Annotated in this window: 55 protein-coding genes (2 of these 55 cut by a window edge); 17 read left to right on the forward strand and 38 right to left on the reverse strand. The window is 62.7% G+C overall.

Annotated elements, in window-relative coordinates; genetic code table 11:
• The 14 genes from ASD94_RS20465 to ASD94_RS20530 all read right to left on the reverse strand — a co-directional run.
• A protein-coding gene (locus ASD94_RS20465; RefSeq protein ID WP_082576970.1) for a peptidylprolyl isomerase crosses the window boundary here: on the reverse strand, positions 1-601 show its 5' portion. It extends 305 nt beyond the left edge of the window; the window shows 601 of its 906 coding nt (coding positions 1-601); it begins with the start codon at positions 599-601; its stop codon lies beyond the left edge, outside the window.
• Between the two features lie 109 nt (positions 602-710).
• Positions 711-2,477: a hypothetical protein gene (locus ASD94_RS20470; RefSeq protein ID WP_082576959.1), complete on the reverse strand. Its 1,767-nt coding sequence runs from the start codon at positions 2,475-2,477 to the stop codon at positions 711-713.
• A 192-nt stretch (positions 2,478-2,669) separates the two neighbouring features.
• Positions 2,670-3,080, reverse strand: a complete 411-nt coding sequence (locus ASD94_RS20475; RefSeq protein ID WP_156391490.1) for a hypothetical protein — start codon at positions 3,078-3,080, stop codon at positions 2,670-2,672.
• Positions 3,081-3,160: 80 nt separating this feature from the next.
• A complete protein-coding gene (gspD, locus tag ASD94_RS20480; RefSeq protein WP_156391491.1) occupies positions 3,161-5,536 on the reverse strand; it encodes a type II secretion system secretin GspD in 2,376 nt (791 codons plus the stop codon).
• Positions 5,537-5,540: 4 nt separating this feature from the next.
• Positions 5,541-6,215, reverse strand: coding sequence for a hypothetical protein (locus tag ASD94_RS20485; protein WP_056647010.1), 675 nt, complete (start codon positions 6,213-6,215; stop codon positions 5,541-5,543).
• Complete coding sequence (gene gspM / locus ASD94_RS20490) at positions 6,212-6,766, reverse strand: type II secretion system protein GspM (protein WP_056647013.1); 555 nt, start codon at positions 6,764-6,766, stop codon at positions 6,212-6,214. The genes ASD94_RS20485 and gspM overlap by 4 nt, the downstream gene beginning before the upstream one ends.
• Complete coding sequence (locus ASD94_RS20495) at positions 6,763-7,950, reverse strand: PilN domain-containing protein (protein WP_056647014.1); 1,188 nt, start codon at positions 7,948-7,950, stop codon at positions 6,763-6,765. Before ASD94_RS20495 ends, gspM begins: the two co-directional genes overlap by 4 nt.
• Before the next feature lie 7 nt (positions 7,951-7,957).
• Positions 7,958-8,782: a type II secretion system protein GspK gene (locus ASD94_RS20500; RefSeq protein ID WP_056647016.1), complete on the reverse strand. Its 825-nt coding sequence runs from the start codon at positions 8,780-8,782 to the stop codon at positions 7,958-7,960.
• 32 nt (positions 8,783-8,814) lie between these two features.
• Entirely contained in the window at positions 8,815-9,486 is a 672-nt protein-coding gene (locus tag ASD94_RS20505; protein ID WP_056647019.1) for a prepilin-type N-terminal cleavage/methylation domain-containing protein, read from the reverse strand.
• Positions 9,483-9,896 carry a prepilin-type N-terminal cleavage/methylation domain-containing protein gene (locus ASD94_RS20510; protein WP_056647021.1) on the reverse strand — a complete coding sequence of 138 codons (414 nt, stop codon included), beginning with the start codon at positions 9,894-9,896 and terminating at the stop codon, positions 9,483-9,485. Before ASD94_RS20510 ends, ASD94_RS20505 begins: the two co-directional genes overlap by 4 nt.
• Entirely contained in the window at positions 9,893-10,339 is a 447-nt protein-coding gene (locus ASD94_RS20515) for a GspH/FimT family pseudopilin (RefSeq protein WP_056647024.1), read from the reverse strand. Before ASD94_RS20515 ends, ASD94_RS20510 begins: the two co-directional genes overlap by 4 nt.
• Before the next feature lie 23 nt (positions 10,340-10,362).
• Positions 10,363-10,818: a type II secretion system major pseudopilin GspG gene (gene gspG, locus ASD94_RS20520; RefSeq protein WP_056647026.1), complete on the reverse strand. Its 456-nt coding sequence runs from the start codon at positions 10,816-10,818 to the stop codon at positions 10,363-10,365.
• Between the two features lie 28 nt (positions 10,819-10,846).
• Positions 10,847-12,103 carry a type II secretion system F family protein gene (locus ASD94_RS20525; protein WP_056647029.1) on the reverse strand — a complete coding sequence of 419 codons (1,257 nt, stop codon included), beginning with the start codon at positions 12,101-12,103 and terminating at the stop codon, positions 10,847-10,849.
• Complete coding sequence (locus tag ASD94_RS20530; protein WP_056647032.1) at positions 12,096-13,823, reverse strand: GspE/PulE family protein; 1,728 nt, start codon at positions 13,821-13,823, stop codon at positions 12,096-12,098. Before ASD94_RS20530 ends, ASD94_RS20525 begins: the two co-directional genes overlap by 8 nt.
• Before the next feature lie 271 nt (positions 13,824-14,094).
• Between ASD94_RS20530 and ASD94_RS20535 the strand changes: the two genes are divergently transcribed.
• Complete coding sequence (locus ASD94_RS20535; RefSeq protein ID WP_056647035.1) at positions 14,095-15,984, forward strand: hypothetical protein; 1,890 nt, start codon at positions 14,095-14,097, stop codon at positions 15,982-15,984.
• 27 nt (positions 15,985-16,011) lie between these two features.
• Positions 16,012-17,109 carry an acyltransferase gene (locus tag ASD94_RS20540; protein WP_056647037.1) on the forward strand — a complete coding sequence of 366 codons (1,098 nt, stop codon included), beginning with the start codon at positions 16,012-16,014 and terminating at the stop codon, positions 17,107-17,109.
• Between the two features lie 33 nt (positions 17,110-17,142).
• Here the strand turns inward: ASD94_RS20540 and ASD94_RS23400 are convergent, their stop codons facing one another.
• The 9 genes from ASD94_RS23400 to ASD94_RS20580 all read right to left on the reverse strand — a co-directional run bounded on the left by ASD94_RS23400 (position 17,143) and on the right by ASD94_RS20580 (position 26,106).
• On the reverse strand, positions 17,143-17,514 hold the full coding sequence (locus ASD94_RS23400) for a GtrA family protein (protein WP_158274177.1): 372 nt from the start codon (positions 17,512-17,514) through the stop codon (positions 17,143-17,145).
• A gap of 22 nt (positions 17,515-17,536) precedes the next feature.
• On the reverse strand, positions 17,537-18,496 hold the full coding sequence (locus ASD94_RS20545; RefSeq protein WP_056647041.1) for a WxcM-like domain-containing protein: 960 nt from the start codon (positions 18,494-18,496) through the stop codon (positions 17,537-17,539).
• Positions 18,489-19,445, reverse strand: coding sequence for a glycosyltransferase family 2 protein (locus tag ASD94_RS20550; RefSeq protein WP_056647046.1), 957 nt, complete (start codon positions 19,443-19,445; stop codon positions 18,489-18,491). Before ASD94_RS20550 ends, ASD94_RS20545 begins: the two co-directional genes overlap by 8 nt.
• The gene (locus tag ASD94_RS20555; RefSeq protein WP_233247260.1) at positions 19,439-20,509 is read right to left on the reverse strand and encodes a DegT/DnrJ/EryC1/StrS aminotransferase family protein; all 1,071 of its coding nucleotides are present in this window, start codon (positions 20,507-20,509) and stop codon (positions 19,439-19,441) included. Before ASD94_RS20555 ends, ASD94_RS20550 begins: the two co-directional genes overlap by 7 nt.
• 73 nt (positions 20,510-20,582) lie before the next feature.
• Positions 20,583-21,128 (reverse strand): dTDP-4-dehydrorhamnose 3,5-epimerase, encoded by a 546-nt coding sequence (rfbC, locus tag ASD94_RS20560; RefSeq protein ID WP_056647052.1) that lies wholly within the window; start codon positions 21,126-21,128, stop codon positions 20,583-20,585.
• Positions 21,129-21,136: 8 nt separating this feature from the next.
• Entirely contained in the window at positions 21,137-22,021 is an 885-nt protein-coding gene (gene rfbA / locus ASD94_RS20565; RefSeq protein ID WP_056647055.1) for a glucose-1-phosphate thymidylyltransferase RfbA, read from the reverse strand.
• 13 nt (positions 22,022-22,034) lie between these two features.
• The gene (gene rfbD / locus ASD94_RS20570) at positions 22,035-22,925 is read right to left on the reverse strand and encodes a dTDP-4-dehydrorhamnose reductase (RefSeq protein ID WP_056647057.1); all 891 of its coding nucleotides are present in this window, start codon (positions 22,923-22,925) and stop codon (positions 22,035-22,037) included.
• Entirely contained in the window at positions 22,922-24,010 is a 1,089-nt protein-coding gene (rfbB, locus tag ASD94_RS20575; RefSeq protein WP_056647064.1) for a dTDP-glucose 4,6-dehydratase, read from the reverse strand. Before rfbB ends, rfbD begins: the two co-directional genes overlap by 4 nt.
• A 110-nt stretch (positions 24,011-24,120) precedes the next feature.
• A complete protein-coding gene (locus ASD94_RS20580; protein WP_056647066.1) occupies positions 24,121-26,106 on the reverse strand; it encodes an SDR family oxidoreductase in 1,986 nt (661 codons plus the stop codon).
• A 228-nt stretch (positions 26,107-26,334) separates the two neighbouring features.
• Between ASD94_RS20580 and ASD94_RS20585 the strand changes: the two genes are divergently transcribed.
• From ASD94_RS20585 to ASD94_RS20595, 3 genes are all read left to right on the forward strand, one after another.
• Positions 26,335-26,928 carry a phasin family protein gene (locus tag ASD94_RS20585; protein WP_056647069.1) on the forward strand — a complete coding sequence of 198 codons (594 nt, stop codon included), beginning with the start codon at positions 26,335-26,337 and terminating at the stop codon, positions 26,926-26,928.
• A gap of 230 nt (positions 26,929-27,158) precedes the next feature.
• Positions 27,159-27,821: a TetR/AcrR family transcriptional regulator gene (locus tag ASD94_RS20590; RefSeq protein WP_056647073.1), complete on the forward strand. Its 663-nt coding sequence runs from the start codon at positions 27,159-27,161 to the stop codon at positions 27,819-27,821.
• A 53-nt stretch (positions 27,822-27,874) separates the two neighbouring features.
• A complete protein-coding gene (locus ASD94_RS20595; protein ID WP_056647075.1) occupies positions 27,875-28,651 on the forward strand; it encodes a hypothetical protein in 777 nt (258 codons plus the stop codon).
• A gap of 192 nt (positions 28,652-28,843) precedes the next feature.
• Here the strand turns inward: ASD94_RS20595 and ASD94_RS20600 are convergent, their stop codons facing one another.
• Positions 28,844-29,611 carry a type III pantothenate kinase gene (locus ASD94_RS20600; RefSeq protein ID WP_056647078.1) on the reverse strand — a complete coding sequence of 256 codons (768 nt, stop codon included), beginning with the start codon at positions 29,609-29,611 and terminating at the stop codon, positions 28,844-28,846.
• Positions 29,612-29,791: 180 nt separating this feature from the next.
• Here ASD94_RS20600 and lysM point away from each other — a divergent pair, with 180 nt between their 5' ends.
• A complete protein-coding gene (gene lysM / locus ASD94_RS20605) occupies positions 29,792-30,280 on the forward strand; it encodes a peptidoglycan-binding protein LysM (RefSeq protein ID WP_056647081.1) in 489 nt (162 codons plus the stop codon).
• 102 nt (positions 30,281-30,382) lie between these two features.
• Here the strand turns inward: lysM and ASD94_RS20610 are convergent, their stop codons facing one another.
• A complete protein-coding gene (locus ASD94_RS20610) occupies positions 30,383-31,066 on the reverse strand; it encodes a TetR/AcrR family transcriptional regulator (protein WP_200954262.1) in 684 nt (227 codons plus the stop codon).
• 169 nt (positions 31,067-31,235) lie between these two features.
• Between ASD94_RS20610 and ASD94_RS20615 the strand changes: the two genes are divergently transcribed.
• Genes ASD94_RS20615 through ASD94_RS20655 form a run of 9 tightly spaced genes read left to right on the forward strand, consistent with a single transcriptional unit; the run spans position 31,236 to position 40,714 of the window.
• Positions 31,236-32,459, forward strand: a complete 1,224-nt coding sequence (locus tag ASD94_RS20615; RefSeq protein WP_082576963.1) for an acyl-CoA dehydrogenase family protein — start codon at positions 31,236-31,238, stop codon at positions 32,457-32,459.
• The gene (locus ASD94_RS20620; protein ID WP_056647084.1) at positions 32,456-33,538 is read left to right on the forward strand and encodes an acyl-CoA dehydrogenase family protein; all 1,083 of its coding nucleotides are present in this window, start codon (positions 32,456-32,458) and stop codon (positions 33,536-33,538) included. Before ASD94_RS20615 ends, ASD94_RS20620 begins: the two co-directional genes overlap by 4 nt.
• Before the next feature lie 20 nt (positions 33,539-33,558).
• The gene (locus ASD94_RS20625) at positions 33,559-34,353 is read left to right on the forward strand and encodes an enoyl-CoA hydratase/isomerase family protein (protein ID WP_056647088.1); all 795 of its coding nucleotides are present in this window, start codon (positions 33,559-33,561) and stop codon (positions 34,351-34,353) included.
• Positions 34,354-34,386: 33 nt separating this feature from the next.
• Positions 34,387-35,649, forward strand: coding sequence for an ABC transporter substrate-binding protein (locus tag ASD94_RS20630; RefSeq protein WP_056647092.1), 1,263 nt, complete (start codon positions 34,387-34,389; stop codon positions 35,647-35,649).
• 12 nt (positions 35,650-35,661) lie between these two features.
• Positions 35,662-36,546, forward strand: coding sequence for a branched-chain amino acid ABC transporter permease (locus ASD94_RS20635; protein ID WP_056647095.1), 885 nt, complete (start codon positions 35,662-35,664; stop codon positions 36,544-36,546).
• Positions 36,547-36,549: 3 nt separating this feature from the next.
• A complete protein-coding gene (locus ASD94_RS20640; protein WP_056647098.1) occupies positions 36,550-37,554 on the forward strand; it encodes a branched-chain amino acid ABC transporter permease in 1,005 nt (334 codons plus the stop codon).
• Complete coding sequence (locus ASD94_RS20645; protein WP_056647102.1) at positions 37,551-38,300, forward strand: ABC transporter ATP-binding protein; 750 nt, start codon at positions 37,551-37,553, stop codon at positions 38,298-38,300. Before ASD94_RS20640 ends, ASD94_RS20645 begins: the two co-directional genes overlap by 4 nt.
• Positions 38,293-38,997 (forward strand): ABC transporter ATP-binding protein, encoded by a 705-nt coding sequence (locus ASD94_RS20650; protein ID WP_056647105.1) that lies wholly within the window; start codon positions 38,293-38,295, stop codon positions 38,995-38,997. The genes ASD94_RS20645 and ASD94_RS20650 overlap by 8 nt, the downstream gene beginning before the upstream one ends.
• A 13-nt stretch (positions 38,998-39,010) precedes the next feature.
• Positions 39,011-40,714, forward strand: a complete 1,704-nt coding sequence (locus tag ASD94_RS20655) for an AMP-binding protein (RefSeq protein WP_199226451.1) — start codon at positions 39,011-39,013, stop codon at positions 40,712-40,714.
• A 57-nt stretch (positions 40,715-40,771) separates the two neighbouring features.
• Here the strand turns inward: ASD94_RS20655 and ASD94_RS20660 are convergent, their stop codons facing one another.
• From ASD94_RS20660 to ASD94_RS20690, 7 genes are all read right to left on the reverse strand, one after another.
• Positions 40,772-41,194: a rhodanese-like domain-containing protein gene (locus ASD94_RS20660; protein WP_056647110.1), complete on the reverse strand. Its 423-nt coding sequence runs from the start codon at positions 41,192-41,194 to the stop codon at positions 40,772-40,774.
• A gap of 137 nt (positions 41,195-41,331) precedes the next feature.
• On the reverse strand, positions 41,332-42,288 hold the full coding sequence (locus ASD94_RS20665) for a M48 family metallopeptidase (protein WP_056647112.1): 957 nt from the start codon (positions 42,286-42,288) through the stop codon (positions 41,332-41,334).
• Between the two features lie 10 nt (positions 42,289-42,298).
• Positions 42,299-43,072, reverse strand: coding sequence for a 1-acyl-sn-glycerol-3-phosphate acyltransferase (locus ASD94_RS20670; RefSeq protein WP_056647115.1), 774 nt, complete (start codon positions 43,070-43,072; stop codon positions 42,299-42,301).
• Positions 43,073-43,136: 64 nt separating this feature from the next.
• Positions 43,137-43,754 carry a D-glycero-beta-D-manno-heptose 1,7-bisphosphate 7-phosphatase gene (gmhB, locus tag ASD94_RS20675; protein WP_056647118.1) on the reverse strand — a complete coding sequence of 206 codons (618 nt, stop codon included), beginning with the start codon at positions 43,752-43,754 and terminating at the stop codon, positions 43,137-43,139.
• A 47-nt stretch (positions 43,755-43,801) separates the two neighbouring features.
• Positions 43,802-45,943 (reverse strand): glycine--tRNA ligase subunit beta, encoded by a 2,142-nt coding sequence (glyS, locus tag ASD94_RS20680; RefSeq protein ID WP_056647121.1) that lies wholly within the window; start codon positions 45,941-45,943, stop codon positions 43,802-43,804.
• An 11-nt stretch (positions 45,944-45,954) separates the two neighbouring features.
• Positions 45,955-46,860 carry a glycine--tRNA ligase subunit alpha gene (gene glyQ / locus ASD94_RS20685; protein ID WP_010462637.1) on the reverse strand — a complete coding sequence of 302 codons (906 nt, stop codon included), beginning with the start codon at positions 46,858-46,860 and terminating at the stop codon, positions 45,955-45,957.
• Positions 46,861-47,323: 463 nt separating this feature from the next.
• Positions 47,324-48,400, reverse strand: coding sequence for a type II asparaginase (locus ASD94_RS20690; protein WP_056647122.1), 1,077 nt, complete (start codon positions 48,398-48,400; stop codon positions 47,324-47,326).
• Positions 48,401-48,608: 208 nt separating this feature from the next.
• Between ASD94_RS20690 and ASD94_RS20695 the strand changes: the two genes are divergently transcribed.
• Positions 48,609-49,526: a LysR family transcriptional regulator gene (locus tag ASD94_RS20695; protein ID WP_056647125.1), complete on the forward strand. Its 918-nt coding sequence runs from the start codon at positions 48,609-48,611 to the stop codon at positions 49,524-49,526.
• Between the two features lie 96 nt (positions 49,527-49,622).
• Here the strand turns inward: ASD94_RS20695 and fabB are convergent, their stop codons facing one another.
• The 6 genes from fabB to ASD94_RS20725 form a co-directional block, all read right to left on the reverse strand.
• Complete coding sequence (gene fabB, locus ASD94_RS20700) at positions 49,623-50,846, reverse strand: beta-ketoacyl-ACP synthase I (RefSeq protein WP_056647128.1); 1,224 nt, start codon at positions 50,844-50,846, stop codon at positions 49,623-49,625.
• On the reverse strand, positions 50,843-51,364 hold the full coding sequence (gene fabA, locus ASD94_RS20705) for a 3-hydroxyacyl-[acyl-carrier-protein] dehydratase FabA (protein WP_056647131.1): 522 nt from the start codon (positions 51,362-51,364) through the stop codon (positions 50,843-50,845). The genes fabB and fabA overlap by 4 nt, the downstream gene beginning before the upstream one ends.
• A 250-nt stretch (positions 51,365-51,614) precedes the next feature.
• The gene (gene lnt, locus ASD94_RS20710; RefSeq protein ID WP_056647134.1) at positions 51,615-53,246 is read right to left on the reverse strand and encodes an apolipoprotein N-acyltransferase; all 1,632 of its coding nucleotides are present in this window, start codon (positions 53,244-53,246) and stop codon (positions 51,615-51,617) included.
• Positions 53,246-54,130 carry an HlyC/CorC family transporter gene (locus tag ASD94_RS20715; protein ID WP_056647138.1) on the reverse strand — a complete coding sequence of 295 codons (885 nt, stop codon included), beginning with the start codon at positions 54,128-54,130 and terminating at the stop codon, positions 53,246-53,248. Before ASD94_RS20715 ends, lnt begins: the two co-directional genes overlap by 1 nt.
• Before the next feature lie 106 nt (positions 54,131-54,236).
• Positions 54,237-54,977 carry a GNAT family N-acetyltransferase gene (locus tag ASD94_RS20720; RefSeq protein ID WP_056647141.1) on the reverse strand — a complete coding sequence of 247 codons (741 nt, stop codon included), beginning with the start codon at positions 54,975-54,977 and terminating at the stop codon, positions 54,237-54,239.
• Between the two features lie 347 nt (positions 54,978-55,324).
• Positions 55,325-55,807, reverse strand: a complete 483-nt coding sequence (locus tag ASD94_RS20725; protein ID WP_015012403.1) for an Lrp/AsnC family transcriptional regulator — start codon at positions 55,805-55,807, stop codon at positions 55,325-55,327.
• Positions 55,808-55,972: 165 nt separating this feature from the next.
• Between ASD94_RS20725 and ASD94_RS20730 the strand changes: the two genes are divergently transcribed.
• A protein-coding gene (locus ASD94_RS20730) for a triacylglycerol lipase (protein WP_108626478.1) crosses the window boundary here: on the forward strand, positions 55,973-56,625 show its 5' portion. 289 nt of this gene lie beyond the right edge of the window; the window shows 653 of its 942 coding nt (coding positions 1-653); it begins with the start codon at positions 55,973-55,975; its stop codon lies beyond the right edge, outside the window.

Raw genomic sequence — 56,625 nt, forward strand, 5'->3', positions numbered from 1 at the left:
CAAACCCTATGTCACCGCCCTGGGCCACACTCCCCGTGTCTTCGGAATTATCCTTGGCCAGTTGCGCAAAGTCTTTGCCCGCCCTTGCATCACTCAGTATCTGTTCGATACGGGCACGCGTTTCGGGGGACTTCTGTTTCAGCAAAATATGCCGAACGCGAGTACGCTCCGGAGCGTCCAGCTGCTTGCCGTCGACCGCCCTGTAGGTGGACTGGGCGTAAGCCAACAATGCGGCTTCGCTTGGCTGATGGTTTTTATCAAATTCGGCTAGATAAAGATCCGCCATAGCCTTTTCACGGGCCAACGCCAGTGCTGCAGCGGACTCTCGGCCTGCAGTAAGCCCTCTGCGCTCAGCCTCCACCGCCATGGCGCGCTGCACATACACGTTGGATGCCAGCTGACCCACGTTGTCCGGGCGGGAAAGAACGGTTGCGCGAGCGGTATCCGAGATACGCGTTGCGGCATCCGCCATCACATCTGCATCAGTCACTTGACCCACAGGCCCCTGTACCAGTGCATATTGGGCCGACACCAACAGCGGCGCGAAAGAGCAAATAGCCGCACAAAAGGCCCGGCCGACAGAGATACGTACTGTGAACATGTTCATTCCGAAAAGAAACATCAATCAATCAGTTACACAATGAAAAAAGGCGGGGGCAAGCCCCCGCCTTATGTTTGATTGCCGCAGGCGGCAATCAGAACCTCAACCATTAACGCGTGAAGCGGTGGGGTTGGGTCAGGCTGAAGTTGGTGGACTTGCCAGCAACCACGGGGCCCGTCATCTTCACGAACGAGCTACCCACGATTGGCAGACCAGCGTTGGCCAAACCAGCGGTGTTGATGTTCAACCAGCCGTTCACGAAGCCTGCATCGATGTTCTTAGGCGCGATCTTGGCTTGCAGCGAAGACGTTGCGTTGAACGTCAGGATGCTGACTTCACCGCAGAACACAACCTTCTTGGTCGTGCCTGGCGACACCACGAATTCGCCAGAAGCCGTAGCTTCTTCTTGGTCAAATGCAGTCACGTTACCACCAGGTTCCACGCAAGCTTGGTACGTTGGGTTACCCGAAGTACCGCCCGTGCCCATCTTCGTGTTCACAGCCGTGAAGTATGGAGAAACGTCATTGCCAGCCGTGATTTGCTGAGCAGCGGATGCATTGAACACTGCGCTCGGGCCCGTTGCAGGAGCAGCGAACTTGTAGTTCACGCCCACAGCGTAGCGACGGGTAGGCATGGAGAACACCCAATCCGTAGCAGCCGAGATGGCAGAGTTGGTCACATATTCGTTCAGCACATTCTTGACAGCCAGGGCTTGCGTCAGCAGCTTGCCTTGCAGCACAGGTGCGTCGCTTGCAGTGGTACCTGGAGCAGCAGCAACAACACCAGCAGCGGTGATGGCGGCAGCCGTCAGATAAGGCGTCGACATGTCAGGCAGGTCGTACTGAGCAGCTTCGATGATAGCCGTCGAAGGCGATACACCCGTGTTGCGCAGCAGAGGATCGGACGTCAGCGAGTTGATGGCAGTAGCAACAACCGTGGTGTCCTTCTGAGGCGAGAACACAACGCGGCCCAGGCCAGGAGCGCCACCAGCAGACACGCGGGCTTCCACAGCGGTCATGTTGCCAGACCAAGCCACCGATGCGCCAGCGATGTTCAGGATGGTCCACGAGCCAGTCAGGCCGGTAGAAGGCATCCAGAAACCGTGGTTCAACAGAGCTTCACGATCGGCAGCGGCGGCAGAACCAGTGATAGAGGTCAGGGTAGGATCGTTCGCCAGCTTCAGAACGGCAGCGGGCAGAGTTGCATCGCTGGTCGCCAGGCCGCAAGGATTGGTACCGGCAGAAGTGTGCTTGATGGCAGTGAACAAGGCATTGGCAGATGCTGCCGTACCGCCATCAGCCACCACGCCAGCGGTGGTAGGAACTTGGGGAGGAATGTCAGCCATGTTGAAGATTTCAACGTAGCCTTCCAACGTTTCACCGGCCTTAGCAGCATCGGTAGCGCCGAACACGCGGTCGGTCTTGAACTTCGTTGCATTCAACACAGCGCGACGGGGCAGCGAGCAGGTGTTGTCTGGAACGTAGATTTGAGCCAGACCCGTGGCAGTGTCCTTGCTCACGTTGGCAGTCCACACGTCGCCAGGCGACATGAACAGCGAGAAGTCGAACACGTCGTCGGAGTTGGCCGCACCGCGGAAACGCACCTTCACAGCCTTGCCGTTCTTGGTGTCGGTGTTCACGATGCTCAACAGCGTACCGTTGCCTTCTTGCACGGAGTAGTAAGGCACCAGCAGGTTGTGGCCAATACCATCAGGACTCACTTGCAGAACAGTCGCATTGGTAGCGCCCAGAGTGCCAGCTTGCGTGGAAGTCACAGCAGCGGTGGATTCAAATGCAACACCAGCGGATGCAGCCCCAGCAAAACCCAGACCACCAATCATGGCAGCGATGCTCAGAGAGAGAACATTTTTTTTCATGAAAACTCCAGTTAGAAAAAGTTGGTAAGCGCAACTACCAAGATTGTTTACGCTCAAGGATGGTAGCACAGCAAGAATCGGGTGAAGTCATCGAAATTTCTGCGTCAACCCGATGTGTTGATTAAAAGCAACAGGCCTCTGTCCGTTTCGATACTTACCCTCCCATGCACTAGGCAGAAAGATGTTGAGAGGTCACAGTTTTTGGTACAGCCACCACTGCCCATCTTCCAGAAGCCACGTTTCATCCACACCCGTGGTAATGGTACCGTTGTATGGCTTTGCGAGGATAGGCTTGGCCTCAATTTTTACAACAGCAGTGCACTTTTCTGTCGCACATTCGACACGCACCACCTCCGCATTGACCCACGTGGCTGCACCGCCGATGCCAGAGCTGTACCGCTCAAAGGAAGTAACAGCGCGGTACGAAGGCGCGGTGAATGTGTACGCCTTCTGAATGTCTCCAGCAATCAGCGCCTGCCAGCGCGCGGCGGCACGGTTCTCCACCGCCTTTTCAGGCGATTGGGGCGCCACTGCAGCACAACCCGACAACGCGACGAGTGCCATAACTGTTGCAGTACGCATGGCGTCAGCGGAAAACTTCATGGGTTTTAACTCCTTCATAGTTCGAATGTCCATAGACCGGCCCAAATCATGGGCCTGCCCACAAGAAACGCCGAACACCCTTAGTTCCGCAACATGGAAGGTTGTGAGGTCGGCGGCACCGAGGAACCCGAGCTTGCGGCTGACGGCAGTACATTGGTAAAGCCCTTCATCCTGTCGCGCAAGTCCTCGCTGACCTGACGAATATCGATGTCAGATCGCACCACTCGAGGAGTGATGACAACCAATAGTTCCGTACGCCGTCCATCGTTGCTCGTCGAACCAAAAAGGTTCCCCAGCAAGGGCAAAGTGTGCAGGATAGGAATGCCGGATTTTGTTGCAGTGCTGTTTTCCTGGATGAGCCCGCCCATCACGATGGATTCACCGGAGCGCACAGCTACTTTGCTGGACAATTGACGCTGCAAGAAGGCGCGCTGATTGGTCACCTCGTCTTTGGCCCCCACGTCAGTCACTGATTGCTCCACCTGCATGGTGACAATATTTCCAGCGTTGACCGAGGGCGTGACCACTAGATTAACACCCGTATCCTTGTATTGAATATTGGTTGAAGTGACCGTTCCTTCAAGGTTGCTTGTTGTCCCCGCCTGGATTGGCGTCTGGTCACCCACTGCGATGGCCGCTGTATGGTTGTCCAGCACCATTAGCGAGGGACTGGCGACCACCTTCACTGTCGTCTTGGCAGACAAGGCATTCAGCATGGCACGCACATTACCTGAGGGACTTTTGAGAGCGTAAGAAAAGCCAGAAAGCGCACTACCGATAATTCCACCCGACGCGTCGCCATCACGGCTGCTGAGCGTTCCACGCCCCGTGTAATCGGTACCCGCCCGGCTATCGCTGAAGGCCCATTGCAACCCGTATCGCAAATCATCGTTCAGCGTGACTTCAATAATGCTGGCCTCAATGAGCACCTGCGTCGGGGGAAGATCCAAGCGCTTCAATGTCGACTCGATCTTGGCGTACTCCGCACGCGTGCTCCACACCAGCACTGAATTGTTCAGCTCATCCGCCATGACACGGACACCTCCCAAAGAGGCAACCGCAGGCGCCTGCGCCCCAGCCTGTTGCGCTACTCGCCCAGCCAGCCCCCCTGTTGTGCCCGTCGCACCTCCCAACGAAAGCCCCCCCGTCCGCCCCGAAAAACCACCAGCGCCGCTGTTAAGGGTGCTGTTGCCGCCAAACGCGGAGCCGCCCATTGCGGACTGCCCAAGCGAACTACCCGTGGCCGTTGTCAATCCAGGGGCTACCCCACTGTTTGCCGTGCCACCAGCAGGCTGCGCCGATCCAAAAATGCCGCCCAACACTGTGGCCAAATGGCGCGCATTGACATTCTGTACTTGGTAGATAAAAAGCTGCGCCTCAGCAGTGTTATCCGAAGGCTGGTCGAGTCGATCAATCCAGCGACGCGCCTCATCGAGATACGAGGCGCGCGGAGTTACCACCAGAATACTGTTGATCCGCTCAATGGGCATCACACGCACAGCACCCGCTAGCGGCAAGTTATCTGCAAGCCCGACCGCACTAGCCGCTCCAGTTGCCGCGCCCGCAGCACCTGGCGCCCCAGCCCCCCTGCCTGGCGCCGTATTTTGAGCGCCCCCGCCACTCGCGCTTAACAATTGAAGCGCGGCTTCTACCTCCTTGACAGAGGCGTACTTCAAAGGAAAAACGCCTACTGACATTCCCTTAAGTAGGTCCACATCGAAAGTATTCACAATGTCTAGCCACCCCTCTGCCTGGGTTCGGCTACCCGCAAACACAAGCAAATTACGGACAGTGTCTACACGGATCAACGATTCGGCTGGCATCATTGGACGCAGGATGGACGCCATCTCAGAGGCCCCGATAAACTGAAGCGGCACAACCACCGCGCCAGAACCCGGGGGCAGAGCGCCCCCGCTTACCTGTCGCACAGCAGCGCCAATACCCTTGAGCGCCTCCGGCTTGCCCACGTGATAAGACCCGCGAGGGTCTCTCACCATAACCAAGCCATTGGCCTGGAGAGCACTTTCCAGCAAAAAGATCGCCTGATCGGGCGACACAGGAACCCGCGTTGCAAGCGTGACGGTGCCACCGATAGGCGGATGCAGTACGTAATCAACCTTGAGAACGTCGCCAAGCATGGTGCGAACCACTTCGGCGATCGGTGCCTCTTCAAACTTAAACGAACTCGGAGCCCCGTCGATCACTTGCGCGGGCTTTGCGGCACCTATCACACGATCGTTGCCTCTAACAATTCGCGGCTCGTATGCCCCCCCCCCTTCGTTAGGCAGGCCGTCGGGATGAGTATTGCTGCCTGCTGACCCTTTGGATCCAAGCAGAGCAGGCATTGGCTCAACACTCGGAACGAGCGCTTCATCTGCAGCCCACGCCGCGGAACCAGCCAAAAAGGCACAGGCGAGAGCTAGAAAACGCGGCGCGACCATATAAAAATGACTCATGAATTTACTCTTTAACCGGGGGAAATCCTTGCTCAGCTCGCCTTGCATTACGCAATGCAAGGCGAGCCCGTTCACGCTCTTGGCGCTCCTGCTCTTGTTTGGCCACGGGGTCATCAACCTGCGCCGGAACCGCACCCTGCGATTTCTGTGCGTCGATTGAGTTACCTGAGGTACCCATAGGCGCGGGCACCGCAGCCCCCAGTTTCGAGGGAATGAGCCGTAATACCCTTATCTCCTCCCCCCGAGCAAAAGCGGCATCACGGCCTTCAATACTCTTGAGTGTCCACATTCCCAAGGCACCGCCCACCGCTAGCCTGCGATCCTTACCGTCGATTTTTGCAAGAATCCCCCCTCCGTCGCCAGAGGAATACACCCCTTGAAGCTGGATGTTTGCTAGCGCGTCGGGCTCTGGCACAGTTTCCACCTTGACGGGGGCGGGCGGAGGGGCGCGCCTATTGGGCGAGAACAGGGGGCGCTCGAGCACAGCCAGAAAGCGACTGGTGTCGGCGGCTTTGGGTGCGGCAATCCCACTTGGCTGTGCGATGTCGGGCACGATTGCGACAGGTGCCACCCAGGCGGTGCCCCGGACTTGCCCCGAAGGCTCAAGCCATAGCGCGGCCAAGCCCACAGCCAGTGCAGCATTGACCGCCAGAAGCGTCGGCGTGGGGTGGATCTTCATGGGCGCCCCCTGAGAACGAGCATGTCGAACTGCACAGCCAGACGCTGCGGAGTGTCGGCCCTGACGGAGCCAATGGTCTGCAGGCTCATTCCTCGCACCAGGATGACAGGTGTTTGCCCCGACAAGCCAACCAGCGCGCCTTGAAGAGCCAAAAGGTCGCCTTCGGCGCGTACGGCCAGGGGTATGCGGTCGTAGTTCTTCTCGGCCTTGGCTGGCAGCACCTGGCTGCTGACAATCTGCAGCCCAGCCGCGGTGAACAGGTTGCGCACGCGCTGCTGCGCGGCGTTGCCCACTTGGTTAGCGTCTGTTTCCGCGGGGTAGACATACTGCGCCACCAAGCCCTGCGCTTCGGCTTGCGCTCGCTCCAGCACATCGACGCTGCCTTGGAGCCCTTGTAGGCGTGCATGCCGGGGCTCCATTTCCTCCATGCGCTTCGCGGCCGCCTGGTGCTTGTCGTATATGTAGTAGCTGCCCCCTGCGAGCGCGGCAAGCACCACGCCCAGCATGAGTAGCAGGAGCATAGCCCCTGGGGACAGGGTGCGTATCTTCATAGCTTGGATGCCTTGGGCTGTGTCCCGAGTGCCGCAGAGGCAGCAGACGCCGGTGACGACGCAGGTGCCGCAGGCACCACAGAAGCTACAGGTTTCACGGCCGCCTCGTCCGGCTTGGGGCTAACTCCAGCCTGCAGAAGGACTGCGGGGTCGATCTGTGCCTCGATGGTGAAGGTGTCCTTGGTGGCTCCAGGCGGGCGCGTAGCGGCGGTGGGAGCTCGCACTTCGCGCAGCCCGGGTTCGTTGCCCAGGCGCTCCAGCAGCGCTGCGGAGTTGGTAGTCTGCCCGGTGAGAGTGATTTTCAGGCCCTGTACCTGCAAGGTGAGGAGGGAGGAGTCGTCCGGCAGCGCACGGGTGAGCAGGTCCATGATTTGCAAGGGGTCGGCTTGTTCGCCCAGGATAGCTCGCAGTTCGGTCAGTTGGTCTTGGGAGCGCACAAGCGATTCACGCTGGGCCAGCGCAGGCGCTGCAAGGCGGGCGAGCCGCTGGTAGTCCTGCATGGCGACGAGGGCGCGCGCGCGCAACTGCAAACTGGGCGTGATAGCGATGGCGCCCAACAGGACCAGTGCGCCCGCCATGAGGGCAAGATTGAGGTTGCACCCACGGCGCTGCGCGCGCTGCCTGCGCGGTTCTGCGAAACCAGCAAGGGCGATGGGCTCGCCGGTGTGCGCGGAGAGGCACCAGGCTTCGCTAGTCTCCAACGCAGCCGCGTCCGGTTGTGCCGCAAAGTGCCGCTGGATTAGCCCGCGCGAGGCCAGGACGATTTCTACGTCCTGGCTGCCGCGCAGCTGCGCGGCAGGGGTGCTGCGCGCTCCCCATACGAGTTCGTGCGGCAGGAAGGGGCTATTGGCACTGGCTTCGAGCGCAATGGCCTGGGCTGTGGCTGCGGAAGTCAGAATGGGCAGCGTGGTCTGGCGCCGCAGCACGATGCTGTCCGGCACCTCGACGGCGGTGAAGGGCGCTGCAGTGCGGGAGCCGTCGGCCTTGTCGCGCCGCAATTGCCCGCCGCTGGCGAGCCAGACTTCCTGCGTGCCGTCCACCCGGTACCAGCGCACACGTGCCTCGGGGGTGAACCAGTCGAGGATGGGGCCGTCACGCAGTTCCGCCCAGGCCTGGGCGAGCGTTTCCCGCAGTTGATGCGTGTCCAGTCCGAAAAATCGGGGCGGTGAAGCAGAGGGCGACATGGTGTTTTCAGGGGGCCGCAGTGTCTTCCCGCAGGCGTTGCTCGAAACGGTAAGTGTGCCATGGCATGCCATCGCGCACCGAGGGGTTCAGGTTGACACTACGTGCCACGACAGCGACACCTCCATCACCGAGCGGTATGCGAGCCGTCAGCCGAAAGCGCTGTGTGGTAGCGTTGTTTTCAATAAACTCGGCCATGAGCCCGGTAGTGTCGACGCCTACGACGCCAGAGGCTCGCTGGGCATCTATGGCCACCGCCTTGCCTGCATCGCCACCCGCTAGAACCAACAAAACGGACTTGGGCGCGGCTATGGGATTGACACGGTCGCCGCCCAGTTGGTCGGCTGTCAAAAGCGGCGCGATCTTAGCATAGAGATCGTAGTCGATCCCCGGTACCTGGAGCAGGTCTTCGGTGGCCTCAAAGCTCCTGGCAACGCCTTGCGCGTCGCGGCTGGTGCGAACGTCCACGATGGTTTGGGCCAGCGCTTGCGCCGCATTCTGGGGCATGCCCGCCAAGGCGAGCATCTGCGCCAGCAAGGGTACGCCAGCACTGTTGAGGTTAATGAGCCCATTGAGTGGAAGGATCTCGACCTCGATGCCCTGTCCGCCATATGTAACGGGCACCACTTGGAGCCTTTGCTGCCGCTGTCCCTGCAGGGTGTGGGCCATCATTTCCTGCAGCACGATGTGGATGGCCGCATCCCCTATGCCTGCAGCCACGGCGATCTGCCGCGATTGGCCTGCAAGACGGGCCTCTCCGCGCAGGTTGTGCACCAGCCCCATGACCATGATGCTCAGCGCGGAGACGATCCAGAGCACGGCAATGAGCGCCATGCCGCTGCTGCTGCGGCGAAGCGGTCGGCCCATCATCGGCTGCGCCCTCCGCCCACAGAGAAGTCGCCGTTGCTGCCGTCAGTGAGTGGCAGTTTGTACAAGGGAATCACCAGCGTGGGCCAGTCTCCGGCTACCGTGGCGATGTCGATGGCGATACGGCCCGGCAGCTGGGCTGGATCAGCCCAGCCGGCGCCCCAGGCGGGCGGCTCCTCACGGTCGTTTTCGTAGCGCATGGAAAGGGTCTTTATTTCGTCGGCCAAGATGCGGCTGTCGGCCGCCGCCCAATCGGGGAAGGCCGCAGCTTCGGGCCGCCATGGCGCAAAACGCAGCACTAGGCGCGCCTGACCCTCGATGTTCTCCAGACCGAGCCGGAAAAAATGCCGCCCGCCACTGCCATAGCGTGCGGGCATGACGCCAACCCAGGTCACGGCGTCCGGAGCGCCAGCAAAGAGGTAGGGGCTGGTTTTCTCGTCAATGCTGCGCACTTGCCTGCGGGCAGATATGCGCCCCAAGGTGTCGCGGATGAAGCCGACGGCCAACCGGTAGTCGTCGACGTTGGTGAGCTTGTGGTCAACGCGCTCTTGGCTTTGCGCCACAGTGCGAAGCGCCGACGCCATGGCCAGCACCATAAGCGATAGCAGTGTCAAGACGACCAGGAGTTCCACCAGGGTAAAGCCCAGGCTGCGCGCGGCACGGATTTTCATGGCGCAGCGCCCCCTGGCAGGGGCTTGCGCTCGGCGCGCAAGGTGACGACGCGCAGGGTGCGCCTGGCGCCTGCATCGGTCCACTGGATCTCCACCGTCACCTCATGCAAGGGCGGCACGTTGGAATGCGCCACATTGGTGGGATACGGCGTGCTGTGAATGCTCCAAGCAAACCCTGCGGTTTCACCAGCATCGGTCCAACCCACAGCGGGCACGGCGTCACGCAGGGCCAGCAGGGATTGCGCCAATGACGCGGCACGCTGGGTGGTTTCGATGGTAGAAACTGAGCGAACACTGCTCCCGGTGGCCCGATAGAGCACGCCCAAGGCCATGGCCATGATGGAGAAGGCCACCAGGACTTCCAGTAAGGACATACCTGCCTCACGCCCCCAGCGCACAGACCTCGTCATGGAGCCAAGGCGGTTTGGGTCACCCGCCCGGAAAGCCAATCCACCCGCAGTTGCACCCCAGTACCGGTTTTGCGCATTACCTGCACGCTGCCCCCCGTGGCGCCGCCGTCGGGCAAGAAGCGGATAGCCGCGACACCGCTGTGCATTTCGCCTTCTGCGACCAGAGCGCGGAAGTCAATGGTGTCCGGCAGGGGACGCAGCGCCTCCCCTGCAACCCCGTACCGATGCTGCGCCAGATCGAGGATGAAGCGTGTTTCCCGCCCACGCAGTCGAGCGACCTGGCGTGCCTTACGCATGTCGCTGAGAATGCCTCGCACGACGTCGCGGTACTGCGCACTCTCCCTGGCCCTGTCGTAGGCCACAGGCACCATGCTGATCAGCACAGCCATGATGGCAAAGACCACCAGGAGTTCGACCAACGTGAATCCGCGAACGTTTGGCATCGGCCCCGGAAAAGCCTGGCTGCTCAGTTTGTGTTGCGGATATCTGCGTTCTCGCCCTCGCCGCCAGGGGCGCCATCGGCACCAAGGGAGAGAATCTCAATGCCGCCATTCGGGCCAGGATTGGCATAGCGGTAGGGGTGGCCCCATGGGTCGGTTGGCAAGCCTCCCTTCAGGTAGGGCCCAGTCCAACCGTTGACGCTGCCGGGTTTCTTGACCAAGGCTTCAAGCCCTTCTTCGGTGGTGGGGTAGCGGCCCACGTCGAGCTTGAAGAGTTCGAGCGATTTGTCGAGGTCGGCGATCTGCACGCCCGCAGTCTTGGACTTGGCGCCACCGAGCTGGTTGAGCACGCGCGGGCCGACCAAACCGGCCAGCAGCGTGAGAATGGCCAGTACGACCAGCAATTCAATGAGAGTGAAGCCACGCGAAGACTTGTGGGCAAAGGCGGTGCCGCAGGCGCGGCGGGCACAAATACTCACCATGGGAGACGGTTCCTTGAACAAACAAAAATTATACGGCGAGGTCATTGATGGACAGGATTCCGAGCAGGATGGAAACAATGATGGCGGCGATCAGCACACCCAGCACCAGGATGAGCACGGGTTCGACCAGCGTGAGAAGGCGTTTGATGCCGGTTTCGACCTCGCGGTTCAATATATTCGCCAACTCCAGCATCATGGGGCCGATGCGGCCGGTTTCTTCGCCCACGCGGATGAGATTGATGGCGAGGGGCTCGAAGATGCCGGTGGCCGAAAGCGCCTGCACGACCCGGCCGCCTTCCTTGACGATGGGCGCCACACGCCCCAGCGCCTGCTGCAGCACGACGTTACCCACGGTTTCGGTGGCGATGTGCAGCGCGGTGAGCATGGGCACACCATTGCCGAGCAAGGTGCCCATGGAACGCGAGAACAACGTAAGCTGGTACTTGAGCGCCAGCGGTCCCATGAGCGGCAGGCGCAGCACCAGGGTCTGCCACCAACGCCTACCCGAGGGTGAGCGCAGCCAGCGCGTCAGCAGCATGCCGCCGCCCACGGCCACCACACCCATGAACAAGCCATAGCGCGTGAACGCATGGCCCAGGCCCATGACTAGGCGAGTGGGCATGGGCAGCGCATCGCCCATGTCGGTGAACAGTTTTTCGAACTGCGGCACGACGAAACCGAGCATGGCGACAAGCGAGAGCACGGCCACCCCGAGCAGGATGGCAGGGTAGATGGTGGCCGAGATGACGTTGTCACGCAGGGCGCGCTGGCGCTCCATGTGTTCGACTAGGCGGTCAAGCACGGCGGACATCTGGCCGCTGGCCTCGCCCGAGCGCACCATATTGATGTAGAAGTCGCCAAACAGCTCGCGGTGCGCGGCCAGTGCTCGGCTGAGCGGAGTGCCGCCCTTGACTGCATCCAGGATACCCTGCACCAGAGCGCCGATGCTGGGCTTGTGGCTCATGTCGATCAGCACGCGCAGGGCGTTGTCAAGCGCCAGACCTGCGCGCAGCATGATGGCCAACTCTGAAGTCAGCGCCAATACATCGGGCGCGGTGACCGGGCCTTTGGCTTGGCGCACCTTGGGCCGCGCAGGGCCACTAGAGGCATTCGCCGCGCTAGCCCCGCCCGCCAATGCGGGGGCCTTGCTGGCGTCGTTGATGCTCAGCGGCGTCAGCCCCTGGCCGCGAAGTTGCTTGAGGGCTGCAGCCGCACTGGCGGCGCTGAGCAGACCTTCCTCGACCTTGCCAGAGGCTGCGGCGGCACGCCAGACAAAATCAGGCATCGGTCTGGTCCTGCGTGACGCGGGCCAATTCGTCCAGCGTCGTGTGGCCCGCCACCACCTTGCGCAGGCCATCTTCGTACAGGCTCAGCATGCCGCTTTGTGCGGCGATGGTGTTGAGGACGTTGGCGTCGCGCCCTTCTATGATAGCGCGGCGCATGGGTTCGTCGAGCACCAGCAGCTCATGGATGCCTGTGCGCCCCCGGTAGCCCGACTGGCGGCATTGCTCACAGCCCACCGCCCGGTATATGGGCTTGCCCACGCTGCCAAAACGCAACAGGCCCGAGCTTTCACGCACTTCGGGGCCCGGCTCGTAGGGCTCTTTGCAGTGCCCACACAGTGTGCGCACCAGGCGCTGGGCTAGCACGCCGTTGACGGCCGAGGTAATGAGGTAGGGCTCCACGCCCATGTCCTGCATGCGGATCACGGCGCCAGCGGCGGTGTTGGTGTGTAAGGTGGACAGCACCAGGTGCCCTGTTAGCGCGGACTGCACGGCGATCTGTGCGGTTTCGCCGTCGCGCATTTCGCCGATCATGATGATGTCGGGGTCTTGCCGCAGGATGGAGCGCAGGGCGTTCGCGAAGGTCAGGTTGATCTGCGAATGCACTTGGATCTGGTTGATGCCTTCGAGCTGGTATTCGACCGGATCTTCGACGGTGATGATCTTTTGCGCTGCGGCATCGATCTTGGCCAGTGCGGCGTACAGCGTGGTGGTCTTGCCTGAGCCGGTGGGGCCGGTGACCAGCAAGATGCCGTGCGGGCGCGCCAGCAGGGTGTTGAATCGGCTCAGCGTGTCCTTTTCAAAGCCCATCTTTTCGAGTTCGAGGCGCACGCTGGCGCGGTCAAGCACGCGCATGACCACGCTTTCGCCGTGCACGGTGGGAACAGTAGAAACGCGCAGATCCAGCTCACGCCCCTTGACGCGGGTCTTGATGCGGCCGTCTTGCGGCAGGCGGCGCTCGGCGATATCCAGGTGCGCCAGCAGCTTGACGCGCGAGTTGACGGCGGCAGACAGGCGCGGCGGCACCAGTTCGCCGGGGTGGATCACCCCGTCGACGCGATAGCGCACGTGCAGGCCGTCGTCGAACGGCTCCAGATGGATGTCAGAAGCACGCAGGTCGATCACGCGACCGATGATGGTGTTGACCAAGCGGATGACGGGCGCCTCGCTGGCCAGGTCTTTCAAATGCTCAACAAAGTCTCCGCCGTCAGAGCCGTCTCCAAAACCATCATCGGCGTCATCGGCCTCTTCGACCGGTTCGGCCAGTGCCTTTTCAATGTCGCCTTCAAGCGCCAAGTGCGGTCGGATGGTGCAGCCAGTGGACAGATGCAGAGCCTTGACCACGAAGGCATCCTGCGGCACGGCCATGGCCACGTGCAGCTCGCCGCCTTCCAGGCGCAGCGGGTAGATGGCGTTGGCTTGCAAGAACTCAGGCAGCAGGCCTTCAACTTCTGGCATGAGGTCGGGAAAGCCATCAGCCGGCACAAGGGGGATGCCGAGTTGGATGGACAGAGCCAGCGCCACGTCGCTGTCGGACACCAGACCCAGGCTCACCAGCACACGCCCGAGCATACCGCCCATTTCTTGCTGCGCGGAGAGCGCGCGATCCAGGTCGCGCGCGCTGAGCTTTCCGGCCTGCACCAGCAGTTCGCCAATGCGCGGGGGCTGCACGGCGTCATCGCCCAACGGTTCGGCAAGGGCCGAAATTGTGTTTGTCGTCATGAATGGTCTGGATACGGCGCAGCAGCGGTCTGCGGAGAATGGGCGTGAGTGTAACGGGGCGATGTAAACCTCCCGGCGGCGCGGCACACAACCCTACGACGCTAAACGCAGTTACTTCTATTTTTATAGCTGCTTGCACTGACCCTATAAGCGCCAGGGCCTCATTTTCCTTATATTTTTTCGCCCCTGGGTCGATCGGTTTGGTGCTTTGCCTTACATTCATTGACCCCTGCGCACCACCTCCCAGACGACCCCTGCCGCCGCATTCGCCATGAATCATCGCCCCACCCACCGCACAACCACCCTGGCCATCTCCATTGCTGCCTGTGGGGTGCTGGCCGCAGGTGCGGCCGGGTGCGTGCTGCTGTCCCGTCATACGCCCGAAAGAGCGCCCAGGCAGGGCCCCATGCTGCTGGCGCCGATGATTGGCGTAATCGACTCCTGCGTTCTCGCGCAAGACAGCGCGGCCACGCCAGACACGCCCGACATGCTGGCCACCTGCACGGGCCCTAATGGATCAGCGGCGGCACTGGTGGAGTCCACCCTTTCGGCGCTGCAGCCCCGAGGAAACGGAGACAGCACCCCAGGCCCCTACCCTCTAGGCTACACCTTGCCTGTGCCCTTGCTGCAGCTGTTTCGCCAAAGCCCCGAGGGCTGGATCATTGACAAAGACACCGTTGGGCGGCTGGTGCGCACCGTGCGCGACACCGACCGGCCCCTGATCCTATATTTGTTCTCCACGCATTTCGCCACCGATGCGCCGCTGGAAAAAGCGCTGGCCCTGGACCCGGCCAACCTGGCCCAGACGCGCGACGGCCCACTGGCCCAAGGCCGCTACTACAACTCGGCTATTAACAACTGGTCCTTCGCCAGCACGCAGACCGCGCTGACCGCTCGCCGCGTGCAGGCAACGGAAGCCTTGCTGGAGGAAATGTGCCGCCTGCCCGCGCAGGACATTGCAAAGATCAAGGGTGTGACGCTGCTGGGCGAGTTGCACCACCTGTTTCCCGACTTCGAGGCCGGCATGGGATTCAACAGGCCCTACCGCGTGACCGACTACAGCACGCAATCGGTGGCGGGGTTTCGGCAGTTCTTGCGGCAGGAGTTCCCACGCATCGAGCAACTCAACCGCGTGCTAGGCGCGAACTATGCCTCGTTCGGTGAAGTACAGCCACCATCGCGTGATATCCGCAGCGAGCCCTTGCAGCGCTTTACCGAGCATATCGATTCTTTTGCACAAGGCAGCCTGCCCATTGCCGGCTGGGCCTATATTGAGCAGTCCGAGGGTGCCGCCCCTGCATGGGTGCATGTCTACCGCAATGGTGTTTTCGTGGGTAAAACCCCCGTCAATCAGGGACGGCAGGACGTGCTGGCGGCCAAGCCCGAGTTTGGTGACGCCAACACTGGCTGGCGGCTGGACATGGACTTCCGGGGCCTGCCCACCGGCCTGCACCGCATCGATATGTTTCTGGAGCAAAAACCCGGCCGCCTGACGCCCCTGGGCACGCGCCACATCGCACTGATGGACCGGCAGCAGAGCGCTCCCCAAGCGTTGCCGCAAAAGCCCCTGCCCGCCAGCGCGCCGGCCGATGGCGTACTGCAGGCCCACATCGACATGCCCGCCGAGCAGTCGGCCTATTACTACAACCCGCTCGTGCCACTGTGGCATGCCTTCCGACAAAAGCAGGTCGCGGACTACCTGAAATTCTTTGATGGCGTGGTGCACCAGTCGTGTCTGGCCGGCACCCCGCATTACACGCACCAGATCATTCCGTTCACCAACCCCAGCTGGGATGCCAATAAGTACGCCATCCAGGCATCGCTGCAACCCATGGGAGACATCCGGCTGGGCGTGAGCCTGTATGGCGATGCCACCTATGGCACTACCTTCTCGCAGTGGTATGCCAACACTGCGCACCGCGGCTATGGTGTGACGGAATTCCACCCTCTCAAGGCCATGGACGCCCCTGCCGTGCAGCGCATGCTGGACCGGCATGCCGCGCAGGGAGCGGAGTTTTTGTCTTTTTTTCTGGAGCCGCGCTGGCAAGGGGCCCTTGTGGCACGTAACAACAATATCTTCTCTCTGGACCCGGGCAATGGTCGGTTTGGATCAGATGAACTGTACAAATCCGTGAAGAAGATCATTGATCGCAACGAGTAAATTAAGAGCACATCTCAAAAACATCACATGAAATCAACGTCTGGAGCCCACTATATTGCCCTAGATCATGTCCGTGCGCTGGCGGCCTTCATCGTCTTCACTTGGCATTTTCTTCACTCGGTCAATGGCTACCCCGTTCCATTCAGTCAGGCCCCGGTCATATTTCCACTGGCCTTGCTGGACGAAGGACACACAGGCGTTGCCTTATTCATGGTCTTGAGCGGCTATTTATTCTCAAAACTCCTGAGCAACAAGAAGATAGATTACAAAAAATTCTTATGGAATAGAGGCCTTCGACTGCTTCCATTGCTGCTTTTCGTGATTTTCATTCGTTTTTTTGTCATTGCCTACACCGGCACTAGTTCAGATGAAATAAAAAACTATCTTCTCTCCATCGCGGAAGGACTGATCGCCCCATCACTGCCAAATGGTGGTTGGTCCATCACTGTGGAGTTCCATTTTTACCTAATATTGCCCTTGCTGCTTATCTTGCTGAGTAAATCAAAAACTGCGATGGGTGGCATCTTGGTCGCAGCCGTAGCACTTCGATGGCTCATTTATGAGAATCGTGGTGAGGTGCAAAATCTTGCCTATTTCACCATCGTTGGAAGAATCGATCAATTTCTGCTTGGCATGCTGGCATACCGCTTTGGCAACAGCATGAGAGGCCGCCATTTTTCCATGGCGATGACTTCTGCTCTGTTTTTTGCGTTCTACTGGAAATTCGACGCACTTGGCGGTTTTATGCGCTCCCCGAGCTACCCATCTACCAACCCCATCTGGGTCGTCATGGGCACCATTGAAGGCCTGTTCTTTGCGCTCTTCATTAGCTGGTACGACACCTCATTCAAGCACTCGACCGGCTTTGCATCCAGCATGTTGGCAAAAGTAGGCGAGTACTCATATTCCATCTACTTACTGCACATGTTCTTTGTTTTCTCTGCCGCACGTTTTATTCATGAAAAAATCATGGATATTTCAAACTTCTACACGGCACTTGCATGGGCACTGGTCTGCTTTGGATTGATGCTGCCAATTGCCGGCGCCAGCTATCGACTTATAGAGATACCATTTATGAAATGGCGACAACCTTATATTCGTGTAGAAAATATTAAAATCTATTAATCGCTTAAAGCCTGCCTGCAAACCACGCCGCCATCATTTTTTTTCCCTATGTCGAAAAACTCTTCGACTGAGCACGTAAGTAACAGGAATAGACAAGAAAATAGCAAATACAGGGGCAAAAACTACTGGGAGCCCAAGCCACTGCCCCCATATCAATACCAGCCCAAGACCAAGGCAGTACTGAAGAAAATAAATCATCACCACCATCATGGGCCCAAGTTTTCCGCCGCTGGCCTTGAATACGTAGTATCGATAAAGTACGTAAGCCAATACAATGCCTGCGGCATACGCTAGGCTATAAGCCCACTGGTAAGGCATAAAGCGCAGCAACAATAAATATAAGACATACGATACCAGCGTATTGGCTGCGCCAGATGCGAGGAAACGCAGTAGGCTGCTCGGCATTATTGAATAATAAAAAAGCAGCTCACGACCCAAAAGGTTGCGAATGGACGAGTGCCAAGAATGCGTCGTAGTCCCGTACATAGTCGGCCGCGTCATAACGCTCGGAAGCCAATACGAGAAGCACGGCATCAGACGAATAGCGGTATTGGATGCCCCAGGTCATGGGCGGCAACAACAGCCCCTGTGACGGGTGGCTAAGCACGAACTCCTCGCGGCAACGACCATCGTCGGCCACCACATGTACGCTGCCTTTCACCGCAACCAGAAACTGGGCACATTGCAAATGCGCATGCTCTCCGCGGATTTCGATGCTGGGCACGTCAAATACCAAGAAGTAGCGGCGCGCCTCAAAGGGCACATCCTGCCCCAGCTCCGCTACCGACAGGCTGCCGCGCATATCCACCACCTGGCGGAGAATGTGCAAAGTCACGCCGCGCACCCGGGTTGAGCGTACGCCGATAGCAGGCATGGTCGCAGCAGAACTATCGGCCTGTTCGCCGGCGGCATGTGAAGCTGGATCCACATAGCCGACGATCTTCGCTGGATTGCCAACCACCACGGCATTGGGGGGCACGTCGTGGGTTACGACGGCCCCAGCCCCCACCATGGCGCTCGCGCCAATAGTCACGCCCGGCAGGATAGTGGCGTTGGCGCCGATAGACGCTCCGCGACGCACATGGGTATGCGCGAACGCCTGCGGATACTGTTTGCTGCGCGGAAAAATATCATTCGTGAAAGTGGCATTGGGGCCGACAAACACGTCGTTTTCCAGACGTACGCCATCCCACAACTGCACGCCACATTTGATGGTGACGCGGTCACCCAAAACGACATCGTTTTCGATAAACACGTGGTCGCAGATATTGCAGTCAGCGCCAACGCGCGCGCCGGGCAATAGATGCGCAAAGGCCCAGACACGCGTTCCTGCGCCCAGATGAGGGCTCTCGCACAGAGCCTGAGGATGAACAAATGCGTCAGCCATGGGAAGATACGCGGGATTCAAGGGAGTTGAAGGTTTCGACGCGCAAGCGGATGGCCAGCGGACGGGCCTTGGTGTTTTCATAGGCTCGCCAAGCATAAGACCCGACGATGCCCAAACTCAGCAGATTGAGCGCGCCAAAGAACACAATCATCAACATGGTCATGGCATAGCCTGGCACCGTGATTGCACCTATAGCCCGCGCCACCGCAACGATCAGCCCCACTATTGCGGCAGCCGCTGCCCCCATGGCGCCGCCCCGAACCAGCAGGCGTATGGGCAAGTCGGTAAAGGCAAAAACGCTGTCCATGAGGTAGTTGATTTTCTTACGCAGTGTCCAGGCCGATTTGCCATGTTGGCGCGGCTGGCGCACGTAGGGCACTTGCCGGCGCCTGAAACCCAGCCAAAAAATTTGCGCGATCAGCGAGCTGTGGCGTTCTTCCAGCTGCATGAGCGTATCGCGAAAAACGCGATTACAGGCAAACACATCCACACCGCCGGGTGGCACGTCAGGAACGACGTAGCGGCGGTACAAGCCCCAGAAAATTTGCGCAGGCAAGCGCTTGAGCAACGGCTCCATGCGCGCCTCGCGCACGGCCACCACAATGTCTGCCTGATCTTGCGCGAGGATGCCATACATTTGCAGCACCAGTTCGGGGGGCTCTTGCAGATCAGCGGCCATCACCGCGAAATACGGCCCATCAGCAATTTCGAGCCCCGCGCGGATGGCCGCAAAGGAGCCAAAATTGCGTGTGAGCAAAACCAGGCGCGAGCGGAACGCACACTGTGCCAAGCGCTCTCGTAGAATTTCGTACGACCTGTCAGGGCTACCATCTACCACGAAAATGGTTTCCATGGCTCCGCTAAGCTGCTCGCTCAGGCCTTGCACCGCGGCGAGCAAATCAGGCAGAGACTCTTCGTTACGGTACACAGGGACAACGAGACTCAGCACGCTGGGCCTTTGTCCTGCATAAAAAACGCCTGCACAACACCAATGACGCGGTCCACATCGGCTTGTGACATCCCGGGGTAACATGGCAAGGAAACCACCTCCGCGCAGGCGGCCTGCGTGACCTCCAGCGCACCCACCAGATGGGCATGCGAGTAGGCGGGCTGCAGGTGATCAGCAACGGGGTAATGCACATCGGTCGCAATGCCATGAGCTTGCAAGAAAGCACGCAGCGCGTCGCGCACCGGAGAGCGCAGCACATAGAGATGGGCCGCGTTATCGCAATTCACCGAGGGTGGGCACTGCAAGGGCAACGCAGCGAGCGCCCGATTGTAGTGCGCGGCAATCTGACGGCGCTGGGCATTCTGTGAGTCCAGCAAAGGCAACTTGACACGCAAGATGGCCGCCTGTATTTCGTCAAGCCGGCTGTTGCGCCCACCTGGCACGGCGACTGTGTATTTATGCGACCAGCCGTACTGGCGCAAGGTGCGCAGCCCGGCTGCCAAGGCCGCATCGCCCGTCGTGATGGCGCCGCCGTCTCCCAATGCCCCAAGATTTTTGGTGGGATAGAAACTGAAGCAGCCCAACTGCCCCCAACTCCCCGCCTTGCGCCCTGCCAACGAGGCGCCGTGCCCCTGAGCACAGTCTTCTATAAGCGGCACACCCGCGCGCTCACACAACGCCGACAGCGCCGGCATGTCGGCCATCTGTCCGTACAGATGGGTGACGATGACGGCCGCTGGCTGGCTGGCCAGGGCCTGCTCCAACGCCATGGGAGAAAGCGTGAGCGTGGTCTCGTCGACATCGGCATACAAGGGAACGGCACCAATGGCGCGGATCGCGGTGCTGCCGTAAAACCCCGCGTTGGCGACAGTCACGACCTTGTCCCCGGGGACCACGCCCACGGCCCGCAATGCAAGTTCCAGAGCATCGGTTCCGTTGGCGACAGACACGCAGTGTTCTGTCCCGATATAGCGCGCAAACTCTGACTCAAAGCCCTGCACCTGCTGGCCTAGTACGTACCAGTGACTGTCAAGCACTTGCTGAACGGCGGTGGCCAGATCCATGCCTGTGTTGACTGCAGCGGCTGAGAACAAAGGAATGGGATCGGGAGGATGCATAAGAGGTAGGGGGAGAGTTTCAGGCAAACAATTGGGCGTGCACAAGCGCAAGACCGCGCGCATCTTTGTCGGACAGGACGGGGCGGCCGCCCCAGTGCCAATCGATGCGCAGATCGGCGTCGTTCCAGGCGATACAGCGCTCATGCTCCGGCGCGTAGTAATCGGTGGTCTTGTACAAAAACTCGGCTGTTTTGCTGAGCACCACGAAACCGTGCGCAAAACCCGGCGGCACCCAGAGCTGGCGGTGGTTGTCGGCACTCAGTTCCGCTCCCACCCATTGGCCAAAGGTGGGCGAGCTTTTGCGGATGTCCACCGCCACGTCAAACACGGCTCCCTGCACCACGCGGACGAGCTTGCCCTGGGGCTGCTTTATCTGGTAATGCAGGCCGCGCAGCACACCTTGGCTGCTGCGACTGTGGTTGTCCTGCACGAACGAATAGTCGGTGCCGGTGGCAGCGTTGAAGTCGCGCTGGTTGAAGCTTTCGTAGAAAAACCCGCGCGCATCGCCGAACACCTTGGGCTCGATCAGGACGACATCGGGAACGGCGAGGCGAGTGGCTTGCATTCGGGTTCTCAGTAGATTTTTTCTTGGGCCATGCGCAGCAGGTACTGGCCGTAGCCGTTCTTGCTGAGGGGAATTGCAAGGCGCTCGAGCTGGGTCGCGTCGATCCAGCGCTGACGCCACGCGATTTCCTCGGGGCAGGCGATCTTCAGACCTTGGCGGCGCTCGAGCGTGGCGATGAACTGGCCCGCCTCGAGCAAGCTGTCGTGCGTTCCCGTATCAAGCCACGCATAGCCCCGCCCCATGATCTCCACGTTTAACTGCCCCAGCTCCAGATACAAGCGATTCAAGTCGGTGATCTCAAGCTCACCACGGGGTGACGGCACAAGATTTTTGGCCATATCAACTACCTGCTCGTCGTAGAAATACAGGCCTGTGACTGCGTAGCTGCTCCTCGGTTGCATCGGCTTTTCCTCCAGCGAAAGCACTTTGCCGTGAACGTCGAACTCGGCCACGCCGTATCGCTCCGGATCCTGCACATGGTAGGCAAAAACGCTGGCGCCCACCGTCCGCTGTTGTGCGTTGCCCAGCAGTTCGTGGAAGTCGTGGCCGTAGAAGATGTTGTCGCCCAGCACCAGCGCACTGGGCGCACCGGCCAGGAAGGACTCTCCGATGATAAAAGCCTGCGCCAGGCCATCCGGACTGGGTTGCACGGCATATTGCAGGTTAAGGCCCCATTGGCTGCCGTCGCCCAGCAGCTGCTCGAACCGCGGTGTGTCCTGCGGCGTGCTGATGACCAAGATGTCACGGATGCCCGCGAGCATCAGGGTGCTCAGCGGGTAGTAGATCATGGGCTTGTCGTACACCGGCAGCAGTTGCTTGCTGATGGCCAGGGTGGCCGGATGCAGCCGGGTCCCGGAGCCTCCGGCAAGGATGATGCCTTTGCGTTGCGTCATGTGAAGGTGCCGATCAGAGAATTTCAGCCAGCATGCGCGCCACGCCCGCTTGCCAGTGCGGCATCTTCAAGCCGAAGGTGGCCCGCAGCTTGTCGGTATCAAGGCGCGAGTTGTGCGGACGCACAGCGGGAGTGGGGAACGCGCTCGTCGGAACGGGCGCAACCTCATTTGCTTTTATTTTGATAGCAGGTTGCGCAATCTGTGCCTGCGCAATCACGAATTTCGCGTACTCGTTCCAGTTCGTTGCACCGGCTGCAACGCAGTGGTACAGGCCCGCGTCCTGCGGACGCTGCTGCAGGTGGCGCAGCGCATGCGCCGTCACGTCGGCCAGCAGATCGGCCCCCGTGGGTGCGCCCCACTGGTCGTCGATCACGGTCAAGCGCTCACGCTCCTGCGCCAGGCGCAGCATGGTCTTGGCGAAGTTGCCGCCACGCGCCGCGTAGACCCAGCTGGTGCGCAAGATCAGGTGCTTCGCGCAAGCCTCAGCGATGAGCTGCTCGCCTTCAAGCTTGGTGCGACCGTACACACTCAAGGGAGCGGGCGTGTCGGTCTCGACCCAGGGGCGGGTGCCGCTTCCGCCGAAGACGTAGTCGGTGCTGTAGTGCACGAGCCATGCGCCGAGCTTCGCGGCTTCCACCGCGATGGCGCCGGGAGTGATGGCATTCAGGGTGCGGGCCAGCTCGGCCTCGCCCTCGGCCTTGTCCACGGCGGTGTGGGCCGCGGCATTGACGATGACGTCAGGACGCAATGCACGCACCGTCTCGGCCACACCGGCGGGGTTCGCGAAGTCGCCACAGTGCTCGGTGCTGTCGAAGTCGAGCGCCGTGACCGTTCCCAGCACCGACAGGCTGCGCTGCAGCTCCCAACCGACCTGGCCGCCTTTGCCAAACAGCAGGATGTTCATGCGCGGGCGTCCGTCGCAGAGGCAGGCTGCTGCTCGTACTGGGTCTCCACCCAGCCGCGGTACGCGCCCGTCTGCACGCTGGCCACCCAGTCGGCATGCTCCAGATACCACTGCACGGTCTTGCGGATGCCGGTGTCGAAGGTTTCCGCGGGCTTCCAGCCCAGCTCGCGCTCGATCTTGCGCGCATCGATCGCATAGCGGCGGTCGTGGCCGGGGCGGTCCTTCACATAGGTGATCTGGGTGCGGTAGCTCTGACCGTCGGCGCGGGGGCGCAGCTCGTCGAGCAGGCCGCACACCATGTTCACGATCTCGATGTTGGGCTTCTCGTTCCAGCCGCCCACGTTGTAGGTCTCGCCGGGGGCACCGGCTTCGAGCACGCGGCGGATGGCGCTGCAGTGGTCCTTCACGTACAGCCAGTCGCGCACCTGCATGCCGTCGCCATACACCGGCAGGTTCTTGCCCGCCAGGGCGTTCACGATCATCAGCGGGATCAGCTTCTCGGGGAAGTGGTAGGGCCCGTAGTTGTTGCTGCAGTTGGTGGTGAGCACCGGCAGGCCGTAGGTGTGGTGCCAGGCGCGCACCAGGTGGTCGCTGGCGGCCTTGCTGGCGCTGTAGGGGCTGTTGGGCTCGAAGCCCCGCGTCTCGGCGAAGGCAGGGTCGTTGGGCGCGAGCGAGCCGTACACCTCGTCGGTGGAGACGTGCAGGAAGCGGAAGGCCGCGCGCTCGCCCTCGGGCAGCGCGCCCCAGTAGGCGCGCACGGCTTCGAGCAGGCGGAACGAGCCCACGATGTTGGTCTGGATGAAGTCCTCGGGCCCATGAATGGAGCGGTCCACATGCGACTCGGCCGCAAAGTTGACCACGGCGCGGGGCTTGTGCTCAGCCAACAGGCGGGCCAGCAGGGCGAAGTCGCCGATGTCGCCCTGCACGAAGATGTGACGGGGGTCGCCCTGGATGCCGTCCAGGTTGTGCAAGTTACCCGCGTAGGTGAGCTTGTCGAGGTTGACCACGGGCTCGCCGGAGGCGGCAAGCCAGTCAAGAACGAAGTTGGCGCCGATAAAACCCGCGCCGCCAGTAACCAGAATCATAGGGAGGCTGTGTGAAATGCCAGCTCGGCAAAGCCTGTGATTATCCCCGCCCGCCTGATCACCGGGTAACAGAGTTCAACGCGAGCACATTCGGGCAAGGCGACGCAGCCTCAAAAATGAATGCCACGCATCATCTGCTGCAGCGCCACCGCCTCGGCCGACAGCTGCGGCTTGGCATCCTTGGTACCCTTCGCGGCCGTGGAATCCGGGAACATGCGGAAGCTTGTGTTCATCGTGATCTGCGCCACACGCGGCACCAGCGCGTGCAGGATCTGCCCGGTGATCCCCAGGCGCGTAGCGATGCGCACCGGCTTGAAGATGCAGGCCTGCGCGATCATGTCGGCCGCCTCTTCGGGGCTCAGGGTGGGCACGTTGTTGTAGATTTTGGTAGGCGCGATCATGGGCGTGCGCACCAGCGGCATGTTGATGGTGGTGAAGGTGATGCCCTGGTCCGCGAATTCGCTGGACGCGCAGCGCGTCCAGGCGTCCAGGGCCGCCTTGCTGGCCACATAGGCCGAGAAGCGCGGCGCGTTGGTCAGCACGCCGATGGAGCTGATGTTCACCACATGGCCCTTGCGCTTGGCGGCCATGCCGGGCAGGAAGCCCATGGTCACACGCAGGCAGCCGAAGTAGTTGAGCTGCATGGTGCGCTCGTAGTCATGAAAGCGGTCGTAGCTCGACTCGATGGCACGACGAATGGAGCGGCCTGCGTTGTTGATGAGGAAATCCACGCCTCCGTGGTTGTCGATAAGCAACTGCACAAAGCGGTCACAGTCAGCCATGTCGGCAATGTCCGCCGAATAGGCAATGAAGCTATAGCCCTTGGCCTTGGCTTCTGCGCAGGCCTCGTCCAGCTTGTCTTGATCGCGCCCACAGATGATGGTGATGGCACCTGCCTCAGCAAACTTGTGCGCGGCCGCCAACCCGATGCCTGACGACCCACCGGTAATCAGCACCACCTTGCCCGCCACCGTACCCTTGAGCGTACGGTCAATGAACAGCTCAGGGTCCAGGTGGCGCTCCCAATAGTCCCACAGACGCCAAGCATAGTCTTTGAGGTTGGGGCACGACACGCCCGAGCCCTTGAGCGCCGCCAGGGTCTCGCGGCAGTCAAAGCGCGTGGGATAGTTCACAAAGGTGAGCATGTCCTCGGGCAGGCCCAGGTCCTTCATGACGGCGTTGCGCACGCGGCGCACGGGCGCCAGCGCCATCAAGCTTTTCTTGATGCCCTTGGGAATGAAGCCCAGCAGCGCGGCATTGACGAACAGGTTCATGCGCGGTGCGTGTGCGGCGCGGCTGAAGATGTCGAGCACGTCGCCCACGCGGTAGCCCACCGGGTCCACCAGGTGGTAGCACTTTTTGGTGATGTCCTTCCGGTGGCTGATAACGTTGAGAGCGTTGACCACGAAGTCCACAGGCACGATATTCACGCGCCCGCCCTCGAGGCCCACCGTGGGCATCCAGGGCGGCAGCAGCTGGCGCAAGCGCTGGATGAGCTTGAAAAAGTAGTAGGGGCCGTCGATCTTGTCCATTTCGCCGGTCTGGCTGTCGCCCACCACCATGGCCGGGCGGTAAACCGTCCAAGGCACCTTGCAATCGTGGCGCACGATTTTTTCGCTCTCGTGTTTGGTCTGGAAGTACGGGTGGTCCAGGCCCTCGGCCTCGTCGAACATGTCTTCGCGGAACACGCCTTCGTACAGGCCTGCGGCTGCAATCGACGAGACATGGTGGAAGTGCCCGGCATCGATGGCCTTGGCCAGGTCCACCGTGTTTCGCGTACCTTCGATGTTCACTGCCACCTGGGTCTCTTCATCGGCACCCAGGTCATAGACGGCCGCCAGGTGGTAGAAATGATCTATCTGGCCCTTGAGCTTCTTCACGTCGTCGGCCGCCACGCCCAGCTTCTTGGCCGTGAGGTCGCCAAACACGGGGACGGCACGTGCAGGGCCCACGCCCCAGAAGCTGCGCAGGTCGGCCACCTTGTCTGCACTCTCCTTGCGGATCAGGAAGTGGACCACCGCCCCCTTGCGCTCCAGCAGCTTCTTGACCAGCCGCTTGCCAATGAACCCCGTTGCCCCCGTCACGAAATACTGCATGGATAACTCCTCTGAGATAGCTTCATTCTTGCCCAAGGCCTGCGCGCACCGATTCAGCAGAAACCCGCGCCGATGCTAGGCGCCCGGCTGCCGGGCGGGCTAGATGGCACGCTCTACATTTTTAGGAGCACACGCCTACACCTTGCGCGCCGCGCGGCGTACAGTGCGGCCATGCGCCGAAGGCAAAATCGCCCCGGCAACCCCAACCAACCGCACCACGGAGGCCTTATGGTCAAGAAACTGCAGAAACTCAGCGCTGACAAGAAGAAGAGCAACGCCCAACTGTCCAGCACCGTCAAGGACTCCGCACAGCAGATCTGGCTGGCCGGCCTGGGCGCCTTCTCCAAGGCGCAGGAAGAAGGCGGCAAGGTGTTTGAAGCCTTGGTCAAGGAAGGCCTGACTATCCAGCGCAAGACCCAGGCCGTGGCCGAAGAAAAGATCACCGAAGCCACCAGCCGCGTAACCACCATGGCCAGCGACATCGGTTCCAAGGCCCAGGGCCAGTGGGACAAGCTCGAAAACATCTTTGAAGACCGTGTGGCCAAGGCGCTATCCAAGCTGGGCGTCCCCTCTGCCCGCGACCTGGAAGCCCTGAGCGCCCGTGTGGACGCACTTGCGAAGGGCAGCAAGGCCGTACCTACCAAGACAGCCGCCAAACCCGCAGCCAAGGCCCCCGCCAAGAAGGCGGCTGCAAAGAAGGCCGCGCCTGCCAAGGCGGCCGCCAAGCCCGCAGCCAAAGCCCCCGCTAAGAAGGCAGCGGCTAAGAAGACCGCAACACGTGCCGCGGCCGACGCAGCCACCAGCACGCCCTCGGCCAGCTGATCGGAGGCTTGCCGCCGGCAAGCACCCCACCCGCACAAAGCGGTCCACGCGCCTCGGTGCCTGGGCCGCTTTTCTTTTTTTGGTGAAACCCTTGAAGTGCGCTACAAGCAGTCTGGATGCAGCACGCGCACCCTCAGCTCATGTCGCACTGCAGCATGACTGCGTGGGTTAGAGTAGCCATCAGAGACAACGCAACAACGACACACAACGACGCGAAGGGGCCCGCACACATGGTGAAGAAAGCGCCACGCCGCACCGCAGAACGCATTCTGGAAGTGACGCTGGACCTGTTCAACCGGTTCGGCGAACCCAACGTCTCCACCACCCTGATCTCGGCCGAGCTGCGCATCAGCCCCGGCAACCTGTACTACCACTACCCCGCCAAGGATGAGCTGATCAACGCGCTGTTTGATCGCTACGAAAGCTCGCTCACCGAGCTGCTGGCCGCCGCCGACGGTGTACGCAATGTGGAGGACGCCTGGTTTTTCATGCACTCGCTGTTCGAGCTGATCTGGCAGTACCGCTTTTTGTACCGCGACCTCAACGACCTGCTGTCCAAGAACCGGCGTCTGGAAACCCACTTCCAGGCCATCCTCAAGAACAAGACCCGCGCAGTGCGAGCCATGCTGGACGGCATGGCGCGTACAGACGCACTGCACATCGACTCGCGCGAGCTGGAGGCCACTGCCACCAGCATGGTCGTGGTGCTGACCTACTGGCTCAGTTTTGAATACGTGCGCGACCCGCGCCGCGCGCTGGAGCCCGAAAGCGCCCAGTCCGCGCTGCTGCGGGGCGCCCACCATGTGCTGAACCTGCTCATGCCGTACCTCGAAAGCGGTCAGCGCGCCCACCTGCTGGAGCTGGTCGGCGCCTACGCCCCAGTGTCTGGCTGATACAGAGACAGCCCACCACAGCCCCCCCACAAGAACCTCCGGAGACACACACCATGGCCAAATGGACCCCCTTCCCCCACGCAGGCGACTACCGGTTCGACGCTGCAAGCGTCAAGAAGCATTGGGCCCGACTGCATGGCGGTGATGCCGAACCCTGCCCCAAGGACGCCGCCGTGCTGGAAGCCTGGGCGCTGTTCCACAACGGTGACTTTGAGAAAGCGGCGGCTGCAGGCCTGGCAGCTGGTGGCGCGGGCATCACTGCAGCCAACAAGGCCACCTCCATCTACGCCAACTACCTGGAGCCCAAGGAAAAGACGCGCCTGGACCTGTTCATGCAGGTGGCCGAACGGGCGCAGGCCCAGGCGGCGGCAGAGCCCGACAACGCCAACGCCTGGTACTGGCATGCCTATGCACTGGGCCGCTACAGCCAGGGCATCAGCGTGGCCAAGGCGCTGGCGCAGGGCCTGGGCGGCAAGGTGAAAGAGTCGCTCGAAAAGGCCATCGGTTTGTCGCCCAAACACGCCGACGCGCGCATTGCGCTCGGTGCCTTCCATGCCGAAGTGATCGACAAGGTGGGCTCACTGATTGGCGGCATGACCTACGGAGCCAAGAAGGACACAGGCCTCAAGCTGTTCCAGGAAGCGCTCAAGCTCAACCCAGGCTCCGCCATTGCGATGATCGAGTACGCCAACGCGCTCGTCATGCTGGAAGGCGACAAGAAGATGAAGGAAGCTACTGCGCTGTACGAAAAAGCCGCCGCCGCCGAGCCGATGGACGCCATGGAGCGGCTGGATGTGGAGATGGCGCGGACGGAGCTGGAAGAAGAGTAAGAGGCATCCCCCTGAGCGGCTTTGCCGCTTCCCCCTTCTCTCGACTGGCTACGCCATTCGGGAAGGGGGACGACACCCTCGCTGCGGGACGGCCCTTGCTCGGTGTCTCTGGCTTGCGCAGCGCCAGTTTTTCACAGAGGTTTGCAGTAGATTGCCGTGTCGCACTGCTAGTGATGCAGAGCTCAAAAGCCCTCACCCCCCAAACCGCTGCGAAGCGATCTCCAGCAACCCATCAAAAATCAGGTTGTCCACCAGCTCGAAGGGCCGCGTCATGCTGGGCGCCATCTTCCAGCCCGCGCCGCCCGTCATGATGCAGGCGGGCTCCTGACCGCAGTGCTGCAGCAGGTGCTGGTACATGCGCTCCACAGCCCCCGCAATGGCGTAGGTGCCACCGCTGGTCAGCGCATCGCTGGTGTTGGTGGGAAAAGGGCGCACCTCGCCTGTGGGTACGTGCAGACCGGCAGTGCCTGTTTCGAGCGCCCGCAGCATGATGCCGTGGCCAGGCAGGATGAGGCCACCCATGAAACGGCCCTCGGTGTCGATGCACTCCACCGTCACCGCCGTGCCCACCATTACCACGATCAATGGCCGCGCCGGGCCACGTGCCAGCACATGGTGGCGTGCGCCGATCATGGCTACCCAGCGGTCCGAGCCCAGGCGGGACGGGTGGTCGTAGCCATTGTTCAGCCCTGCCTCCTGCGCCGACGACACCACCCACGACGGAGTGACATCCCAGATTTCCATCTGCTCTTGTACGCGACGCTTGACGGCATCACCCGCCACCACACAGCCCAGCATGCGGTCCGGGTGGGGCAGTGAGGCCCAGCTGCCCTCAGCCAGGCGGTCGATATGGTCCAGAAACTCGGCGCCATGCGCAATGAGCGCAGCCCCGGGGCGGGGAGCGTCGTACAACGCCCATTTGAGACGGGTGTTACCGACGTCGATGGCCAGAAAAGTCATGCGGCGGATTATCCCGAGTTTTGCGATGCGCCCCTGCCCGAGGGCGACAGCCCACCGCCGCGTCACCCTTTCCCGTCCACAAATTGTGAGAAATCGTGTCGCTCCGCTGTCCGACACGCCACTGCCAGCTATTGCCGCTACAGTGGTTCTTCCTTTTTCTGCAACCTCAGGAGGTACGACATGGGTCTTTTCAGTTTCATCAAGGAAGCCGGTGAAAAGCTGTTTGGCGGCAAGGACGCACAGGCTGCCACCGCCGCCGCCCCCACGCAGGATGAACTCAACGCCAAGGCGAGCAAGGCCATCGAGACCTACATCGCAGCGCAAAACCTGGGCGCCAGCAATGTGCAGGTGGCCTTTCAGGGCCCCGAGGGCAAGGTCACGGTGAAGGGCACCGCCCCCACCCAGGCCGCCAAAGAAAAAGTGACCCTGTGCTGCGGCAACGTGGCCAGCGTGACCAGCGTCGAGAACCTGATGGAGGTGACCAACCCCGAGCCCGAAGCCCAGTACCACGACGTGGTGCGCGGCGACACGCTGAGCGCCATTGCCAAGAAGTTCTACGGTGACGCCAACAAGTACCCCGTGATCTTCGAGGCCAACAAGCCCATGCTGAGCCACCCCGACAAGATCTACCCCGGCCAGAAGCTGCGCATTCCGCCGTTGGCGAAATAGCCTTTCGCTTGGCATCTCCGTAGAGCTGCCCGTGCCAGTTCATCAGGCACGGGCAATTTTTTACCACTATCCCTACCAAGGCGTTCCGAAGAACCGCGCCGGTCATGCCTTATGTACTTTGAGGCCGTGGCGCAAGAATCGCATATAGGTCCGAATCACGTCATCGTTCCCAGCGCTTGCCGGACGCAATGGGCTTTTCGTATAGATGTACAAATAGTCGCGGGCGGCAATCAGCATGTAAGCGAGCGTGCCTAGTTCATCCTTGGAATAGCCTGTGATTTCGCCTCGCTCCACCGCGCGTAGGAGAAACTTTACGTATCGCTGGGAGACCTCTGCGTGATGGGCAGCCCAGGCCTTGGGCGCCTCGACCTCGGCCTCGTTGAGAACCCGCCAGAACCAAGGGTGTTCCTGCAGGTAGTCAAACACTGCACGCACCCCAATTTCCTCGACTTCAAAAAACCCCTTGACTCCATGCGCGCGAGCGCGGACATGCTCCAAAAGCACCCGACCAAAATACGGGAGCAGTTCATCGAACAGCAGCTGCCGCGATTCAAAGTACAGATAGAAAGTGCCCTGCGCGATGCCCGCGTGAGAGGTGATGCGCTGCACCGATGCCTCACGGTAGCCGTACTCCCCCACAACCGCTGCAGCGGATGACAGCAGCTTGTCTCGGGTCATCGCAGCCTTCTCGGCGCGATTCAGACGCGGCTTGGGCGACAACGGCACGCAGCTCTCGCTCGGCAAAAGGTCTGCCGTGCCCTTGGCGGACTTCGGTGATTGGGCCAATCCGTTTCCTCTCGTGTTGCACTGCGACGTGTTGGGCATCGCAGCGATTCAGTCTAGCGGAACCCCACTGGGGCAGAAATCTCAGTGTTTACCCGCGATGTCATGCATTGGACTGGACAAAAATGAATTATGACTCACAATTCATTTTAATTCATCTAAATGACATTCCATGCACTCCACCAACCCATTGCCCTCCCCCGTCACCCAGCACGCAGGGCTGGATGCCGAAGGAGCGTTTCGCCAGGCGGTGCGGACGTTCTGCATGCATGAACTGCCTCAAGGTCTCAGACACAAGGTACATGGCAATCTCTTCCTGAACAAACAGGACAACCTGGAATTTCTGCATGCGCTGCACCGCCGGGGCTGGTCTGCCGGGCACTGGCCGCGCCAATATGGAGGTTGCGACTGGAGCCCGCTGGAGCGTTTCATCTTCGAAGAAGAGAGCACGCTCAACGGAGCGCCCTGGCTGATTCCTTTCGGGGTCAACTATGTCGGCCCGGTGATCTATACATTTGGCTCGCCAGCACAAAAGGAAAGGTTCCTGCCGCCGATCCTTGCTTCCACCGAGTGGTGGGCCCAGGGTTACTCGGAACCCGGCGCCGGCTCAGACCTCGCTTCACTCAAAACACGGGCCGTACGCACTGGCAACGGCTACCGGGTAACAGGTCAAAAAATCTGGACCAGCTACGTGCAATGGGCCGACTGGATGTTCTGCCTCGTGCGCACCAGCGACGAAGAACGACCCCAGCAAGGCATCTCTTTTTTGCTGATCGACATGCGTACTCCCGGCATCACGATCCGGCCGATCCGCACCATGGATGGCTGCCACCATGTCAACGAGGTGTTTCTGGACGACGTAGAAGTTCCCATGGAAAACCTGGTAGGTGAAGAGGGTCGCGGCTGGCACTACGCCAAATTTCTGCTGGGCAACGAGCGCGTGCTTGCGGCAGAAACAGGCCGGTCCATGCGGCAGCTACAGCACCTGCAGCGCCTTGTGCGCGAGCGAGCAGGCGGTGAAGGCGTGGACCTGCCAGAGTTCGAACGCCGCCTGCACAGGCTACAGCTACAGCTGCACGTGCTGCGCGCCTTTTGCCTGGAAACCGCGCGCAACATGAGCACGCAGGACAGTGCAGGCGTCGAGGCCTCGATCATGAAGATCCGTGGCTCCGAGCTGCAGCAGGCGATTTCAGAGGCCTCCATGGACTGGCTCGGAGCCAGCGCCACCGTCTACGACCCGGCACTGGTGCATGAGCAGCAGGCAACCTCGCGCCTCGGCCCACCTGAAACCGCAGGCGCCGTGCGCGAATATCTGCATGGCCGAGCCTCCACGATTTACGGAGGCTCCAACGAAATCCAACGCAACATCATCAGCAAGGCAGAGCTGGGACTATGAAACCAACGCAATGGCTCGACGAAACCGACGCAGCACTGGCCGATGCAGCGCAACGCTACTTGCAAGACCGATACAAGCTCGACGCCCGCATGCACCTGGAAGGCCCCCAACGCCGTTTTGACGCGCGTGTATGGAGTGACCTCGGACACATGGGCTGGTGTGCTGTTTCGGCCGACGAGGCGCTCGGTGGCCTGGGTTTCAGGCCGTCTTCGATCATGCTGCTATCCCAGGCAGCAGGTCGGGCGCTGTTGACCGAGCCGTTCATCAGTAGTGGTGTGGTGCCAGCGCGGTTGCTATCGGCCTGCGAGCCCAGCGCTGACCGCGACCGGCTCTTGGCTGATGCAGTGTCTGGACAGCAGCGCCTAGTGGTCACGCCTGCACTCACTGCAACCACCATCACACAAGGAGGCCTGAATGCTAAATGGCCGTGGATACCCGACGCGGACATTGCGCAAACCCTGCTGGTCCCCGTGGATGGGCAGGGCTTGTATGCCGTACCGGCAGGAAGCCCAGGACTCGGTGTGCAGGCCTTGCCATTGCTAGACGGCAGGGGGGCCGCGTCTGTCGCCCTGCGCCAATGCGGCGGGGTCCTCCTGCGCGAATCCACCTCCGGCGGAATCGCCAGGGCTCATGCACAGGCCGTACTGCTGGCCACCCTGGCGGTCGCAGCCGATTCGGTAGGGGTCATGCAAGGAGCCATGACACTCACACTTGAATATCTCAAGACGCGCAGACAGTTCGGCACCACACTGGGTTCACAACAGGTGCTGCAGCACCGCGCCGTGGACATGTACATCCGCTTGGCGGAGAGCGAATCCGTCGTACGTCAGGCCATGCGTCAACTGTCCAGTGCAGCCCCCGACGGTGCGGCACAGGTTCATGCCGCCAAGGCAGTGGCCTGCGACAGCGCACGCCTGGTCACGCAAGAGGCGGTGCAGCTGCACGGCGGTATCGGCATCACCGAGGAATACGCCATCAGCCACTACCTGCGGCGCTCCCGGGTCAACGAGCAGTGGTACGGCTCTACCGAACACCACTTCCAAGCATTCACACAAGCCAGCACAGCACTTCACCCTTGAACTCACTCCACGGAGCAAGCATGGACTTTGATGACTACCAATGCATCCGCTTCCAACGCCAGGGGCGGGTGCTCACCCTGACGCTGAGCCGACCACAGCAACGCAATGCAGTCAATGCTCGACTACATCATGAGCTCTCCCAGGTGTTCACCGACGCGCAGCGCGACCCTGATAGCGACATCGTCGTGCTGACCGGCGACGGCGCAGCATTTTGTGCCGGAGGCGACATTGATTGGATGCAGCGCTCCGTGGACGACCCCGCAGAGTTTGAAAAAACGGCCCGAGAGGCCAAGGACATCGTCTTCAGCCAGCTGGACCTGGAAAAGCCGCTGCTGTGCAGGCTTAACGGCCATGCCACAGGCCTGGGAGCCAGCCTGGCCCTGTTGTGCGATATCGTCATTGCAGCAGACACTGCAAAAATCGGCGATCCGCACGTCAGCGTCGGGCTGGTGGCCGGGGATGGCGGCGCGATCATCTGGCCTCAACTGGTGGGTTACGCCAAGGCCCGCAAGTATCTCTTCACCGGCGAGCTGATGACCGCGGCAGAAGCCGAGCGCATCGGCCTGATCACCGAAGTCGTTGCGCCGCATGCGCTGGACGATGCTATCGCACAGCTGGCGGCCCGGCTGGAGCAAGGCGCCACCAAGGCTATCCGCTGGACCAAGATTGCCACCAACTTGCCGCTCAAGCAGCTGTTCCACAGCTACTTCGATGCCGGCGTGGCGTACGAGTGCCTCTCCAACCGCACTGCCGACCACGCAGAGGCCGTCAAGGCGTTCTCCGAGAAGCGCAAACCAGTGTTCACCGGCCAATAACCCTTGTCAGCAGAAACACCCCAGGAGACAACCATGAACCCAGCGAATCGCAGAGACATACTGAAGTACGGCGCAGCCGCAGCCGCGTCCACACTGTCCCTTCCCGGGCTGAACCTGGCGCACGCGCAAGCGGGGCCACTCAAGATCGGACTCATCACCCCGCTGAGCGGCCCCCAAGAATTCATCGGCTCGTATGTCAAGAACGGTGCTGAGATCGCAGTTGACCAGATCAACAAGGCCGGGGGCATTCAGGGCCGGCAGGTCGCCCTTGAAATCCGTGACGACAAGGCCAATCCGGCCGCAGCACTGGCCGCTGCGCGCGAGCTGCTGGGTGCGGGCATCAATCTGCATACCGGCGGAATCTCCAGCGCTGTAGTGCTGGCGCTGATTCCCGTAATGCAACAGGAGAACGGCGTGTTCATGACCTGCGGCGCAGGCACGGAAAAGATGAACCACGAGAACTACTCACCGAATCTGTTCCGCCCAGGCGACGCACCGGATGCACGAGGCCGCGCCCAGGCCCGCCTGATGGCGGAGAAGTATCCGCAGATAACTCGCTGGACCGGACTGATCCCGGACCACGAATACGGACGCACGATGTGGAGCATTTTCGTGGACGGACTGCTGGAGTTCTATCCGGCTCTCACGGGCAAGAAGCCCGAGATCCTGGACCCGATCCTGCTTCCCTACGGCGTCTCCGACTATCGCAACTCCATCACCCAGGCCCTGCGTCAACAGGCAGACGGCGTGTACAACGCGACCTATGGAGGCGATGCGATCACCATGTTCCAGCAAGCCCGCGGATTTGGACTGATGCAACGCTACAAGGTCGTGTGCGATGCCGCCAATGAATTCCTGGTCGCCCGGGGAATGAAGCAGCAATTGCCCCCTCACTGGACCGGCATGCACTACTACGCCGAAGCCAACAAGGGCAACGCCATGAGCGACCGCTTTGTGGCCGACTATCTGGCCAAGACCAAGGACCCCGAACCACTGGGCTGGGCCGCAGAAGCACACGCTAGCATTTATGCGCTGGCCAAGGCCATCGAGAAGGGCAAGTCCACAGACACAAAATCGGTCATTGCCAACCTCAAGGGCCTGACCTGGGATACCGTCACGGGCTCCCGTACGCTGCGCGCAGAGGACAACCAGGCTATCAAGGATGTGGAGCTTGTCTACATCGAACCAGCCGCCACCGACAAGGGCTACCGCGTGGCCCAATACCAGAAGGTCGAGGGCAAGTCGGTGCTGCTGCCCGCGTCGCCCGGCAAGAAGCTCGTGCTGCGCACGGCCTAACGGATACATGCCATGGTGTTCGCTGACGTTCTGACCCTGTTGGTCAACAGCCTGACCTGGGCCATGGCGACTTTTCTAGTCGCCGCCGGGCTCACGCTGATCTTCGGGACCTTGCACATCCTGAACTTCTCGCACGGCGGCTTTTTCATGATTGGCGCCTATGCGGCGTACTCGCTGACTCAGTCTCTGGGCGGTAGCGAATCCATGGCCATGTACCTGTTCGGTGCGTTGGTAGGAGGTGTTGTTGTGGCGGCGCTTGGCCTGGCAGTCGATCGCCTCATCCTGCGCCGCCTCAGCGGTGTGGACGACGCCTATGTGCTGATCGCCACCTACGCGCTGCTGCTCGTGTGTGAGGGCGGTACCAAGCTCATCTGGGGGCTCAACTACCGCAGCGTCATGCCGCCTACGGTGCTCGACGGCGCCTGGCTTGCGGGCCAGGCAGTCATTCCAAAGATGTCTGCTTTCATTGTTGCCTGCGGCATCGCGGTGTTTGTGGCAATGGAGTTCTTCCTGAACCGCACGCGCCCCGGGCGGCTGGTCAAGGCGATTGCCGCCGACCCGTGGATGGCCCGGTTGCTGGGCGTGAATGTGCGCCTGGTGTACACCGCCACAGTTGCCATCGGCTTTGCGCTGGCAGGTCTGGCTGGCGGCCTGCTGTTGGCCAACCAGACGCTGTCCCCCTCATTGGCTAGCGGCTTTGTGATCCAGGCCTTTGGCGTGATCATCATTGGCGGCATGGGCAGCATCAGCGGTGCCTTTTTGGGCTCCATCCTGCTGGGGCTGATTGACGCTGTCGGCCAATGGGTGCTGCCCAGCCTGCCAGGCCTGCCGTTCTTCATTGCCATGACGCTGATTTTGCTGCTGCGCCCCCAAGGGCTCATGGGCCGGAGGCACTAAACCATGCAAGCCAGTCTGTTTGTGGGCTCCCACCTGCGCCGCGACCTGTTGATCCTGCTGGCGCTGGCGGCCGTGGGCCTGCTGGTGCCGCACCTGCTCAACCGGGGCCTGATCTTCATTGCCGGCATGGTCTGGATCAATGCAGTCTTCGGCTTGTCGTTCAACCTGCTGTTCGGCACGTCGGGCGTATTGAGCTTCGGACAGGCGATGTTCTATGCGGCGGGGGCCTATGCCACTGCGGTATTCACCCAGCAGCTCGGCTGGCCCCTGGTGCCGTCGCTGCTGATCGCGGCCATCGCCGGCGGCTTGCTGGCCGGTTGTATCGGCTTTGTGGCGCTGCGCCGCAGCGAAGGGGTCTATTTCTCCATACTGACCTTGGCTTTTGCCGAACTGGTACATCTGCTGGTGGCCAACACGGGCTTTCTGGGCAAGAACGACGGCCTCAGCGCCTTGCCGCGCCCCAGATTCAGCCTGGGTGGCTGGGGTTGGGACCTGAGCAGGGGTGACACGTTCTATTACTTCATCGTGCTGGTGAGTGTGGCGCTGATCGCCCTGCTGCGCTGGGTGACAGGCACCGGCTTCGGCCGCGCCCTCCAGGCAATCCGCCAGGACCCGGAACGGGCAGAGTTCCTCGGCATTCCGGTGCAGCGGCACCGGTGGATGGTGTTCACCCTGGCGGGTGCCACCACCGCAGCCGCCGGCTCGCTGGTAGCGCCTTGGGCTCAGATCGTTACCCCCGAGCTGGCGCACTGGTCCCAATCGACCAACCCCATCCTGTACACCTTGCTGGGCGGCAGCGCATATTTCTGGGGGCCCGTGCTGGGAGCCATAGCTTTGAGCACGGTGTTCTATGTCACTCGTACGCTGGTGGGGCTGTCGGATCTGGTCACGGGTTTGCTGCTGCTGCTGGTGGTGCTGGCCCTGCCCGGCGGCATGCTGGGCGTGCTCTCCCGCTGGACCACCCGCTCGCGCCCTGCCCACCACAAACCCCAGGAGCCCAGGCCATGAGCACCACTTTGCTGGACGCGCGCCAGCTGGACAAGTCCTACGGCCGCATTGGCGTGCTGCGCGATGTCAGCCTCACCATTGGCGAGGGCGAGTCGCATGTGGTCATTGGCCCCAACGGAGCGGGCAAGACTACGTTGTTCAAGGTGCTTACCGGCGAACTGTTGGCCGATCGGGGACAGGTGCAGTTTCGCGGGGAGGATATCTCCGCATTGCCTGCGCACCAGCGGGTGCAGCGCGGCTTCGGCCGCACCTTCCAGGTGGCGCGGGTGTTTGGCAAGCTCACCGTGCAGGACAACTTGCACATCGCGCTGGAAGCCCATGCCCGCTCGCCCCGCGCTCAGGCAGGGCGGCCCGTTGATGATAGGTTGTTGGCGCTGCTGAACGATATCGGACTGACCCCGTTGAGGCACGCGGTCGCAAGCAGCCTGGCCTATGGCGACCGCAAGCGACTGGAAATGGCCATGGTGCTCGCCCTGGAGCCGGTGGCGCTGTTCCTGGACGAACCCACGGCCGGCATGTCCACCGCCGAACGGCAGGCCACGGTGCAACTACTGCGGCACATCAAAAAAACCCGAGGGCTGTCACTGCTCATGACCGAACACGACATGGATGTGGTGTTCGGCCTGGCCGATCGGATTTCCGTACTGCACCATGGGCAGCTGATCGCATCGGGCAGTCCACAGGCCATTCGCGAAGACCAGCGGGTCAAAGACATTTACCTCGGAGACGGTGACGACCATGCTTGAAGTTCGCGATCTGCATGCCCGCTACGGTGACAGCAAGGCCCTGTTCGGCTTGAGCCTGCGGGTGCCCACTGGTGGCGGCGTCGCTCTACTGGGACGCAATGGCGCGGGCAAGTCCACCTTGCTCAAGACGTTACTGGACGCGGGCCCCCAAGCCACGGGCAGCGTTCTGCTGGAAGGTCGCAGCCTTGCAGGCGTCAGCACCGAGGCCCGTGCGCGCATGGGCCTGATGCTGGTGCCGGAGGACCGGCGCATCTTCACCAACCTGACAGTCCGCCAGAATCTGGAACTGGCACTGCATGCCGCCGGAAGTCGCAGCCCGCACATGACCGTGGAGATGGTGTGCGACCTCTTTCCGCTGCTAAACGACCTGCAGGAACGCCTGGGCTACCAGCTCTCTGGCGGACAGCAACAGCTGGTGGCGGTAGCGCGCGGATTGATGGCATCCCCCAAGGTGCTGCTGCTCGATGAACCCGCCGAGGGCCTGGCCCCCAAGGTCGCACACGATCTGGCCCTGCAAGTGCGCCGCGCCCGGGAGCGCCTGCAGCTAACCTTGCTGCTGGCGGAGCAAAGCATTGCCTATGCGCGGCAATGCGCCGAATACGTGTACCTGCTGGACAGCGGCAACCTCGTGTTCGAGGGAGACTGGGCGCAGTTCGATGCACAACCCGCCCTCAAGACCCAATACCTTGCCGTCTGAAAGATTTTCCCCGATGCAACGCCAGAACCCCGCTTCCTCCATCCATCAAGACATCAGCGGCTGGCCCGTTCGACTCGATACCGCCCAAGCGGACCAATGGCGCGCCGACGGTACCTGGCAGAACACCACAGTGGCGCAGTGCGCCCGCCGCATTGCAGAGCAGGAACCGCAGCGCGTCACCCACGTCGACGACGGCGTACCTCACCAGATTGGCGCCTTGTGGAGCGATGCACAACGCCTGGCGACGGCACTCTGGCAGCGCGGCTATCGGCCCGGTGATGTCCTGGCTTTTCAGACCCCCAATTGGCACGAGAGCGTGCTCATCGATTTAGCGGCAAGCCTGCTGGGCGTGGTGCTGTGCCCCATCGTGACGATCTACCGAGACCACGAGGTGGAACTGATCCTGCGCGACAGCCGCGCCAAGGGGATCTTCGTGGCCCGGGAATTTCGGGGCTTTGACCATGCGCAGATGATGCAGCGCCTGCAACCCCGGCTGCCAGACCTGCAGCATGTCTGGACGGTGCGCGGCACTGCACCGGGTAGCTCATGGGAAGATCTGTCCGCCCTGTCCGCCCTGTCCGCCCTGTCCGCCCTGTCGGCCAACACGGCCCCTGCTCCGCAGTGGCCCACCGTATCGCCCGATGCCGTCAAGCTCGTGCTGTACACATCGGGCACCACCGGACACCCCAAGGCAGTGCTGCACTCGCACAACACCTTGATGCGTGCCGTATTGATGTGCGCTGATTACTGGCAACTGCAGCCTGGCGAGACGACATTGATGCCTTCGCCGGTCACGCATGTCACCGGTTTCAGCCATGGCATAGAAATGCCGTTCTACCGAGGGGTACGCGCCGTGCTGATGGAGAAATGGGACGCCGCCCAGGCAATGGACATCATCGAGCGTGATCGGGTGGCCTTCACCATCGGTGCTACCCCATTTCTGCAGGAGCTCATGGACCGCGCCGAGGCCACAGGCCGCACCTTACCCTCACTGCGGTTGTTTCCGTGCGGCGGCGCCGCCGTGGCGCCCGAAGTCATTTACAGAGTTCCCCGTATCCTGAGCCACTGCCGATCCTTCCGGGTGTATGGATCGAGCGAAGCGCCCATGATCACGCTGGGCTTCATGCAACCACACGAGCAGCAGCTGGCCGCAGAAACCGACGGCAAGGTGGTGGACTACGAGGTACGTATAGAGGCGGCCAATGGCGAAGAGGCCCCCCTGGGCCAAGAGGGTGAGATCTGCGTGCGCGGACCTGCATTGTTCCTGGGCTATGCCAACCCGGAACACACGCGCGAGGCGTTCGACAAGGCCGGCTACTTCCACACGGGTGACGTGGGCAGGCTCACGCCCGAAGGCGCGATCGTCTTCACGGGGCGCATCAAGGACCTCATCAACCGGGGCGGCGAGAAGATCAGTGCCAAGGAGGTGGAGGACCTCCTGCACCAGCACCCCAGCGTCCAAGCCGCCGCAGTGGTCGCCATGCCCCACGCGCGGCTGGGTGAAACGGTGTGTGCCTATGTCATCGCGCGACCCGGTTGCACACCGGCTGCCCAGGACATCCTGGCGCTGCTCGACCACTCCGGCGTCGCTCGGCAAAAGTACCCCGAACAGATCTTCTTCGTGGATCAGTTCCCAGTCACAGCGTCCGGCAAGATCAAGAAAGACCTGCTGCGCCAGGATGCACGACAGCGCCACATGGGCCCCGTACCGTCCTGAGCCACCGCATGCCACGGAGGGGTTCATTGCCGGCCGGGCTCGGGCTGCGCCTAGATGTCAGCCTTGCTTCCACGGCAGACCATGAAACCGCCAGCCGCCCTTCTTGCCGCGCTGGCTTTGCGCATCCGCATCGCCTTCAAACCCTTCGAGGATGTTGTACGCAGTGATGCCCAGCTCGGTTGCGCGGCGCGCGGCGGCAATGGAGCGCACACCGCTGCGGCACAGCAGCACGGCCCGCGCCCCCTCGGGCACAGCAGCGCGCATCTGGGCATCAAAGTCGGCGTTCATCGCCATGCCCGGCCATTGCTTCCAGGCCACAGAAGCGGCGCCGGGCACGTGGCCCACCCACTCGCGTTCGGCGTCGCTGCGCACGTCCACCAGCACGGCTTGCCCGGTCTGCACCCATTGCCAGGCCTGTTGGGGCGTCACGTCACCGGCATAGCCGTCGGCGGGAGAAACGGAGGAGAGCGTATTTGTCATGGTTTCGATCCTTTCTGGGCACTAGGCAAAACGTTTGGACTGGGCGCGACCGGTGCGAGGGACGCCTAGCAAGGGCCGCCCCGCAGCGAGGGCGTCGTCCCCCTTGGGGGAAGGCGCCGAAGGCGACTCAGGGGGATTCACCATAGGGGGGCCGGTTCGTCACGCAGGTGGCTGCGCAGCTGCGCGTAGTCGGGCACCACGGTGGCCACGGTGTCCCAGAAGCGCGGGCTGTGGTCCATCACACGCAGGTGGGCCAGCTCATGCGCCACCACGTAGTCGATGATGGCCGGGCGGTAGTGCAGCAGGCGCCAGTTCAGGCGGATGGAGCCGTCGGCCTTGGCGCTGCCCCAGCGGGTGTTGGCGCTCGACAGGCGCAGGCTGGCCCATCGCACGCCCAGGAGCGGCGCAAAGTGGTCCAGCCGCTCGGTGAAATGGCGGCGTGCATCGCGCATCAGCCAGGCCTGCACAGCGTCTCGGATCTGCGCGGGGCTGGCGCTGTGGGGCAGACCGATGTGCAGGCCGCGCATGGCCTCGCCGCTCTGATCTGCCGCCACCAGCGCTCCGCCCTTGCCTGCGAAGCCGTGGCTGGGGTCCAGCACCAACCGCAGCGGCTCGCCCAGATAGGGCAGCTCTGCGCCATGGGTCCACACGATGCGTCCACCTTCCATGCGCTGCTGGCGCTCGCGCGCCTCGCCCAGCTTGCGCAGGATCCAGTCGGATTTTTCGCGCAGCGCAGAATCCACCGCGCCCAGCGTCACCCAGCTGGGGGCGCGCACCGACAGGCCGTCGGGCCCCACCGAGAAGCCGATGCTGCGGCGGCGCGCACGCTGCAACGCATAGGCCACCACAGCGTCGCCCAGCAAGACCTCGCGGTTGGCTTGCGGGTGGCGGAATTCGGCGGGAGACAGCAGCGAGGGCAGCGGCACTGCGGGTGCCGCGGGGCGCTGCACTATCGTTTTAGGAGCTACCGGCGCTTGATCGACTAGCGCTTGCGGCTGATTTGGCGTCAAACCCGCAGCCATGGGGCTAGGGGCTGCTGCAGGCGCGCCCGGCGGGTCGAACAGGTCCAGCGCCAGTTGCACAAGCCGCTGCATCACGGTCGGTTCACTTCCCGCTGTTGGCCGCGGCGTTGGCCGCTGGGGCCGGGTAAGCATCGGGGTCCAGGCGGCGCATCTCGGCCTCGATCCAGGCCTCCACCTCGCGCATCAGTTCGTCGGGCTGGCGTCCCACGCTGGAGATGGGCTTGCCGATCGACACGTCCACCACGCCGGGGCGCTTGATGAACGCCTTGCGCGGCCACACTTTGGCGGAGGTCACGGCAATCGGGATCACGGGGGCGCCAGTGTCAATGGCCAGGCGCGTGCCACCGGTCTTGTAGTTGCCCTTCTGTCCCCGCTCGATGCGCGTGCCCTCGGGGAACATGATGATCCAGATGCCCTTGGCCAGCAGGTCCTTGCCCTGCTGCACCACCCGGTTGAAGGCCTGCGTGCGCTGGTTGCGGTCGATGTGGATCATGTCCAGCCGCCCGATGGCCCAGCCGAAGAAGGGCACGTGCAGCAGCTCCTTCTTGAACACGTAGGCCAGGGGGTGCGGCATGATCACCGGCATCAAGAAGGTCTCGTACGTGGACTGATGCTTGACCAGCAGGATCGCGCCTTCGTTGGCGCCCTGCGGCAGGTTCTCCATACCGGTCACCTCGGCGCGGATGCCCAGAACCACCCGCGCGCCGCTGATGCACAGCGACAGCCAGGCCCGCGCAATGCGGTACAGGGGCACACCCCGCACGCCCAGCAGCGTGCCCAGCATGATGGTCAATGCGTAGGGCACCACGGTGATGCCCATCCAGAGAAGGTGAATGACAGAACGGATAAGAGCCATTGGGATGTCTTTTTGGCCGCAAGCGCTAGTGAAATATGCGCAAACAGCTATGAATTAAATAGCATCAAGATACTGCCCCGCCATGCCCCGACAGTGGCAAGGGCGCTGCGGCCAAGGGGACTGCGGGGCCGGGCGTCGCCGGCAGCAACTGGTCCACAAAGTCGGCCAGGCTCGCGTGCACCTGCGTGCCAGGCGGCAGGCCCACGGGCAATGCGCCGCCCGGCCGCAGCGGGGCAGACCGGCCGGTGCACACCAGATGCAACTGGGCCCCCACGGCCGCGCCGGCTTGCAGGTGCGCCTCGCAGCTGCCGACCACGCGGACCTCGTCGCGCTCCACGCCATAGCGGTCGCAGATCTGTTCCAGCAGGCCCGGCGCGGGCTTGCGGCAGCTGCAGTCCTCGTCCGCCGCATGGGGGCAATAGAACACGGCGTCGATGCGCCCGCCTACCGCAGCCACCTGCCGGTGCATCTTGGCGTGGATGGCGTTGAGCGCCACCACATCAAACAGGCCCCGGCCCAGGCCAGGCTGGTTGGTGGCCACCACCACATGCCAGCCCGCATGGTTGAGGCGGGCAATGGCTTCGAGCGCGCCGGGCACCGCGGTCCACTCGTCGGCCGAGGTGATGTATTCATCCCCCATCGGGTTGAGGGTGCCGTCGCGGTCGAGGATGGCGAGTTTCATAGGAGGGGTTTGCCTTGTGAGAACCACCAGCCTACCAGCACCGGGGGTCAGGCCGCCAGACGGGACAGGTCAGCCACCCGGTTCATGGCTTCGTGCAGCGTCTTGAGCAGGCCCTGGCGGTTCAGGCGCAGGTCCAGCTGCTCGGCGTTCACCATCACGTCGTCAAAGAACGCATCGACCGGCGCGCGCAGCACGGCCAGGGTTTGCAGGCTGGCGGTGTAGTCACCGGCGTCGAACTGGGTATTGGCCTCAGGGACAAAACGCTGCAACGCCGCGTAGAGGTCCTGCTCGGCCTTTTCCTGCAGCAGGTCGGGATTCACATGGGCGTCCACAACGCCTTCCACCTCGGCCTTCTTGAGGATGTTGCCCACGCGCTTGTTGGCTGCGGCCAGGGCCGGGCTTTCGGGCAGGGCGGCAAAGGCGCGCACTGCGGCCAGTTGCTTCTCGACCAGGGCCAGGCGCTGCGGACGCAACGCCAGCACGGCGTCCACCTCTTGCGCGCGGTAGCCCTGCTCGCGCAGGCTGCCGGCAAGGCGGTCGTAGATGAAGTCGGCCAGCGCTGCCGTGGCGTCGGTGATCTTGTCGCCAAACGCAGGCACGGCACCGGCCAGCAGTGCGCTCAAGTCCAGCGGCAGGTCCTTCTCGACCAACATGCGGATCACACCCAGCGCGTGGCGGCGCAGCGCAAACGGGTCGCGGTCGCCGGTGGGCAGGTTGCCGATGCCAAACATGCCGACCAGGGTTTCGAGCTTGTCGGCCAGGGCCACCACCACGCCGGCCGTGTTGCGGGGCAGCGTGTCGCCCGCAAAGCGGGGCTTGTAGTGGTCTTCGATGGCGTTCGCCACGGTCTCGCCCAGGCCGTCGTTCAGGGCGTAGTAGCCGCCCATGATGCCCTGCAGCTCGGGGAACTCGCCCACCATGTCGGTCACGAGGTCGGTCTTGGCCAGTTGCGCGGCCAGGTCGGCGTCCTGCACCAGTTGCGCATCACCCAGCTGGGACGCAATCGCCTTGGCAATGGCACGCACGCGCTCCACGCGCTCGCCCTGGGTGCCCAGCTTGTTGTGGTACACGACCTTGCCCAGGCCCTCGACGCGAGAGGCCAGGGTCTTCTTGCGGTCCTGGTCAAAGAAGAACTTCGCATCGGCCAGGCGCGGGCGCACCACACGCTCATTGCCGCCGGTCACAAAGCTGGTGTCTTCGGGGCTGATGTTGCTGACCACCAGGAACTTGTTGGTGAGCTTGCCAGCGGCGTCCAGCAACGGGAAGTACTTCTGGTTGGCCTTCATCGTGAGGATGAGGCATTCCTGCGGCACGTCGAGGAACTCGGTCTCGAACGAGCAAGTGACCACGTTGGGCCGCTCGACCAGCGCGGTCACTTCGTCGAGCAAGGCTTCGTCTTCAATCGGGCGGGCGCCATTGCCCACCTTCGCGGCAGCAGCGGCGAGCTGGCGGGCGATCTCCGCCTTGCGCTCGGCAAAGCTGGCGATCACGGCGCCGTCCTTCTTCAGGGTGGCGGCGTAGCTGTCGGCGTCCTGCAGCACCACGGGCGACACGGCTGCTTCAAAACGGTGGCCGGTGGTGCTGTTGCCTGCCGTGAGGCCCAGCGCCTTCACAGGCACCACGGTGCTGCCATGCAGCGCGACCAGGCCGTGCGCGGGGCGCACAAAGTTCACGCTGGTCCAGCCGGGCAGCTCGCAGTCGGTTTCGAGCTGGTAACTCATCACCTTGGGGATGGGCAGCTTGGCAATGGCCTCATGGAGCGCCTGCTGCAGACCGGCTTGCAGCGTGGCGCCAGGCACCACGCTGTCGTAGAACAGGGCTTCGGCCTTGCCGTCCTGGGCACGCTTGAGAGCAGCCACGGCGGCTGCGGGGTTGGACACATCGGCACCCAGGGCCTGCAGCTTTTTGAGCAATGCAGGCGTGGCGTTGCCGTCTTTGTCCAAGCCCACGGTCACGGGCATCAGCTTTTGCTGCACGGCCTTGTCAGCGGCCTTGTCGGCCACGGCCGTCACATGCGCAGCCAGGCGGCGGGGCGAGGCAAAGGGCGTGACCACCGAGGCGGCCGTCGCCAGGCCCAGGGCCTTGAGCTGGTCGCCCAGCACGGTGGCAAAGGCATCGCCCAGCTTTTGCAATGCCTTGGGCGGCAGTTCTTCGACAAACAGTTCAACGAGGAGGTTTTGGGTTGTCATCGTCATTTCTCTCACGCAGCCTTCTTCGTCATCTGTTCCACCCACTCGCGCGGCGCCATGGGGAAGCCCAGGCGTTCGCGGCTCTCGTAGTAGCTCTGCGCCACAGCACGCGCCAGGTTGCGGATGCGGCCGATGTAGGCGGCGCGTTCGGTCACGCTGATGGCGCCGCGCGCATCCAGCAGGTTGAAGCTGTGTGCGGCCTTGAGCACTTGCTCGTAGGCCGGCAGGGCGAGCTGCTGCTCCATCAGGTACTTGGCCTGCTTTTCGTGCGCGTTGAAGGCGGTGAACAAAAAGTCCGCGTCGCTGTGCTCGAAGTTGTAGGTGGACTGCTCCACCTCGTTCTGCTTGTACACGTCGCCGTAGCTCAGCGTGTCGGTCCACTTGAGGTTGTAGACGTTGTCCACGCCCTGCAGGTACATGGCCAGGCGCTCCAGGCCGTAGGTGATTTCGCCCGTGGCGGGCTTGCAGTCGATGCCGCCGACCTGCTGGAAGTAGGTGAACTGCGTGACCTCCATGCCGTTGAGCCAGACCTCCCAGCCCAGGCCCCAGGCGCCGAGCGTGGGGTTCTCCCAGTCGTCTTCCACAAAGCGGATGTCGTTCTTTTTCAGGTCGAAGCCCAGGGCTTCCAGCGAGCCCAGATACAGCTCCAGGATGTTGGCCGGAGCGGGCTTGAGCACCACCTGGTACTGGTAGTAGTGCTGCAGGCGGTTGGGGTTCTCGCCATAGCGGCCGTCCTTGGGGCGGCGGCTGGGCTGCACGTAGGCAGCCTTCCACGGCTCAGGGCCAATGGCGCGCAGGAAGGTGGCGGTGTGCGAGGTGCCGGCGCCCACTTCCATGTCATAGGGTTGCAAAAGGGCGCAACCCTGCGCGTCCCAGTAGGACTGCAGCTTCAAAATGATTTGCTGGAATGTCAACATGGCGTCTGTGGCTGAGGCACTGGCAAGCCAGGGCCGGGCAAATAAGGGGAAAAGAAGAAAACGCGGTGCGTGAGCAAACCCCAGGCCCGTCGCCCCACAAGGCAATCAGGGCGGGCATCGCGCGCGCAAACCAGTGATTTTACGGCGCCCCGCCGCGTGTGCTGCGACAGCGCCCACAACATCGGCCCGCACCCATGAAAAAAGGCCGGAGCCCTTTTGGAGCCCCAGCCTTCCCAACCAGTCACGCGCGCTATAAGCCGGTGCGTACCAGTGACCACCTTTGCGGGTAGCCTGTCGGTGCACCCGTTGTGCACCAAGTCAAATCAACTCACGATCCATCACACTGGCCCACAGCGCCACCACGAGGCGCTGCCTGGGCCAGTGCCCCCGCGCAAGGGCCGCCCCGCCGCGCTGGGGGCGTCCCCCTTCAGGGGGAAGGCGCGAAGCGACTCAGGGGGTCTTCTCAATACTCCCAGAAAATGCGTTGCAGTTCCTTGCTGTCGTTGGTCTTGGTCAAAGCGACCATGGCCAGGATGCGGGCCTTTTGGGGGCGCAGGTCATGGGCCACGACCCAGTCGTACTTGTCGTCGGGCTGCTCGGCATTGCGCAGCACAAAACCGTCGGGCACGCGGGCCGAACGGATGATCTGCACGCCCGAGGCACGCAGGGCCTTGAGCGAATCGACCGCCTGGGCAGCCACCGAGCCATTGCCGGTGCCGGCGTGGATCAGCGCCTTGACGCCGGCCTTTCCGTAGGCGTCGATGCCGGTGGTGTTCATGTTGCCGTAGCCGTACACGATGTCCACAGCAGGCAGGGCCTTGATGTCGTCGATGTTGAACTCGGAGTTGGTCGTGTGGCGCTTGACCGGGGCGCGGAACCAGTAGTTCTTGCCTTCCACCACCATGCCCAGCGGGCCCCACTGGCTCTTGAAGGCCTCGGTCTTGATGTTGATGGTCTTGCTCACGTCGCGACCGCTCTGGATCTCGTCGTTCATCGTGACCAGCACGCCCTTGCCGGCGGCGTCCTTGCTGGCGGCCACGGTCACGGCGTCGTACAGGTTCAGCGCGCCGTCGGCCGACAGGGCCGTGCCGGGGCGCATGGAGCCGACCACCACGATGGGCTTGTTGGTGCGCACGGTGAGGTTCAGGAAGTACGCGGTTTCTTCCAGCGTATCGGTGCCATGGGTGATGACGATGCCGTCCACATCCGCCTGCTTGGCCAGGGCCGATACGCGCTGGCCGAGGCGCAGCAGGTGCTCGTTGGTGAAACTCTCGGACGCGATCTGGAACACCTGCTCACCCGACACCTTGGCCACGTTGGCCAGCTCGGGCAGGCCTGCCAGCAGCTTGTCCACCGGCACCTTGGCGGCAGCGTAGGTCGCGCTGTTGGCGGCCGAGGCGCCCGCACCAGCAATGGTGCCGCCGGTGGCAAGCACCACCACATTGGGCTTGGCCGCCTGGGCCATGGCGACGGCAGAGGCTGCGGACAACAGCAAACCCGCGAGCCAGCGGCTGGCGGTGGGGGAGGAAGCAATGCGCATGAAGAGGTCTCCTGATTTTTGTAGGTCGCGGCGCGTGTTACGCCGCTTTGTTCAAAACCGCCGGTGAAGCGGTGCCGCATCCTATGAGAAACCAGAACACAGTCATGCGGAATAATTGACCCACCCTTATGAATTGAGCTCATACCATTGAAGGGCCGTTTGACGGCCGCCAAGGGCCCATCGGCCCACGCCACGAAACGACCCCGCCATGAACTTGCGACAGCTGGAAGTTTTTCAGGCCGTGCTGCAAACCGGCAACATGAGTGCTGCCGCACGCCTGCTGTGCATCACCCCCTCGGCCGTCAGCAAGGCCGTGGCGCACACCGAGCTGCAGCTGGGCTATCGGCTGTTCAACCGCTCGCCGGCCGGCCTGACCCCCACACCCGAGGCCCAGGTGCTGGCCACCGAGTCCACGGGCATTTACCGGCAGCTGGACGCCCTTAAACGCACTGCGCGCAACCTGGCGACCAGTGATTCGGGCGATGTGCGGCTGGGCGCCATCCCCTCCATCACCCACGAATTTTTGCCGCGCCTGCTGCAGCACCATGCGGAGCAGCATCCGCAGGTGGGTGTGGAGGTGCGCACCATCCACCAGGACCAGATGACCCAGGCCCTGCTCACGCGCAGCGTGGACTTTTGCCTGGGCTTCTACAAGCACCCCCACCCGCAAATCGCGAGCGACCTGCTGGTCAGCGGCCGCCTGTACCTGGCGGTGGCAACCAGCGTATGGGCGCGTGCGCCCCGTGCTGCCAGCCCCGGCGCACGGCTGGCACAGGTGCCCGTGATCCGCCTGGTGGGCGATGACCCCATGCGCCAGGCGATTGACGAAATCGCGCACCGCCTCGGTTCACCCGCCGGGCCCGGCATCCAGGTGCAGACATCGCGCCTGGCGCTGGAACTGGTGCGCCGGGGCATGGGCTGGACGGTGGTGGACTTTCTCACCGCCAAGGGGCTGGACCCCGCGCAGATGGTGGCGCAGGAGCTGCACGAACTGGCGCCCATGTCGCTGTACAGCTACCACGCGCGGGCCTTTCCGCCGGGACTGCAGGCTACGCGCATGCTGGGCATGCTGCCCGCCTTGCTGCACGAAGCCCTGCAGCCCAACCCCAAGGCCACCAGGCGCTGAGCGGGGCCGTAGAACCCATGAAAAACGGCCTGCCGGTCCGAAGACAAGCAGGCCGTGGCGCAGGCCAAGCCACCACTCCGCGAGGGAGCGAGGCGGTCAGTCGTTCCAGCGGCGCAGCACCAGGCTGGCGTTGGTGCCGCCAAAGCCGAAGCTGTTGGACAACACGGTGGTCAGCTGCGCATCGCGCGTCTGGGTGACCAGCGGCATGTCGCCCAGGGCCGGGTCGGGTGTCTCGACGTTGGCCGAGCCAGCGATGAAGCCCTTGTTCAGCATGAGCATGCAGTAGATCGCCTCTTGCACGCCGGTCGCGCCCAGCGAGTGGCCGGTGAGCGACTTGGTGGACGAGAACGGCGGCACCTTGTCGCCAAACAGGGCACGCATGGCGCGCACTTCCTGCATATCCCCCACGGGCGTGGAAGTGCCGTGGGTGTTGATGTAGTCGATGGGGGCGTCGAGCCCCGCCATGGCCTGCTGCATGCAGGCAATGGCGCCGTCGCCCGACGGGGCCACCATGTCTTCGCCATCGCTGGTGGCACCAAAGCCCACCACTTCGGCCAGGATGGTCGCACCACGGGCCTGGGCATGCTCCAGGCTCTCGAGCACCACGGCGCCGCCGCCGCCAGCGATCACGAAGCCGTCACGGTTAGCGTCGTAGGCGCGCGAAGCCTTTTCGGGCGTTTCGTTGTACTTGCTGGACATGGCGCCCATGCCGTCGAACAGCAGCGACATGCCCCAGCTCAGCTCTTCGCCCCCACCCGCAAACATCACGTCCTGCACGCCCCAGGCGATCTGCTGCGCGGCCGCGCCAATGCAGTGCGCCGACGTGGAGCAGGCCGAGGTGATGGAGTAGTTGATGCCCTTGACTTTGAAATTGGTAGCAAGGCAGGCGGACACGGTGGAACTCATGCAGCGCGTGACCTGGTACGGCCCTACGCGGCGGATGCCCTTCTCGCGCAGCGTGTCGGCCGCTTCGATCTGGTTGGCGGGCGAGCCGCCGCCCGAGCCCATGATGAGGCCGGTGCGCGGGTGGCTGACCTGCTCAGGCGAAAGGCCTGCCTGCTGGATCGCGTCTTCGAGCGCGATCTGCGCATAGGCAGCCGCGTCGCCCATGAAGCGCAGCTGCTTGCGGTCGATGCGCGCCTCGATGTCGATCTCTGGCGCGCCGCCCACCTGGCTGCGCAAACCCAGCTCCTTGAACTTTTCCACGGCTTTGATGCCGCTGGTGCCCGCGCGCAGCGAGGCTTCCACAGTGGCCAGGTCGTTGCCAATGCACGAGACGATGCCCGCGCCGGTGATGACTACGCGCTTCTTGGTGGTCATGCTGCTTCCTTGCCGCCTTCCTCGCGTTTGAACAGGCCCACGCGCAGGTCATTGGCTACATAGATTTCCTTGCCGTCGGCCAGCAGGCGGGCGTCGCCAATGGCCATGACGAGCTTGCGCTTGATGACGCGCTTGATGTCAATTTCGTAAGTGACCAGCTTCACGTCAGGGCCCACTTCGCCCGTGAACTTGACCTCACCCGCACCCAGCGCTCGGCCCCGGCCCGGCAGCTGCAGCCAGGTCAGGTAAAAGCCGATGAGCTGCCACATGGCATCCAGCCCCAGGCAGCCGGGCATGACCGGATCGCCCTGGAAGTGGCAGGCAAAGAACCACAGGTCGGGCTTGACGTCCAGCTCGGCACGGATCTTTCCCAGCCCGTGCGCGCCACCATCGCCATCGATGTGCGTGATGCGGTCAAACATCAGCATGGGTGGCAGCGGCAGTCGCCCGCTGTCAGCGCCGAACAGCCGGCCCTCGCCCGAGGCGATCAGTTGTTCGTAGGAAAAGGAATCTGCCATTTTCAGTCGTGCTCCAGAACGGCGGGTGGCCCCGCCTCAAATCATTGGGACTTGCGCACACAGAGGCGCAGCAAGGTTTTTGCCTTCAGCGCCATCAGCATGCCCGCCCTTTGTTGGGCGCAAGTCATCTCATCTTTTTACGCAACACCAACCCCTGGTTGCAGGGCTCTATTATCAAGGCATAGGGAGCCACCTCTAAACAGGGGGCTGCGCAGGCCCTTGGCGCGCCGTGCGCAAGGCCTGACCTGGATCAATCGCCGCGCGCCCCACGGCCCCTGGCGGCGACCATGGCCCCCAAGAGCGCCAAAGCCCCCAGGGCCCACAGCGGCCACAGCCCCCAGCGAGACACCCACCACGCGTAGGGCGTGATGGCCCAGCCGCTTTGCGCGTCCAGCCCGCGGCCCTGCACCTCGCCCAAGAGCACGCCGCGCGTGTAGCGGGCCAGCTGGTGCGTCACCACGCCCCGATGGTCGATGATGACCGTGGCGCCGGTGTTGGTGGCGCGGACCATGGGCCGCTCGAATTCGAGCGCGCGCATGCGACTGATGTGCAGGTGCTGGTCAATCGCCAGGGTGTCGCCAAACCAGCCGATGTTGCTGAAGTTGACGAACACGGTGGGCGCCTGGGCTGGGTCGATGAACCGCGCGCCCAGCTCCTCGCCAAACAGATCTTCGTAGCAGATGTTGGGCGCAATGCGCTGCCCCGCCACGGCAAAGGACGCCTGGCCCACGGTGCCCCGGTTGAAGTCGCCCAACGGGATGTTCATCATCTCCGTGAACCACTTGAAGAACGGCGGGATGAACTCGCCAAACGGCACCAGGTGGTGCTTGTCGTAGCGGTAGGGTTCGGCCTGGGTGGCGGCACTCATGCCCAATACGGAGTTGGTGTAGCCCTGCGCTTCGTCGCCCAGGGGAATGCCCACCATCGCGGCCTGGCCGCCTTGTGCATAGCGCTGCTGAATGCCCTCCAGATACCCGGGAATGAGCTGCTGCGGCAGCAACGGAATGGCTGTTTCGGGGGCCACCACGAGATCAGCCTTGGCGTTGCGCAGGGCCTCCGCATACCACTGCAGGGCCACAGGCACGCCACTGCCGGACTGGAATTTTTCGTCCTGCGGGATATTGCCCTGCAGCAGCTCCAGGCTCAAGGGGGGCGCTGGGCGGTGGGCCGGGGTATGGCAGAGGTTGACGGCACACAGGCGGTCCACCGCAGCCCAAGCCAGCAAGCTCCCCATCACTAGGAGGAGCACCCACCAGCGCACGTTGCGCAGGTCAGTGGTACGCACCTGCACCATGCCCATGGCCAGGGCAGCAGCCACTGCGCTGATGCCATACACCCCCATGTGGCGGGCCAGCACGGCGAGCGGGCCATCCACATGCGCGTAACCGCCAGCGCCCCACGGAAATCCCGTCCACCAGATGCCACGCGCCAGCTCGGCCAGAAGCCAGAGCGCTCCGAAAAGAAGAGCACTCCCGGCATGATTGACCGGCGCATACCGGCAAAACAAGGCCGAAGCCGCTGCATAGTAGCTGGCCAGGAAGGCAGCCAGCCCCAGCACCGCCGCCACGGCCAACGGCGCAGGCAGGCCGCCGTACGAATGCATGGAAATGAACAGCCACCAAAAGGTGCCAGCCAGCCAGGCGGTGGCAAACACCCCGCCGATGAGCGCACCGCGTTGCCACGGCATGGCCATGCGCGGGGTTGCGGCGCCCGCGGGCCGCACTAGCCAGGCCAGCACGGCCATCGACGCCAGTTGCAGCCACCACAGGGGTTGGCCGCTGCCCGGCCAGGCCAGCGAAGCGGCCTGGGCCAGGCCCGCAGCCAGGGCCAGCAACAGTTGCGGCAGCAGCGGCCCGCTCGCCGTCTGAAAGCGCCGCGACATCAGTCGGCGGCGTCAGTGGCTTCGACCCGGGACACTTTGAACCAGCGCACCGCACCGCCCTTGGTGTGCAGCACCACAAAGTGCAGGCCGCTGAGCTGAAGGTGCTCGCCGCGCTTGGGCACATGGCCCATCTCGTGGGCGATCAGGCCGCCGATGGTGTCGAAATGTTGGTCCGGGTCGCTGCCTGCAATGGCCACCTCGAAGGCTTCGGCCACGCGGTCAATCGGCGTGTCGCCGCTCACCCGGTAGGTGCGATCGGCCAGGCCAAAGATGTCGCCTTGGTCTTCGGGGATGTCGAACTCGTCTTCAATCTCACCCACGATCTGCTCGAGCACATCTTCGATGGTGATGAGCCCGGCCATGCGGCCAAACTCGTCGATCACGATGGCCAGGTGGTTGCGGTTGCCTCGGAATTCGCGCAGCAAGTCGTTCAGGCCCTTGCTCTCGGGCACAAAGGCTGCGGGGCGCAGCAACGCACGGATGTTGAGCTCGGGGGCCCGCTGCAGCTTGAGCAGGTCCTTGGCCATCAGGATGCCAATGATGTTCTCGCGCTCGCCCTGGTACACCGGAAACCGCGAATGCGCGGTGCTGATCACCAGGTGCAGCAGCTCGTCAAAAGGCGCATCGATGTTGACGAGATCCATGCGTGGGGCCGCCACCATGACATCGCCCGCCGTCATGTCGGCCATGCGGATCACGCGCTCCAGCATCACGCGCGATTCGGCGCCGATGACCTCGTTGTCTTCGGCCTCGGCCAGGGTTTCGATGAGTTCTTCCGTCGAATCCGGTCCAGGGTGGATGAACTCGGCCACTTTCTGCAGGAAGCTGCGCTTGTCTTCCCTCTCGGGCGGTCGCCCGGGGTGCGCGGGGTGCGGGTCAGACACTGTCTGGAGTGCAGGACGTGCGGTAGTGAATCAGGCCCCTAGGATAGCGGATTGCCGTGACAGGCAACCACCGGCCGGTATCACGGTCCGGTGCGGCCTCGGCGGCTCACTCGGCCGACTGGTGGCGCGCGTGCTGCACGCCGCTGCGCACTTCCTGCACGCTGGCCAGGAAATCCCAGAACTGCTTGGCCTGCTTCTTGAGCTGGTAGTCCACCTCGGCGAACTGCTGCTCGACCATTTCGGTCATGCGCGTGTCGAGGCTGGCGGGAGGGATCTGCAGGTAGGCCTCGGACTCGGACCCATCGCGGCGCACCGTGGCACCGGCGTTGCGCGCGATCTTGAGCATGGCGGTGTTTTCAGACAGCGCATGGATGAACACCATGTTCACGCCCTCATTGCGCGCATGCATCACGGCACGTTCGAACAGGCGCGCGCCAAAGCCACGGCCCCGCGCCTGCTTGAGCACGGACACACCAAACTCGGCACAGGGCTTGTGTTCGGGGTTTTCCGAGAACGCCAGGTGGGCCATGGCGATGAGCTCAAGGCGGCGGTTGTAGATGCCAAAGATTTCGTCGCGCTCGAAGTTGAGCTGATCGGCATAGCGACGGATCTGTTCGTCGTTGGCGGCATAGCCAAAGCGCAGGTAGCGGTCTGCAGGCTCCAGCTGCAGCAGGTGCTGGGTGATCCGCTCCCGATAGGAGGGGCCCAGGGAGCGGATAGGAACCATCACGGGCGTCTCCTGCTGGTGGATGTGGATGTCAGAGGCAGAAGAGCCACCCGTCACCGGGCGCAGCATGTCCCGGCCTGCGTACCAGGATGCCTTGAGCCAGTCTTTGGTTGCGAACATGCCGCCAAATATAAGGGTTTTCCCTCATCTTTTCCAGTCCAAATTGCTGCGCCGCAACAAAATAGTGATCCGACTCAAAATATGGCGAAATCGCCCTCAGGCGCCCATTAAACATGCCCAAATAGCTATTAATTTAGGAGCGATCAGGGGCTGAATCTCCTCTGCAGGGGCCGCAGACGCGACGGCAGGGGGGGCCGCACATCCGACCACGCCATGCCCCCTCGGCCCCCACCGGAGCGTATAGCGCAGAGCGCTTGGCAGCAACCTCCACCGCGCCGACAGACGCCCCAAAGAGTCACACCTGCGACGCGCACAGGCGCTGTCAAAGAATGAAGGTCGGTCCCGGGTTACACCGGCACGGCCGTGGTCGCCTTCACGCGGTCCAGCACAAAGCTGGTCTTGCAGTCCTGCACGCTGGGGTGCTTGAGCAGGGTGTCCATGATGAAACGGCTGTAGTGCGCCATGTCGGCCACCACCACGCGCAGCAGGTAGTCCATTTCGCCGGTCAGCGATGCGCACTCCACCACCTCGGGCCAGGTCTGCACGCTGGCGCGGAACAGATCCATGGGATTGCGTTTATGGCTTTCGGTGTGCTTTTCGAGCCGCACGTTCAGGTACGCCGTGAGCCCCAGCCCCACCGCCTCGGGCTGCACCAGGGCCACGTAGCGGTGGATCACGCCGCTGTCCTCCAGCCGCTTGACGCGGCGCAGCACCGCGCTGGGCGATAGGCCCACCTGTTCTCCGATGACGTCGTACGTCTCGCGGCCGTTGTCCTGCAGGCGGCGCAGGATGGCGCGGTCCAGCTTGTCGAGTGCGTCAAAGGCTTTCATGGCGCAGGATTTTACGAACAACTGCGCCATTTCTGCATGGTGCGGCGCACACGCGGGTATGTCCCGATAGTGACTCCAGGGGTCGAATACAAAAATTGATCTTGCAAAAAAGAACGGTCGTTCGTTTTTGCAATCATAAAAAACCATACCAACGGAGACAAACACATGACCGGATTTTTCAGCCGCTTTTTGCGGCGACTGGTGCTGGCAGCCACAGCGGGGTTGCTGCTGCTGGGCGTGGGCGCGCAGGCACAAACGGGCTACACCCAGACGCGCTACCCCATCGTGCTGGTGCACGGCCTGTTCGGCTTTGACTCGGCCCTGGGCATCGACTACTTCTACGGCATCCCCGACGCGCTGCGCCAGGGCGGTGCCAAGGTTTACGTGGCCCAGGTGTCGGCCGCCAACAGCACCGAGGTGCGCGGCGAGCAGTTGCTGGCGCAGGTCAAGACCATCCTCGCGCTGACCGGGGCGTCCAAGGTGAACCTCGTGGGCCATTCGCACGGCGGGCCCACCACCCGCTATGTGGCCGGTGTGGCGCCGCAGCTGGTGGCATCGGTCACGTCCATTGGCGGCGTGAACCGGGGTTCGCGCGTGGCCGACATCCTGCGCGGCGTGGCGCCCGCAGGTTCGGTGTCCGAGGCCGTGGCCAGCGCCGCCGCCAAGGCGTTGGTGGGCCTGATCAACCTGACCTCCGGCGGCACCGGTCTGCCCCAGATGCCCACGGCGGCGCTGGACTCGCTGACCACCGCTGGCTCGGCCAAGTTCAACAGCCGCTTCCCACAAGGCGTGCCCACCTCCGGCTGCGGCAGCGGCGC

The sequence above is a fragment of the Acidovorax sp. Root70 genome (genome assembly GCF_001428225.1).
Classification (GTDB): domain Bacteria; phylum Pseudomonadota; class Gammaproteobacteria; order Burkholderiales; family Burkholderiaceae_C; genus Acidovorax.

Coding starts and splice junctions, on each gene's coding strand:
- glyS (WP_056647121.1), bottom strand. CDS start 45,943: ATGACAACCCAAAACCTCCTCGTTGAACTGTTTGTCGAAGAACTGCCG.
- ASD94_RS20510 (WP_056647021.1), bottom strand. CDS start 9,896: ATGACGAGGTCTGTGCGCTGGGGGCGTGAGGCAGGTATGTCCTTACTG.
- ASD94_RS20595 (WP_056647075.1), top strand. CDS start 27,875: ATGGCCAAATGGACCCCCTTCCCCCACGCAGGCGACTACCGGTTCGAC.
- ASD94_RS20600 (WP_056647078.1), bottom strand. CDS start 29,611: ATGACTTTTCTGGCCATCGACGTCGGTAACACCCGTCTCAAATGGGCG.
- ASD94_RS20555 (WP_233247260.1), bottom strand. CDS start 20,509: ATGGATCTGGCCACCGCCGTTCAGCAAGTGCTTGACAGTCACTGGTAC.
- gspD (WP_156391491.1), bottom strand. CDS start 5,536: ATGAGTCATTTTTATATGGTCGCGCCGCGTTTTCTAGCTCTCGCCTGT.
- ASD94_RS20650 (WP_056647105.1), top strand. CDS start 38,293: ATGCTTGAAGTTCGCGATCTGCATGCCCGCTACGGTGACAGCAAGGCC.
- ASD94_RS20665 (WP_056647112.1), bottom strand. CDS start 42,288: ATGCAGCGGCTTGTGCAACTGGCGCTGGACCTGTTCGACCCGCCGGGC.
- ASD94_RS20535 (WP_056647035.1), top strand. CDS start 14,095: ATGAATCATCGCCCCACCCACCGCACAACCACCCTGGCCATCTCCATT.
- ASD94_RS20470 (WP_082576959.1), bottom strand. CDS start 2,477: ATGAAAAAAAATGTTCTCTCTCTGAGCATCGCTGCCATGATTGGTGGT.
- ASD94_RS20725 (WP_015012403.1), bottom strand. CDS start 55,807: ATGAAAGCCTTTGACGCACTCGACAAGCTGGACCGCGCCATCCTGCGC.
- ASD94_RS20630 (WP_056647092.1), top strand. CDS start 34,387: ATGAACCCAGCGAATCGCAGAGACATACTGAAGTACGGCGCAGCCGCA.
- gspG (WP_056647026.1), bottom strand. CDS start 10,818: ATGGTGAGTATTTGTGCCCGCCGCGCCTGCGGCACCGCCTTTGCCCAC.
- ASD94_RS23400 (WP_158274177.1), bottom strand. CDS start 17,514: ATGCCGAGCAGCCTACTGCGTTTCCTCGCATCTGGCGCAGCCAATACG.
- ASD94_RS20485 (WP_056647010.1), bottom strand. CDS start 6,215: ATGAAGATCCACCCCACGCCGACGCTTCTGGCGGTCAATGCTGCACTG.
- ASD94_RS20645 (WP_056647102.1), top strand. CDS start 37,551: ATGAGCACCACTTTGCTGGACGCGCGCCAGCTGGACAAGTCCTACGGC.
- ASD94_RS20640 (WP_056647098.1), top strand. CDS start 36,550: ATGCAAGCCAGTCTGTTTGTGGGCTCCCACCTGCGCCGCGACCTGTTG.
- rfbC (WP_056647052.1), bottom strand. CDS start 21,128: ATGCAAGCCACTCGCCTCGCCGTTCCCGATGTCGTCCTGATCGAGCCC.
- fabA (WP_056647131.1), bottom strand. CDS start 51,364: ATGGCAGATTCCTTTTCCTACGAACAACTGATCGCCTCGGGCGAGGGC.
- ASD94_RS20530 (WP_056647032.1), bottom strand. CDS start 13,823: ATGACGACAAACACAATTTCGGCCCTTGCCGAACCGTTGGGCGATGAC.
- rfbB (WP_056647064.1), bottom strand. CDS start 24,010: ATGATTCTGGTTACTGGCGGCGCGGGTTTTATCGGCGCCAACTTCGTT.
- ASD94_RS20585 (WP_056647069.1), top strand. CDS start 26,335: ATGGTCAAGAAACTGCAGAAACTCAGCGCTGACAAGAAGAAGAGCAAC.
- ASD94_RS20580 (WP_056647066.1), bottom strand. CDS start 26,106: ATGCAGTATTTCGTGACGGGGGCAACGGGGTTCATTGGCAAGCGGCTG.
- gspM (WP_056647013.1), bottom strand. CDS start 6,766: ATGAAGATACGCACCCTGTCCCCAGGGGCTATGCTCCTGCTACTCATG.
- ASD94_RS20515 (WP_056647024.1), bottom strand. CDS start 10,339: ATGCCAAACGTTCGCGGATTCACGTTGGTCGAACTCCTGGTGGTCTTT.
- ASD94_RS20620 (WP_056647084.1), top strand. CDS start 32,456: ATGAAACCAACGCAATGGCTCGACGAAACCGACGCAGCACTGGCCGAT.
- gmhB (WP_056647118.1), bottom strand. CDS start 43,754: ATGAAACTCGCCATCCTCGACCGCGACGGCACCCTCAACCCGATGGGG.
- rfbD (WP_056647057.1), bottom strand. CDS start 22,925: ATGAACATCCTGCTGTTTGGCAAAGGCGGCCAGGTCGGTTGGGAGCTG.
- ASD94_RS20690 (WP_056647122.1), bottom strand. CDS start 48,400: ATGCGCATTGCTTCCTCCCCCACCGCCAGCCGCTGGCTCGCGGGTTTG.
- glyQ (WP_010462637.1), bottom strand. CDS start 46,860: ATGTTGACATTCCAGCAAATCATTTTGAAGCTGCAGTCCTACTGGGAC.
- ASD94_RS20635 (WP_056647095.1), top strand. CDS start 35,662: ATGGTGTTCGCTGACGTTCTGACCCTGTTGGTCAACAGCCTGACCTGG.
- ASD94_RS20500 (WP_056647016.1), bottom strand. CDS start 8,782: ATGGCGCTCATTGCCGTGCTCTGGATCGTCTCCGCGCTGAGCATCATG.
- ASD94_RS20525 (WP_056647029.1), bottom strand. CDS start 12,103: ATGCCTGATTTTGTCTGGCGTGCCGCCGCAGCCTCTGGCAAGGTCGAG.
- ASD94_RS20505 (WP_056647019.1), bottom strand. CDS start 9,486: ATGAAAATCCGTGCCGCGCGCAGCCTGGGCTTTACCCTGGTGGAACTC.
- ASD94_RS20540 (WP_056647037.1), top strand. CDS start 16,012: ATGAAATCAACGTCTGGAGCCCACTATATTGCCCTAGATCATGTCCGT.
- lysM (WP_056647081.1), top strand. CDS start 29,792: ATGGGTCTTTTCAGTTTCATCAAGGAAGCCGGTGAAAAGCTGTTTGGC.
- ASD94_RS20475 (WP_156391490.1), bottom strand. CDS start 3,080: ATGAAGTTTTCCGCTGACGCCATGCGTACTGCAACAGTTATGGCACTC.
- ASD94_RS20545 (WP_056647041.1), bottom strand. CDS start 18,496: ATGGCTGACGCATTTGTTCATCCTCAGGCTCTGTGCGAGAGCCCTCAT.
- ASD94_RS20695 (WP_056647125.1), top strand. CDS start 48,609: ATGAACTTGCGACAGCTGGAAGTTTTTCAGGCCGTGCTGCAAACCGGC.
- ASD94_RS20615 (WP_082576963.1), top strand. CDS start 31,236: ATGCACTCCACCAACCCATTGCCCTCCCCCGTCACCCAGCACGCAGGG.
- lnt (WP_056647134.1), bottom strand. CDS start 53,246: ATGTCGCGGCGCTTTCAGACGGCGAGCGGGCCGCTGCTGCCGCAACTG.
- fabB (WP_056647128.1), bottom strand. CDS start 50,846: ATGACCACCAAGAAGCGCGTAGTCATCACCGGCGCGGGCATCGTCTCG.
- ASD94_RS20655 (WP_199226451.1), top strand. CDS start 39,011: ATGCAACGCCAGAACCCCGCTTCCTCCATCCATCAAGACATCAGCGGC.
- ASD94_RS20590 (WP_056647073.1), top strand. CDS start 27,159: ATGGTGAAGAAAGCGCCACGCCGCACCGCAGAACGCATTCTGGAAGTG.
- ASD94_RS20625 (WP_056647088.1), top strand. CDS start 33,559: ATGGACTTTGATGACTACCAATGCATCCGCTTCCAACGCCAGGGGCGG.
- ASD94_RS20720 (WP_056647141.1), bottom strand. CDS start 54,977: ATGTTCGCAACCAAAGACTGGCTCAAGGCATCCTGGTACGCAGGCCGG.
- rfbA (WP_056647055.1), bottom strand. CDS start 22,021: ATGACGCAACGCAAAGGCATCATCCTTGCCGGAGGCTCCGGGACCCGG.
- ASD94_RS20495 (WP_056647014.1), bottom strand. CDS start 7,950: ATGTCGCCCTCTGCTTCACCGCCCCGATTTTTCGGACTGGACACGCAT.
- ASD94_RS20660 (WP_056647110.1), bottom strand. CDS start 41,194: ATGACAAATACGCTCTCCTCCGTTTCTCCCGCCGACGGCTATGCCGGT.
- ASD94_RS20670 (WP_056647115.1), bottom strand. CDS start 43,072: ATGGCTCTTATCCGTTCTGTCATTCACCTTCTCTGGATGGGCATCACC.